Origin of the sequence: Sphingomonas folli (genome assembly GCF_019429525.1) — a bacterium.
Taxonomy (GTDB): Bacteria; Pseudomonadota; Alphaproteobacteria; order Sphingomonadales; family Sphingomonadaceae; genus Sphingomonas; species Sphingomonas folii.
The window spans coordinates 337,032-394,702 of record NZ_JAHXZL010000003.1; the positions used below are offsets into that span (position 1 = coordinate 337,032).

Genomic DNA, 57,671 nt, shown 5'->3' on the forward strand with positions numbered 1-57,671 from the left:
CACCAGCATGACCAGCGTCACCGATGACATGCGCGCGATCGTGGCGTTGGCCTGCGCCTGGCTGAGCCCGATATGATCCTGCAGGATGTACAGGAGATAGGTCAGGATCGCCTGATAGCCCATGTAGATGGCGAAGCGCCCCAGGAACGCCCAGGCGAAGTCGGGGTGCTCGCGCGGGCTGATCCAGAAGCCGCGCAGGAACGCCGCCGGCGTGAGCCGCGGCGCGGCGGGCACCTCGCGCGCGATCGGCGGCTCCGGGTTGATCAGCGTGAAGGCCACGCAGACGAGCAGGATCGCGGCGCCGATGATGCCATAAGCCAGCGACAGTCGTGCCGCCATCAGCCCGCCGAAGATCGTGCCGGCGGAGATGCCCGCGGTCATGCACGCGCCGACCACGCCCGACACCATGCCGCGCTCGCTCGCGCGGAAGCGGTCCGCGACCACGGTGGTGATCGCGGGCTGCATCGAGTTGAGGCAGATCGTCGCGATCACCCAGAGGATGGTGACGCCGACGATATCGCCGCCGTGCGGGATGAGGATGGTGGTAACGCCGCCGACCACGCCGCCCGTCAGGATCCACGGCGTCCGCCGCAGCCCGCCGCGCGTGCGCGTCCGGTCGGAGAGCGAGCCGGAGAGCGGCGTGACGGTCGTGCTGAAGATCGAGGTGACGGCGAACACCATGCCGAGCATGCTCGCCTTGCGAGACGGGTCGATGTCCTGGATCTGGTTGGGCAGCAGCACGCCGAGCACCGCCGCGTACAGCGTGTACAGGACGAAGAACACGGCGCCCAGGCTGACCACCAGGACCCATTTGCCGCGGCCGTGCACCGCCGCACCGGCGACGGCCTCGGCACTGCCGTCCTCGGCGAGGCTGGCGCTCATGCCGCCGCGGCATCGCGGGTGGCGGCAGGCAACGCACCGCCGTTCGCCCGCGCTTCCTCGCGCAGCACCAGCCCGTGCCCGGGCGCGTCGCTGCCGTGGATCTGGCCGTCCTCCATGCGGAAGGTCCGCTCGACGAGGTGGTCGAAGTTCTGGAAGCTATATTCCAGCCAGCGCACGCCGGGGATCGCCAGCGCCATGTTGACGCCGACCTCAAGGAAGGTGTTGCCGAACGTCACCTCGACGTTCGCCTCATTGGCCAGCCACGCCGCACGCATCACGTCGGACACCTGCCCGTGCACGTTGAGCATGTCGCACGCGCGCGCCTCGAGCAGCCGCCGCTTGCCGGTGAGATCGAGATACTCGCCCGCGTTGACGCGGGTAAGCCCGAGCGCGCGCAGCATCCGCAGACCGTCGAAATCCTCGCGCGGGATGGGGTCTTCCATCCAGTAGATGTCGTGACCGGCGCGTTGGAACAGCTGGAGCGCCTGGATCGTCTCCTGCGCGGTCCACGCCTCGTTGGCGTCGATCATCACGGGTCGGTCGCCGCCGGTGACGTCGCGCAGCAGATCGAGCCGGTGCAGGTCGCGCGCGACATCGGGGTGGCCGACCTTGATCTTGTACCCCGCGAAGCCGCGCTCACGGGCCGTGCCGAACAACTCGCCGAAATCATGGTCGGACAGATGATAGTCGAGCCCGCTGGCGTAGACGGGGAGCGACCGCCGCTCGCCGCCGAGCAGGCGCCACAGCGGCAGGTCCGCCTGCTTGGCCATCAGGTCCCACAGCGCGTGCTGCAGCGACTCCTCGAACGGCAGCGCCATCTTGCGCACGTTGCCGCCGCGGGCGCGGCGCACGCCCAGCGCCAGCGCGGCGGGGAACTGACCCTCCAGTCCCGGCCAGGCTTCCGCGCGGAATATGCGGTCGATCTCCGCCGCCCCGGGCAGGGGCACGAACAACGACTGCGCGAAGCCGAGGCCGACCCGGCCGTCGCGGTCGATCAGCTCGACCGCGACGAGCTGCGCCTCCTCGGCGCGGACCTGTGAGTCGCCGATCACGCGGTCGCGGTCGAATTGGAGGCGGGTCAGCCGGTATTCGGTGATCGGGGCGGACAGGGACATCGTCGGGCGACCTTTCATCACATTCATCGAGCAGCGAGTGATGCGTCTAGAATCGCACGCGGATGCCACCGGTGTAGCGCCGGCCGACCATGCGATACTGCTGTGTGTTGAGGGGGACGTTCGCGTAGGTGAACTCCTTGGAGTCGGTCAGGTTGATGCCGTTCGCGGTGAGGATCAGGTTGTCGGTGAGCGAGATCTGGAGGCCGGCGTCGAGCTGGCCGTAATTGCCGGAGAACTCCGGCACGCCGGTCTGGGTCTGCGGCGCCACCAGATAGCTGTCGCGCCAGGTATAAGACAGTCGTGCCTGGATCGGCCCGCGCTCGTAGAAGCCGACCGCGGTGTACGAGTTCTTGGAGAGACCCTGGAGCGAGTAGCTGGCCGAGGCACGCGCGGGGTTGGTATATTCGGCGTTGCTGCTGGTGTAGGTATAGCTCAGCTGCGTGCCGAGCCCGTCGAGCAGGCCGGGCAGGAACTTGAACGCCGTGCGATAGCTGAGCTCGATGCCTTTGACTTCCGCACCCTTGCCGTTGACCGGCTGGTCGATGATGAACGACACTTGATCGACCTGCTGGGTAGATACGCCGCGGGTGATGAACGAGTCGATCGACTTGTAGAAGAACGTCGCCGAGAGCAGCGAGTCGGGGTCGTAATACCATTCCAGTCCGGCCTCGGCCTGCGAGGCGCGGAACGGCAGCAGGTTCGGATTGCCGCGGGTGATGCGCTCGTTGCCGGGATTGCTCGTGATGCTCTGCGCGGACGAGAGGTCGGTCAGCGTCGGCCGCGAGATCACGCGCGACGCGGCCGCGCGGAACACCAGCGCGTCGGTCAGGTTGAGGCGCGCGTTGAGCGAGGGCAGGATATCGGTGTAATGCCCCTTCGTCTGCAGCGGGGTCAGCCCCGAGAGGACGATGATGTTCTGACCCGTGCCGTTGGGCTGCGCGCTGACCACGGTCTGTCCCGCCCCGGTCGACGTGAACCGCGTGTCCTCGACGCGGACGCCGGCGTTGACCGCCAGCGGCAGCGCGCCGAGATCGCCCTTGAACTCGAGCATGACATAGCCGAACGCGACCTTCTCGCGCACCTCCGAGCTTCCCGCCGGATCGACCCGGATCGGGCCGAGGCTGCCGTTGTGCAGCGCCGGGTCGGCCGTGCTGTTGAGGTCGAACATGGTCTGGTACAACTGGCCGGTGTCATACTTCACCCAGTCGGACGTGTTGCCCCCCGCCCGGCCGCCGAACCAATTGTAGTCGGTCGGGGTGAACAGGCTCGACGGCAGCACGACGTCACTGCCGCAATAGGCGCACTGATTGTCCTCGGTGTAGCCGGTGGTCGCCTTGGTGCGCTGCGAGTAGCCGCCACCGCCGTAGGCGGTCACCGCGTCGCCGCGATATTGCGCGTCGAGCCGGCCCTCGTAGATCGTGTCGGTATAGTCCTGGCCCTCGGGACCGACATAATGCGCGAGCCGATTGGTGGTGTTGGTCGCGGCGTCCGGGTAGTTCGGATTGAACACGTCGAAGCGGGGGAGCGGCGAGCCCGTCTGCCGATCGTAAGTATAATCCATCTGCTTCAGCCGCACGGTGGTGAACAGCGCGTCGGCGTTGCGGAAGCGCGCCTGGCTACGATCGACGTCGAGCGCGACGGTGAGCGGGCCATTGTCCCACTTGCCGTTGAAGCCGAACTGCGTCGTGGTCGAGAGCCCGGGGCGGCTCTCGATGATCTCGTCGACCGTGCCGTTGGTGAAGCTCTCCGCGAGCGCCGTGCCGCCGACATGCACGGTGCGCGGCTGGCCACCGACGATCTCGGTCGTGTCGGCGCCGCCGACGACGGTCTGGTTGACCAGCGTGCCGCCGCTGAAGTCGGGGACGATGCCGGATCCGTAATATTCGGCCTTGTTGCGCGAGTAGAGCGCGTCAAGTGTCAGGACGAGGTGCTCGGTCGGGACGTATTGCACCGTTCCTGCGCCGCCGATGCGGCGGCGGTGAAGGAATTCCACCTGCTGCGCGAAATTGTGGTACATGTCGACGTTGCGGAACAAGGTGACCTTGCTGAGGTCGATACGCGGCTGACACACTCCGTTCGCGACGGTTCCGACGCAGAGAGCGCCGTTGTTGTTCGTCACGCTGCCATAATAGCCGTCGTCGAAGCTGCGCGGGCTGGAACTCGCGCCCACCGCGAAATTGTCGGTGCGCTCGTTGCGGTCATCGTAGGCGACGACCAGCGACGCGCCGAGGGTTCCGGCCTCGTTGCGCCACGTGCCGTAAAGCGCGGCCGACGGTGTCGCCTTGTCGCTGAGCTCGGCATAGTTCAGCCGCGCCGAACCGCCCCCGCGCAGGCCGGCCTGCTGCTCGAGCGGCCGCAGCGTCTTGATGTCGACGGTCGCGCCGATGCTGCTGCCGTTGATGTTGGCCTGCGGGCTCTTGTACACGCTCGCGCCGGCGATCAGCTCGGCCGGCAGGAGGTCGAAGTTGAACTCGCGGCCGGCGCTGTCGGTGGCGATGACGCGGCCGTTCACCGTCACCGTGTTGAACTGCGGGCCGAGCCCGCGGATCGTCACGCCGTTGCCGACACCGCGGTTGCGGTCGATCGTGACACCGGGAAGGCGCTGGAGCGACTCGGCGACGTTCTGGTCCGGCAGTTTGCCGAGATCCTCGGTGGCGATCGCGTCGACCGAGTTGATCGCCGCGCGCTTGATGTCGATGGCCTGCCGCTGACTGGCGCGGATGCCGGTGACGATGATCTCCTCGGCGGCGGTGTCGCCGGGCGAGCTCGCCGGGCCATCGAGCCCGCCCGGCGTCGCGTCGGGCGCGCCCTGCGTCGCACCCGGCCGGTCGGGGCTTGTACCGTTGACCGCTGTCTGGGCGCGCGCGGCCCCGGCCGACACGATGGCCGCCATGGCGGTGCACGTCACGAGCGCGAGCTTACCCCTCATGATGATCCTCTCTCACTTTTATCTTGTGAGATATCAGTTGCACAGGAATACACGATCATCAAGTGATTCTGTTGCACGCTGGATCGATCGCGCGGTACGGGCGCGCTCGCTACAGCCACGCTTCAAACTTTCGATCGATGCGGTCGTGACGCGGCTAAGCTGCTGAGATACGAGAGCCAGGTGAGAGACACATCCAAACGCCGTCGATCCACCGCATCCGCGGCCGTGGCGCACGGCGAGTCGGAGCCGGAGGTGGAACTCGAGGCAACGCTGGCGGAGCGCGCCTATCAGGCGATCCTCAAGGGGCTGTTCGAGCGCTCCATCCCGGTCGGCACGCCGCTGTCGCAGGCCGAGCTCATCCGCACCCTCGGCATCACCGCACAGCCGCTGCGCGACGCGCTTCGCACGCTCGAGAACGAGGGCCTGGTCGTCATCAGCGCCCGCTCGGGGATCCGCTTCATCCGGGCCGACCTCGAGCTCTCGCGCTCGACCTATCAGTTCCGCTCCCTGATCGAGCGACAGGGCGCGCGCTCGCTGGCGGAGAGCGGCGACGCGGCGATGATCGCGGCGCTGGCCGACGATCACCGCGCGCTGCTCGGCCGGCTCGAGCAGGGCGCATGGGGGCCTGACGAGGAGGCCACGCTCGGCTCGCTCGAGGAGCGGCTCCACACGTCGCTGATCGCCGCGCTCCGCAATCCCCTGATCGAGATCACCGCGCGGCGCCTCAAGAACTACGTGACGCTGGTGCGGCTCGATTGGCTGACGACGCGTCCGCTGGCGATCCGGACGGTCAACGAGCACCTCCAGATCTTGGAGGCCTGTGTGGCGCGCGACGCCGACGCGGCCGAGGCGGCGCTGGTCAACCACTTCCAGCTGGCGTTGCAGCGGCTCATTCGGATGATCTGACTGCGCGGCGACCGGCGGCGCTCGGTCAAGGAGCCCTAGGCACGGGCGCATCCAGCGGGATCAATCTCTGGTTCCTCATTTCGGCCCAGAAGCGGCCGGATGTCGAACGGCTACGGCGCGTCGGCCGCGGCCACGCGCTCGTCACGCCGCCGCAGCAGCGTGCCGCAGGCGAAGCCGGGCCTGTCACCTGCGGACCGATTCCCCAGTGCACGTCCGGGATCGCCCTCGGTACTGATATCTTAGACTTGCATGTGTGTTATTGCGTGCCTAGCGTCGCAGCAAGGTCGGGAATAACAGTAACGGGAGAGGAACAGCGTGCGAGCAGCGTGGCAGTCTCTGGTCGCGTCCGCGTCGTGCCTGCTGACGGCGACGCCGGCGGCAGTGGCGGCCAACACCGCCCGCTTCGCCTGGGTCGACTATGCGGGCGTGGCGAACGGCCCGGCCCCGCGCGGGGGCCAGTTCCGCAACCCTATCATCGCCGGCTATTACCCGGACCCGAGCGTCGTTCGCGTCGGCGACGACGTCTATCTCGTCAACTCCACCTTCGCGTGGTTCCCGGGCATACCGGTGTGGCACAGCAAGGATCTCGTCCACTGGCGGCAGATCGGCAACGCGATCGACCGGCCCGGGCAGTTGGACTTCAGCGGACGACGCATCTCCGAGGGCGTCTTCGCCCCGGCGATCTCCTATCACGCCGGCAGGTTCTACATCGCCAACACCTACGTCGGCTGCGGCGGCAATTTCGTCATCACCGCCGATCGCCCGGAAGGTCCCTGGTCGGCGCCGACCTGGCTGAAGAACGTCGACGGCATCGATCCCTCGCTGTTCTTCGACGACGATGGCAGCGCGTGGCTCGTCACCAACGACCTGCCGGAGGGTCGCGAGCATCATGCCGGCGAGCGTGCGATCTGGCTGCGTCGCTTCGATGTGAAGAGCTTGCAGGCGCCCGGCCGCGGGCGAATGCTGACTGCCGGGTCGAACGCGCAGCGCGCCCCCGTGTGGATCGAAGGCCCACACCTCTTCAGGAAGGACGGCTATTATTATCTGATGGCGGCCGAGGGCGGCACCGACGAGAAGCACAGCGAGGTGATCTTCCGCTCGGACACGATCGCAGGGCCGTACATGCCGGCGCCCACCTCCATCAACCCGATCCTGACCCAGCGCGACCTGTCGGCGGACCGGCCCGACGCGGTCACCTCGACCGGCCATGCCGAGCTGGTGCGGCTCGACCGCGACCGATGGTGGGCGGTGTTCCTCGGCACGCGCCCTTATGCCGCGCAGCGCTATAACACGGGCCGCGAGACCTTCCTGCTGCCGGTGACGTGGCGCGACGGCTGGCCGGTCATCCTGCCGCACGCCACGCCGGTACCGCTCGTCGCGAACGCACCCGCGCTCCCGGCCTCACCGGCGGCGGCCACCACGGGCACTTTCTCGATCCGCGACCGCTTCCAGGCGACCACGCTCGACCCGGCATGGATGATGATGCGGACGCCGCGCACGCGGTGGTGGCGGAGCGGCGCCGGCCTCGTGCTCGAAGCGCGCGCGGAGCGGGTCGGCGACGGTCGGCAGCCGAGCTTCCTCGGTCGCCGCCAGCAACATGCCGACGCCACGCTGACGACGTTGGTCACCTTCCGGCCGGCGGACGGAGAGGAGGCGGGGCTCGTCGCGGTGCAGAACGACAATTACTTCCTGTCGATCGCGGTGACGCGCGAGCGCGGCAGAACGATCGTGCGCGCCGCCCGCCGCGCCGGCCTCGCCGAACCCGCGACGGGGAGGACGCTGGCGCGCAGGCCGGTGCCCGGCGGACCGATCGCGCTGCGCCTCCACGCGCGCGGCGCGCGCTACGACCTCGGCTATCGCACGCCGGGCGGCGCGTGGCAGACGCTGGCCGCCGACGTCGACGGCACCAACCTGTCGAGCGCGGTCGCGGGCGGGTTCGTCGGCACGCTGATGGGGCCGTACGCGCAGCGCTCGGTCGGCGCGACGCCGCGCCCGGCGCAGGAGGAGCCCTATCATCTCGGCGACACGGTCGACGGGGCGCGGTGAGCGGGCGCGACGCTCTGCTCGGCCACGCGCGCGGTAACAGGAGAAAGTGGCATGGATCGCAGGATATTCCTCGGCGGCGCGGCGCTGGCCGCGGCCGCTCCCTTCGGTGGCGCGCGCGCGCAGTTCTTCCGCGGCGGCGTCCCGAAGGGGCCGTTCCTGCCCTATTGGGAGTCGCTCAAGGCGTACGAATGCCCGCCCTGGTTCCGCGACGCCAAGTTCGGCATCTGGGCACATTGGACGCCGCAGAGCGTGCCCGAGCGCGGCGACTGGTACGCGCGCAACATGTATATCCAGGGCACGCCGCAGTATGACAGCCACGTCGCCACCTACGGCCACCCGTCCAAGTTCGGCTACAAGGACATCTGCCACCTGTGGAAGGCGGAGCGATGGCAGCCCGACGCCCTGGTCGACTTGTACAAGCGCGCGGGCGCCGAATATCTCGTCGCGATCGCCAACCACCACGACAATTTCGACTGCTGGGACTCGAAGTACCAGCCGTGGAACGCGATGAACGTCGGACCGCGGCGCGACATCGTCGGCGGATGGGCGAAGGCGGCGCGCGCCAAGGGACTGCGGTTCGGCGTCAGCTACCATGGCACGCCGCACCGCACCTGGGACGAGTTCATGCCGGTGCGCTACAAGGCCGACACCAGCGGCCCGCTCGCGGGCGTGCCCTATGACGGCGTGCAGACCGCCGCCGACGGCAAGGGCCTGTGGTGGCAGGGCATGGATCCGCGACGGCTCAACGGGCCGCCGCATCTCAAGGGTTCGCCCTGCCCCGCTTTCACCGCTGAGTTCCTGCTGCGCGTGCAGGACGTCATCGAACGCTACGATCCCGACATCCTGACCTTCGACGACGGTGTGAAGTTCAACTTCGACGCCGGCGGCCCCGCCGCCCCCGACCTCGGCGTGTGGCTCGGCATCCCCGACCTCGCCCCGCAGATCATGGCCTATTACTACAACCGCAACATGCAGCGGCGCGGCGGCCGACTGGAGGGCGTGCTGGACCTGAAAGAGGCGCCCGAGCCGACCTGGGGCGCGCTCACCCGCGACCTCGAGATGACGCTGGCCGACACGTTGCAGACCGAGCCGTGGCAGACCGAGGCGTGTATCGGCAACTGGCATTATGACCGCCAGCTGCTGACCGACCACGCCTATCGCACGCCCGCGTCGATGATCCCGCTCTTCGTCGATATCGTCAGCAAGAACGGCAATCTGCTGCTGAGCATCCCGCTACCGGGCCATGGCGAGCACGACGCGGACGAGATCGCCTTCCTCGAGGAGATGGCGGCCTGGCAGGCGATCAACGGCGAGGCGATCAAGGGCACTCGCCCCTGGACGCTCTTCGGCGAGGGGCCGTCCACCCGGACCAAGGACGTGCCGTCCTATCAGCTCGCCCAATTCAGGTTCGATCACCGCGACATCCGCTTCACGACGAAGAGCGGCATGCTCTACGCCTTCGCGCTCGGTGTACCGGCGAGCGGCCCCATCAGCATCGAAGCGCTGCGCCTCGGCAGCCCGCACCATCCGCGCGACATCGCCAAGGTCGAGCTGCTCGGCAACAGCGGCCCGCTGCAGTGGACGCGCGGCGACCGCGCGCTCGAGATCACGTTGCCGCCGCGGGTGCCGTCTCGGCACGCGCTCGCCTTCCGCATCGTTCCCGCTTAATCATGGTCACCCGACAACCCACGTTCGGACATCCACCGTCTACTTCCTCATCCGTAGCTTCCGTTGTTCATTTCCGTTGGCGGCTTTAGGTCGAAAGGGCGCGCTCACCTTCAGGTTCCAGCCGATGGCAAGGCACGGCGCTCCAACAATAGGTCCTTCTACGTCTCGAAAGCGGCAGCGGAAAGCGCACGTACATTCCAACCACCAACTTGATCACCTCCGGCGAGGAAATGAAGTAGCGCGACGGGCTGGATGGCTCGCGGACGAGACATGCCCTCTCCTACCTCGCCATTCATCACACGTGCATTAGCTTTCCTAGAGCCACGCCGATCAACGTGAACACCGCCGCTGCCGCGGAGCTGGACGCCGTACCGGGACTGCGTGGGCATGGCTTCGAGATCGTCCAGTACCGCGATGACCGCCGGCGATGATCCGACCTGCGACAGCTCGACGAGGTGCCTGGTCTCACGGGCAAGGTCGATGATGGGCGCGCGTCGCTGACGATTGGCGGGGGGGATGACGGTCGAGGCGTCGCTTGGCCGCGGGTGCGCCGGGGCAGCACCTCGGCTGGTTCAGGTCCGAAGGCGCGGTTCTACCCCGAACAGGTCAACGCCGGGTTCTCACCAGGCGGCGAAGATCAGCCTACTGCGCCGGCGCGATCCACGGGAGGATGCTGCTGCAAAGGCGTGAGCGCTGGCGGAGGCGGGGCGCGTGAGGGGGCGGCGGAGCTTAGCTCGCGCCGCCCGACCCCGCTCAGCGATGCTGCCGATGGTAACGGCTGCGGTAGGCATGGCGATCGTTGCGGTGGTGATTCCGAGCGGCGTAGCGCCGCTGGTTGCCGCGCCTGCGTCGATCATCACGAGCGTGATGGCCTCGTGCGGCGGGACCATGCCCGGGGCGGTGCCCGTCGACGTGCTGGCTATGCCGGCCAGGCTGCGCCTCAGCCGACGTCGCGATCGTCGTGAGACCGCCCATGGATAGCGTCATGGCAAGTGCGGCGATCAGCTTCTTCATCAGCGTCATTCCTCTGTCTGTTCTCGACGGTCGCGAGATAACGCCCTCGTGCATGATCGGATGCTGAAGCGCTTGTTCACGTCTCCTCAAGGGCTTGTTTGTGCCAAGGGGCTGGGCGCTGCCGCCGGATCGCGGGTATGCCATTGAGCATGTCAGAAGGTTCAGCGCGCCCACAATCAGGCGTGATGTTCCTAAAGCCTTATCGCCGTAAAATGAAGTGGGTGCTGAGCTGATCGCCCTAGTCAGGTCTCGCAAGTTGTCGGAAACGCCAACCGCCGTCGATCGCGAAGCCTCTGATCTCACCTGACTGCACGTATACGCCCGGCTATTCAATCTTCCCGGCTACATCGGCGATGTCTCGGTTGGACAAGCCGGCACCCTCGTCGCGGAGATAGCGGACCAGCTCGTCCACGTCGGCCGGGCCGTAGCTGAGATCGAGCGCATCCATCTTGATTGACACGGAGGAACGCTCCTCGCGGGTCATCTCCTCTATGCTCGCCACGCACTCGCCAAGTGTTCCCTGGAAGACGCTGCGCGATGTTGGCTCGCCGTGATCATCGGCTGCGTAGGCGGTCGCAGGTTCGCTCAACGGATAGGTGGTCATGTCAGATCTCCGATACTCCGAGAAGCAACGTGCGCGCTGAGATGTCGGGCCCAGGCTGCCGCCGCTTCTGAAACGGCGTCACGCCGTATCGTTCGTTGCGCCCAGGTCGTCCCAGGGCAGGCGCGCCGCCGGCGATTCCACCGGACCCCCGCGCGAAGAACCTTGAGGAGCGTCACGCTCGGTCACGTGACATCATGGTGATGCCGGTGGCGCTGCCCATGGGATAATTCGCGGACCGTCCAGCGACGTCGCGATTCTGCGCGGATGGAGAGGCGATGCTCGCGGCCGGCGTGCTGACGATAGCAGCGGTTCACGAGGGAGAGACCGCGGCAGCCGAGCGCGCCGTGGCGCACCGCGCGCTCGGTAACGTGCGTTTAGAGGGCGTTCGAACGACGTTGTGGGCCCGATCGGATGCGACGGCCGTTCTCTACTTCCGACAGGAGAATAGCTTCATGGCGCAAGAGACCGAGCATGACGACGCCGATGACGGCGGCACCAACAACCCCGGTGAGAATGGCGAAGATCGGGACATACTCGGCAAGGAGCAGAAGGATCTTACCGCCGAGGATCTTGAAGGCGACGGACGTACCGAGGATGATGCCGCGGACCTGCCCGACGCAGAGACTAAGTACCTTGGCGACTTCGCCTGATCCACTGTGTCGAACGAGCCCTGCCCTCGCGATCGGGGTGCTGCTCCACGGCATCCCTGACTCGGGGGTGGTAACGTGCCTGAGGGACTGTCGAGCGCGGCTGGCATGAAGGGGTCGGGTCGCGCCGCGGCGGGGAGGTGTTGTCAGAGCAACTGCATCGAGGGCGACATCGGCGTTACTGCTCCATTCGCTTGCCCGATGGCAGCGAGGAAGACCTTCTCTTCATCCAGCTTCACGTACGACTCGTCCAGGTGCCGGCGCCAATGACGGGAGACTCGCATATAGGTCACCCGCTGACGCCGCATCTCGCCCGCGAACCGCGGACCGAACCTGTCCGGCATAGCCCCACCGTCTCGTGCTCGATATCGACGACTTGCGCGGCCGGCGCATCCACCTCCCCTACCCTGCCCATGGTCGCGGGTGCTTCAGCTTGGCAGCACCTGGCGCGGGCTTCGCCTCGCGCTACCAAGTCAGGTGTCGGCGAGCACCGCATAGTCCATCGCGGAGAGGTCACTGAGCAGGTCGGTTCCCGAAGGCTCCCAGCCCAGCCTGGCGCGCGTCCAGTCGCTCGACGCCATCATGTCGAGCCCCGCGAAAGGCGCCATCCAGCCGAGATAATGCTCGACCTCGCCGGAGTCGATGGAGCGGACCGGCAGGCCGGTGCCCCTCCCGATCGCCTCGGCGATGGCGCGCGCGGCGACGCCCTCCTCCACCGAGGCATTGTACCGCGCGCCGGGCTGACCTTTCTCCAGGGCCAGGACGTAGAGCTTCGCTACGTCGCTGACATGTGCCGCAGACCAGCGCGTTTTCCCCTCCCCGAGGTACGCCACCGCCCCCGCCCGGCGCGCCTCGGCGATCAGCGGCGTGATGAGACCCGCCTTGCTGGTGTCGTGCACCTGCGGTAGCCGGATCGTACGCACGTCGATGCGGCGTGCGATCAGCGCGGCGCCGGCCAACTCAGTCGCGATGCGCGGATTGGCATGGCGGGGGTTGAGCACGTCTTCCGTCGCCGGTCCGCCATCCAGAGGGGTCCCGATACCAACGCCCGAGGTGATGAGGATCGGCTTCTGCGTTCCCTCCAGCGCCTTCCCCATCTCCGCGATGGCACGCTCGTCCTTCCTCGTGTTCTCGAAGAAGGTCTGGAAGTTATGGTCGAACGCACAGTGGATCACCGCATCCGCCACCGCGGCACCGCTGGCGAGGGTCTCGGGCTGCTCCAGATCGCCGCGATGGACGTCGGCACCTGCTGCCTTGAGCCGGCGTGCGCCCGAGTCGGAGCGAGCGAGGCCGAGCACCTGATGACCGCGGCCGAGCAGCTCGGGGATGACGTGCGAGCCGATGAAGCCGGTCGCGCCGGTAAGGAACACGCGCATGGGTAATCTCCTCGTTGCCGGGAGAGCATGTCGCGCCCTGGAGAGACGTGTTAAAGGAGTGATCTTATCGTGGTATAACAAGCAATAGGATCAGCCATGGCCAGCGACGCGCCCAACGCGCTCGGCACCTATCTGCGCGATCGGCGCGCCCGTCTCGACCCAGCCACCTTCGGCTTCGTCGGTGGCCGGCGCCGCACACCAGGGCTGCGCCGCGAGGAGGTGGCGATCCGCGCCAACATCAGCCCCACATGGTACACTTGGCTGGAGCAGGGCCGCGGCGGGGCACCGTCGGCCGACGTGCTCGATCGGATCGCCAAGGGATTGATGCTGACCGAGCCCGAACGCGAACATATCTACATGCTGGGTCTCGGCCGTCTCCCCGAGGCACAGTATCGGCCGGCCGACGGCATCACTCCGCGGCTGCAGCGCGTGCTCGACGGCATGCCGCTCAGCCCCGCGATCATCAAGACCGCGATGTGGGACGTCGTGGGCTGGAATCGGGCCGCCGCGGCGCTGCTGACTGACTATGCGCGCTTGCCGCCCGACGGGCGCAACATCCTGCGACTGATGTTCGTCGGCGGCAAAGGTCGCACGCGCAACGAGGACTGGGACAGCGTCGCGCGCTTCGTCGTGGGTGCGTTCCGCGCCGACATGGCGAGGGCCGGCGCGCATGGCAGCGTGGCAGCGGCGAGGCTGGTCGATGAACTGAGCCGGCTCAGCCCGGAGTTCGAGGCATTGTGGCGCGACAATGACGTCGTGGCGCACAGCGAGGGCGTCAAGCGCATCCGCCACCCGAAGGCGGGCCGCGTGGCCTTGGAATTCTCCTCCTTCATGGTCGAGGGCAGGCCGGAACTCGGGATGATCGTCTACAATCCGGCGACTCCCGCGGATGCGGACAAGGTTCGCGTCCTGGTCGAGGCCGCGGGCGAATAGATGCGTCCGCGCTACGCTCAAGCCGAAGCGCATAAGACGACCGTCGCGCCGGAGCGGCCGCCGGGACGTCGTAGCGGTGACCCTGAAGCCGATCGCCCGAGCGCCAGGACCGGGGTTGAGTCGAGCGCGCGTTGATCCTCTACGAGGCTCTCCACCCTGACGCGCGAGCTTGTTCGAGTCGATCTACTCTCGCTCTGACCCACGAACCGCCAGCTTACCGCGCTTCGGCGGTTGCCGACGTACCAGCGCGCGGCCGAGCGGCCATTCTCGGCCCGAACGAGGGTGGCGTCGTCCGCGTGGCCCAGGATCGGTTCGGCTGCTGCGCCATCGTGAAGGCAAGCGTGGCACCGCGCGTGACCGCCTCGGCGGTGAGCCAGGCGCGATCGCTGGCGCGCCCATCGACGCGCAGCGCGGTGACATAGGGCGCGTCGGGCGCGGCGCCCGGCGCGTCAATCACGAGCCGGACGCCGCCGGGCCGCTCGATCGTCGCGCGCGGGAAGAGCGGGCTGCCGATCACCAGCTCGGCGCGGCCGGGATAGAGCGGGTACAGCCCGAGGGCGGACCAGACGTACCAGGACGACATCTGCCCTAGGTCATCGTTGCCTGAGATGCCGGCGGGTGTGTTCGTCCAGATCTGCCGCATCGCCGCGCGCACCGTCTCCTGCGTCTTCCACGGCTCGCCGGTGAACAGATAGGTCCAGGGCGAGGCGATCGACGGCTCGTTGTCGAGCTCGGCGTGGAGCGGGCCCGCCTTCGTCACCGCCCAGCCGCCGTCGGGCGCGCGGAAGAAGGCGTCGAGCCGGCGCGACGCCGCGGCGCGGCCGCCCAGCACGTCGATCAGGCCGGCCGGGTCGAACGGCACCATCCAGAGATATTGCGCTCCGCTGCCTTCCACCATCTCCTCGTCCGAGGCCGGGTCGAAGCGCGGCCAGCCGCCGTCGGCACGGCGCGGCTGGAGATAGCCGCCGGCCGGCGTGGCCTCCGGGTTGTACAGGTTGCGCCACCAGCCCGAGCGGTCGCGGAACATCCGCTCGCCCGCGCGGTCTCCGGCGTGGCGCGCCAGCTCGGCCAGCCCGAAGTCGGCCGCGGCGAGCTCCAGCGTGTCCGACACCGTGCCCCAACCCGGAGCGCCGACCGGCATGTAGTGGAGCCTCAACCACTGATCGAGCCCTGGTCGCTGCCCGACGCACAACACCGGGCAGCCCTTGCGGTCGAGGTCCTTGGCACTGGGCACCGTCGCGGCGCGACGCAGTGAAGCATAGGCATGCGCGAGGTCGAACGAGCGGCCGCCGAAGGCGTAGATGGCGGCGAGCGACGGAGGCGAGGGATCGCCGTTCATCACGCCGGTGGCGCCGGTGAGATGCGTCCAGCGGTCCCAGGTGCCGCCGTTCTGCTCGGACTGGTTGAGCAGCGACTGAGCGATGTCGGAACCGCGCTGCGGGTCGAGCAGCGTCACCAGCTGGAGCTGGGAGCGATAGACGTCCCAGCCCGAGTAGTTCGCATATTGGGCCTGCTGCCGCGGCGCGAGCGCGTGCACCGCCGCGTCGAAGCCGCGATAGCGGCCGTCGACGTCGCTGTAGAGGTTGGGCGTCATCAGCGCGTGGTACAGCGCGGTGTAGAAGACCGTGCGCTCGTCGCGGCCGCCGCCCTCGATGCGGATGCGGCCGAGCGCCTGCTCCCACGCGGCGCGGCCCGCGGCCTGAACCGAGTCCAGGCTGGTGCCCATGGGGCTCTCGCGCTCCAGATTTCTGCGCGCGCCCGCGGCGTCGACGTAGGACACGCCGACACGCATCGTCACCGCGCGAGCGGCGTCAGGGGCGAAGCTGATCCAGCCGCCCGCGCCGCGCCCTGCCGGCGGGTGCCCGCGGTCTCCGTAGCCGGTGCCCCCGCCCCCGCTCACCGCGCCGGCGCTGACACGCTCGTCGCGCCACGTCCCGCCGACGGTGAAGGGCTGGTCGAACTGCGCGACGAAGTGGAGCGTATAATAGCTCTCGCGCCGGTCCGCCGCGAGATAGCCGCAGAAGTTGCCGGAAGTGACGGTGCCGCTGACGGTGCGCGTCGCCGGGTCGATCCGGATCGTCGAGTCGCTACTGCCGACCTCGCTGTCGGACGTGCGGAACAGCAGGTTGGCGGGCTTGTCAGCGGGGAAGGCGAAGCGGCCCACCGCGCTGCGCTCGGTCGCGCCGAGGTCGACCGCGACGCCATTGTCGAGCGTGACATGATAGGCACCAGGGGAAGCACGCTCGGCGGCGTGATCGAGCAGGCTGGCGTAGCTCAGTCCCGCGTCCACCGACGCGGGCGAGCGCTCGACCGGGATCGTCACCGGCATGATCGGCACGTCCCCGCTCGCCCCGGCGCAGCCGGTGCCGGAGACATGGGTGAGGCTGAAGCCGCGCACACCGTTGCCGCGCCATTCGTAGCCGCCGGGCGCCGCGATCGGCAGCCGCTTGCCCGGCAGTGGCGTGAGCTCGGGGCTGAACGCCACCATGCCGAACGGTCGCGTTGCGCCAGGGAAGACGTTGCCGCCGTTGGTGGTGCCGATGAAAGGGTTGATCTCCGCAGTGAGCGCCGACGGCGCGCCCTGCTGCGCCGCTGCCAGCCCCGCGAGACTCAGGCAGATGGCGGCTCCCACACCGTAGCGGATCATCGCCCTCTCTCACGCATGATTATGAAAGATGTTTATCTTAAGCGTGACGTCGGGGCCGTCAACTGGAGTGTCGCGGGCTCCCGATGGGTGCTGTCGGTCTGATGCGAACTCGCCTGTACACGATGCACTCCGACCGTCATGGGATCGCCTCAGCGTGCGCTACGCCAGCCCAGATGACCGAAGGTGAGTGTGATACCCAGCGTATGCCCGGTTACACCGGAACCGCGGATAAGGGAGGCGTAGGCGCCGATCCCCACTCCCGAGTCAACCGGATAGTCGAGGCGGAGCGTGCCCCCGATTTCGCCGAGCCGCTGAAATCCGAACTGGTTGCTCTTGTCTCCGACCAGCTCGGTACCCCGGCCGAAGACGCCGGCAAAAAACTCGCGCTCGCCAACATAGACCTTCGTCGCCGTCTCGACGCCGGCCCTGAGTGTGGCGATGCCCGCGGAGCCACGCGGTCGCAGTCCTCGATCCGTGACCGCGTCGTCGATGGAGTAATAGTAATTGTAGCGCGGCGCGAGGGTTAGCCAGGTGTCCTTGAGAAGAAGCGTACGATAGTCGAGGCGCACCGCACCGCCGACGAACCGGTAGCGGCCACTAGCGCGCGCATGCCGGTCAGAGCACTAGGACGATCTTGCCGCCGCCTCCCTTTTCTAGCCGCTCATGTGCGGCGCGCGCGTCGCTGAGAGGCATGCGCGCGCTGATCGGCAGCACGAAGCGGCCGTCCCGCACGTTGTCGGCGAACTCGCGCAACTTAGACGCGTCAGGCCGCGCGAAGACCCGCGTCACCTGAATGTCAGGAATACGTGCCGCGACGCCGTCGGGGAGAACGGAGGCGTATCCGAACCGACCGCCAGCCTTGACCTTCTCGAACAGCTTGGCCGCGATCTCGCCGCCAACCGTGTCGGCGACACCATCGACGCGGTCGAGGCGGTTGATCGCATCCTCGTCGTCGAGCGCGAGCACGCCGTCGACGCCTAGCGTCGCCGCCTCGGCCGATTGTCGCGCTCGCACGCCTGCGATCACCCGGGCGCCGAGCTCTCGAGCGGTGTGCACCGCCGCTCGGCCGACGCTGCCGAGGGCGCCTGTGACCAGGATCACCTGCCCCGCGGCGACGCCCGTCGCGATCCGGACGAGCTGCTCGCCCGTCATCGACACGAGCGGGAGCGCGGCAGCGTCGATCGGGTCGACCCCTTCCGGCAGGTGAGTCACGGTGTCCGCCCTGACGACGACGCGTTCGGCATAGGTCGCCTCCGCCAGCGCGATGACTCGATCGCCCGGTCGGAACGTGCGCACCGCGTCGCCGACGGCCTGCACGATGCCGCTCACGTCCTTTCCGAGGATGGCCGGCAGATCGAGCGGGAAGTCCTTCTGTCGCGCGCCCGAGCGGACCTTCCAGTCGATCGGGTTCACGCTGGTCGCTACCGTCTCGATCAGGACCGAGTCCGACGTGAGCGCCGGCTCAGGCGCGTCGGTCTCATATGTGAGAACCTCGGGGCCGCCGTAGCGATAGATGCGAACCGCCCTCATACTCACCTTCTCCACCATCATCGACTATCGCTGAGCCGAACAGCAGAAGGAATCTCGGGCGGCAGGAGTTCCCGTCGATCGCGATCCGGCGAGCGGAGAAGCGAGGAAGCTGCTACGGACGGCCACGGCCGCCACCGGCCTCGGAGATCCGCGCTCGTGACGACACCGTCGCCGACCTTCCTCGAGCGCGCCACCGGCGCGGTGCTGTCGCCGGTCATCTCGACCATCGCGGCCTTCAACCGCTGGCGGCTGCCCCCGCTCGACGCGCCACATGCGCTGCTGACCGGGATCCATCAGCCGATGACCGAGGAGCTGACGCTTCACGATCTCGCCGTCGAGGGCACGATCCCGGCCGCGCTCGACGGCCGCTACGTGCGAATCGGTCCCAATGCCGCCGCGCCCGACCCGCGCACCTACCATTTCTTCGTCGGCGACGGCATGCTGCACGGCATCCGCCTCCGTGGCGGACGCGCCGCCTGGTATCGCAATCGCTGGATCCGCTCGACCCAAGTCGCGAAGGCACGCGGCTTCCGGGCCGCACCCGGTCCTCGGCACATATTCGATACCGTTAACACCAGCGTGCTCGACCATGCCGGTGCTGGCTGGGCCCTGGTCGAGGCGGGCAGCACACCGGTGCGCTTCGACGACGAGCTCGGCGCGCAGACATACGACGATTTCGCCGGCACCTTGCCCGGGTCCTTCACCGCTCACCCGCGCCGCGATCCGATGACGGGCGAACTGCACGCGCTCTGCTACGAGGCGACCGATCCGCGGCGAGTGCGCTACAACGTCGTCGACGTCGCCGGCCGTGTCCGGCGCACGGTCGTCATCCCGGTCCGGCAAGGTCCGCTGATCCACGACTGCGCGATCACCGAACGCTATGTTATCATCCTCGACCTGCCGCTGACCCTGTCCATGCGGGTCGTGCTCGCCGGCCACGGCTTCCCCTATCGTTGGAACGGCGCCCACCCGCCGCGGGTCGGCCTGCTGCCGCGCGATGGGGTGGCCGAGGACATCGTGTGGGTTCCGATCGAACCCTGTTTCGTCTTCCACCACGCCAACGCCTTCGACCTGCCCGACGGCCGAGTGGTGCTCGACGTGATCGCCTATGACCGCATGTTCGCCGGCGACAACGCCGCCCCCGACGAACTGCCGCGCAGTCTGGAACGGTGGACGATCGACCCCGCACGGCGCACGGTCGAACAGCGGACCATCGATGCCACGCCGCAGGAGCTGCCTGTCAGCGACGATCGTCGCACCGGCCTACCCTATCGCTACGTCTATGCGCTCGCGCTGCCCGAACACCCGACCGACGAGATGGTCGGCGCAACCCCGCTTCTCAAGCACGACCTCGAGACCGGCACGTGCCACCGCCACCATTTCGGGCCCGGGCGCATACCAGGCGAGTTCGTCTTCGTGCCGGCGGCACCGGATGCCGCCGAGGACGAAGGTTGGCTCATGGGGCTGGTGATCAACGCCGATCGCCGCTCGACAGCGCTGGAGATCCTCGACGCGCAGGACTTCCCGGCACCGGCAGTCGCGAGCGTTCGCATCCCCCACCTCGTTCCGCCCGGCATACACGGCGCATGGCTGCCCACGCCCCTACCGGCAGCGAACCCGACCTGAGACCCAGAAGGGGTCACTCGTGAGGTCCTGACCGCTTCCTGATCCGGCCACTCGTTCAACTCACCCACTGGCGCCCTCACTCGGTCGGACGCAGTCGGCTCCTTTTTGGTCAACGGCCAAAAAGACGCGACAGACGGGGGCTCATCCAACGGCGTACCGACCCGTCGTAGAGCTTGAGGCTGCCGTCTGCGATCGCCACCGCCGTGACCACGAGCGCCGCGCCGATCGGGGCGCCGATCCGTGTGGGCACCTTCCGATCGCTCACCCAGGCAGTGTAGACGTCGATGAGCGGCTAGCGGGTGATATAGAGCGGGAACGACGGATCGCCGAAAGCGCGCGCGACCAGCAGGCCCTGTCCTGTCGCGGCCTTATGCCGGGGACCGATCGCGACCGAGTACGGCGGTCTCGTCGCCTCTGGACATGTCGATGAGGTCGAGCTTGAGCCCGTCCCTTCCCCCGTCACGCACCGCGCGGCGGAACGTCTCGATCAGATAGGCGCGTCGGTCAATCGCCGCTTCATGACCGCCGGCAGCAGGCGACACCGAAACATCGATCGAGCGACGCCGTTGGCGACCACGAGCACGACGCTCCCCACATGCAAGCATGTCAGCGCGCGCCATTCCGCTCCGATGGATGGGCTTTGCAGCTGTCAGGTGCTTGGCAGCCGCCAAGGAGCGAGTTGCCGGTTCATTGATACGTGACACCAAGGTGCCGAAGCGGCCGAGAACGTTCTCTCTCGAAATAAACCGAAGCTCGATAAAACCGCTTGGCGAAACTTTTTTTATCTGATTAAAAGCATGTCGATCGGGTAGGTAAATCTCGGACGAGCAACGATCCGGGCGGGGTTTCACAAACGAGGGTAGCTTGGCGGCGCCTCAGCGTAGCGAGATGCGACCCGCCATGCGCTTGTCAGCGTCGCGCGATCCATGTTGATCACGGCCTCGTTCTGTCACTTGCATCCGGTCTGGCAGCGTTACGACCAACAGGTCGGGCGCCAGCTGATTTAGTTACATGTATAACTACACCTGGGAGGGGTTGTCATGGCTTCGAAGATGAAGTTCGCGCTTTTAGTCAGCGCCGCGTTGCTTGCATCTCCTGCCGCCGCGCAGGACGCCGCCCAGCCGGCCGCAGGCGCACCGCAGACGAGTCCCGACGGCACCGTGCAGGAACCCACCCCGCCCGCCGCGCAGGTCGGTCCGGGCGCGACCGACGCCGCCGACGAGATCGTCGTCACCGGCATCCGCAGCAGCCTCGCCTCTTCCGCCAGGATCAAGCGCGACGCGCAGCAGATCGTCGACTCCATCTCGGCAGAGGATGTCGGCAAGTTCCCCGACGCGAACATCGCGGAGTCGCTCCAGCGCATCACCGGCGTCGCGATCGACCGCTCGGGCGGCGAGGGCCAGTTCATCACCGTCCGCGGCCTCGGGCCCGAGTTCAACACGGTGCTGGTCAACGGCCGCGTCATGGCGACCGACAATCCCGGGCGCGAATTCTCGTTCGACGTGCTGTCGTCGAACATGATCCAGCGCACCGACGTCTTCAAGTCCAGCGTGCCCGAGCTCCAGGAAGGTGGCATCGGCGCGACGGTCAACATCATCACCGCGCGCCCGCTAGACGGCCGCAGCGGCTTCCATCTCGCCGCGTCGGCGGGCGGGATCTACGACACGCTGCGCGAGAAGCTCAGCCCTGACTTCTCGGCGGTGACGTCGCTCACCAACGAGGCCAAGACGCTCGGCATCGTGCTATCGGGTTCGTACACGGACCGGCGCAGCCAACTCGACTTCGTCGACGTCGGCGGGTGGCTCTACGGCCCGCAGAATGTCGTGAACGGCACCGGCGACTCCGCGGGCCTCCAGCCCGGTGCGATCACCAGCACCGGGACGACCGTGAACGTGCCGCAGAGCGTCAACTACCGGCGTGAACTCGATCGCCGACGCCGCATCAACGTGGCGGGCGCGGTGCAGGCCCAGGTCAGTGATCAGCTGCTGCTCACCGTCGACGGCATCTATTCCAAGTTCGACGTCTTCGCGGACACCAACACCTTCGCCAATTTCTACTCCAGCCCATATATCGGCGTGCAGTTCGACGACACCGCCTCGGCGATCGGCTTCAACCGGCCCGGCCAGCAGTTCCTCGCCGCCAACCCTGCCCTCAACGGCTTGGTATCGCTGTCGCAGAACGACAACATCGTCAGCAAGAACGTCCGCCAGACACAGACCTACCAGATCGGCGGCAACCTCAAGTGGAACCCGGCCGAGGACGTCGAGGTGCGCCTCGACGCCTCGACGACCCGGGCGACGCAGCGCGCGCCCAACCAGTTCGTCGTGGTCGGCTCGCTCGCGCAGACCAGTCCGCGCTTCGACCTCAACAAGGACGGTGACCTGCCGATCGCGTCGAACTTCGGCAACATCACCGATCCCTCGCTGATGCGCGCCCACTATACCGGGGTCGACGCGGACCGCGTCCGCGACACCAGCTCCGAGTTCCACCTCGACACCGACTACAAGATCCATGACAGCATCCTGCGCTCGGTTCGGATCGGCGTGGCCTATTCGGACCGGACCAAGGATCGCCGCTCGTTCAGCAACCGCGACGGGAACAGCGCCTACACCGGCTATGAGATCCCGATCGATCCGTCGCTGCTGTCGACCTACAAGCTCGACAACTTCCTGCCCGGCGTGTCCGGCAGCGAGAGTGCGCCGCAGCAATTCTTCACCTACGATCCCAACGCCATCATCGCCTTCCTCTCCGATCCGCGGACGCTCGCGCTGCCGCGTCAGGGTCGCACCGCGGCGGAGCAGGCGGCAGAGGCCGCACGACTGCTGGCGTTGCCCGGCGGCCCCTTCGGTCTGCGAGAGAACCCCGGCAGCAACGCCAACGTGAACGAGCGACTGCTCGCCGGCTATATCGCGATGTCGTTCGGTGGCGAGAACTGGAGCGCCAACGCGGGCGTCCGCGTGGTGCGGACGCAGACCATCTCGCGCGGTTTCAGCCAGCCGGTGGTCGACGTCTCGAACGCTCGCGGTGACGACACGCTGATCTACACCTACGGGCCATCCACGCCGATCTCGGTGCGCAATAGCTATGTCAACGCGCTGCCCTCGGCGAACATCAAGTTCAACGCCACCGAGAAGCTGATCGCCCGCGCCGCTTTCTCGCAGACCGTGACCCGACCGACGCTGACCGATCTGGGCGTCGACAATTCGTTCGGCGGGCGCATCTCTGTCCCGCTGTCGAGTGGCGGCAACCCGACGCTCGAACCGTTCAAATCGACCAACTATGATCTCTCCGTCGAGTATTACCTGAACTCGATCAGCTACGTCAGCGTCGGCGGCTTCTATAAGGACCTGAGCAACTTCCTCGAACTGCAGACGGTGCCGGTGCAGCGGTTCGGCCGGACTTACCAGGACACTCGGACGCGGAACGGCCAGAGCGGGTATATCCGCGGCGTCGAGGTCGGCGGGCAATATACGTTCGACTGGCTGCCCGGCGTGCTGTCCGGGTTCGGCGTGGCCGGCAACTACACCTATGTCGAGAGCAAGGCCGAGCGCGACGCGTCGCTGGCCGACTATGACTGCGGTTACAATGGGCTCTCGCCGCACTCGGCCAACGGCAGCCTCTTCTACGAGAAATACGGTCTCTCCGCGCGCGGCTCGTACAATTGGCGCTCGGACTACCTCCGCTCGTGCCGCTCCGATCAGAGCCGTCCGCGCAATCGTTCGAGCTACGGCCAGCTGGACTTCAACGTCGGCTACGACATCACGCCCAACGTCCAGATCTACGTCCAGGGCGTCAACGTGACCAACCAGCGCATTCACGAATGGTCGGCGATCGAGGAGCGGTTCCTGCTGCTGCAGGAGACCGGCGCACGCTACAATTTCGGCGCGCGCGTCAAATTCTGAGCGGACCTTCGTCGATGAGGGCGGTCGTGCGCGCGGCGCTGCGCGACCGCGTCCCGTCCGCTTCAACGGAGAACAGTGAGAATGCTCTTCAATCGTCGTGATCTCGTCACGCAGGCAGGTGCGCTCGGGCTTTCCTCGCAGCTCCTCACGAGCGCGGCCGACGCGGCCGTTCGTGGGGGCGCCGCACCCGATGCCCTCGCTGTCCCCGATGCCGTCGCAGCTCGCACCGCGGACGGCACGATCACCGCGCTCACCCGGCAGGGCACGACGTGGAGTACGCGCGGGCTGAAGCTCAGCGTCGAAGGCGAGCGGCAGGCCAACGGGCACGGGCTGAACGTCGCGCTGGAGAGCGGCCGTGCCGACGTCACCTTCCTGCGCTTGCGCTGGCGCCGGCGGATCGCACCCGACGCGCGTGTACTCGCGGACACGTGGGAGCGCGCCTATGGCGAGCTCGGCTGGCGCGGCCTTGCTCCCGAGCGAGCGCTCCCCTGGTATTTCGTGCTGCAACAGGGCGAGAACGTCGCCGCCTTCGGCGTGGAGACCCAGCCCAACGCTTTCTGCTTCTGGCAGTGCGACCCCGATGGTCTGTCGCTATGGATCGACCTGCGCAATGGCGGCGAGCCCGCGAACCTCACCGGCCGTCACCTCGCCCTGTGCCGGGTGCTCTCGTCGCAGTGGAGCGGCGGGGCAGACAGTTACGACCCCCTTCGCGCCTTCTGCGCGCGGATGTGCCAGAAGCCGCTGCTGCCGGCCGGGCCGATCGTCGGCAGCAACGACTGGAACTACGCCTACGGCCACAATACTGCGGCGGGGATCCTGCGCGATGCCAAGCTGATGGTGGAGCTATCCCCCCCGGGCCACCGACCGTTCGTCGTCATCGACGACGGGTGGCAGGACAAGGCCCGCTTCCCCGACCTGGGCGAGCTCGCCGCGCAGATGAGACAGAGCGGCGCGCGGCCCGGTATCTGGATCCGTCCGCTCCGCGCCGAGCAGCAGATTCGCGCGACGCGACTGTCGCCGAAACGCTTCGGTGACGCCGCGGCGGCGGAGATCGCGGCCTATGACCCATCCGTGTCCGACGGCATGGACGCCATCCTGCGCTCCGTCCGCGACGCGCGCGCGCAGGGCTACGAGTTCATCAAGCACGACTTCACCACCTTCGAGATCTTCGGGCAGTGGGGCCGCGACATGGGCGCGCAACCCGGGCGACGCGGCTGGCGCTTCGCCGACCCGACCCGCACGACGGCGGAGATCGTGCTCGACCTGTACCGATCGATCCGCGCGACGGCGGGGACGAATTGCACCATCCTGGGCTGCAACACCTTCGGTCACCTCGCCGCGGGGATCTTCGAGACGCAGCGTATCTCGGACGATACCAGCGGCCGCGAGTGGGAGAGGACACGGCGTTTCGGCGTCAACGCGCTGGCCTATCGCATCCCCCAGCACCGCACCTTCTTCCACGCGGACCCCGACATCGTCGCGGTCACCCGCATCATCCCCTGGCGGCTCACCGCGCAGTGGCTGGACGTCGTGGCACGCAGCGGCACGACCCTGTTCATCGCGCCGGCCCCAGACGCGATGTCCGACGAAGCGAGGGCCGCCGTGCGCGCAGCCTTCGCCATCGCCGTCGGCAACCCGGCAGGACATCCGATTGCCGCATCGACCTCCCCGACACCAGAAGAGTGGCGCTTCACGTCACCGCCGGTCACGAGGCGGTACGATTGGGACGTGCCCGACGGTGCCGACCCGTTCGTGTGACTAGATGACCGGCTCTCAGGGGCGGCTGCCCGCATGCGCGAGCTGTCGGGCCGGTGCGTACCTTCCGTCGGACCACCTGCCTGCCTCGGCGACGCGTGCCGTGACCCGTCTGCCAAGACCTTCGCCCACCCGAGCAACACCACGCCATGGCCGATCCTGAGATGTTCGCCAGCGCCGGCTCGGACAGGACGCTGGTGGGCCGGCCGGATCTCGGGCGCAACTCTGACCTTCGGGCTGCAGGATCCTGAACGGCCTCAACAAGCCCCTGCTCACCATCAACCGCCGTATCTGGCAGATATCGATCAACGGGACGGCGCCCTATGCCTCTCACGGCACCTGCGACCTGATCGACGTCGCGGATCACCGTCCCTTTTGAGCAGGCGGCGGGCGGGCGGGAACGTCCTGACCGCCCGATCGATCAGCGGGTCGAGGTGAACTCGCCTTGCACTACCGCTGCGCCGGCGACAACTCGCGCGCTGCGATCTCCAGCGCCTTGCGGATCGCCGGGTGGCGTCGTCGCTCTGTGCGGCAGGCGACATCGAACGCCTTCTACAAACGCACGAAGATCGGCCAGCAGCAGGTCGGGCTGTTCGAGCGCCGCGAAATGGCCGCCACGTTCCATCTCCGTCCATGACTCGATCCTGTAGCTGCGTTCGGCGAGCGAGCGCGGCGGAAGCGGGAAGACCGGATCGGGGAACGCTGCGAACCCTGTGGGAACGGTGACGCGCGAGCCGGCCGGGAACACGTGGGAGCCTTCCAGGACGCGCCCACGATAGAGCCAGGTCGAGGTGACGAACGATCGGGGCGCCACGTAGAGCATGATGTTGGTGAGGAGTAGATCCTCGTCGAAGGCAGCCCATAGGTCGGGGCGGCCGGCGTCGTCGCGAGGCACGTCCGCCCAAGCGCCGAACTTCTCGAGGATCCAGGCGGCGACACCGACCGGGCTGTCCGACATGGCGATGCCGAGCGTCTGCGGGCGGGTGCTTTGCTCGAGAAAGTAGCCGCGCTCCTCCTCGGCAAGCCTGCTCACGCGCTCCGCCCAGGCCTTCTCTTCGGGCGTTTCGGGATCAACGCCGTCCGTCTGCGCCGTCATCATGTTGATATGGAGCGCAGCGACGCGATCGGGATAGTCGTGGGCCAGCCAAGCGCCGATCGCACTGCCCCAGTCGCCGCCCTGGACGATATAGCGCGAACCCGGGAAAAGCTCGCGCATCAGCCCGTCCATCAGCGCGGCCGTGCGTCGCGGCCCGATCGGCGCGTCCGGGCGGCCGGAGAAAGCGAAGCCGGGCAGCGATGGGACAACGACATCGTGCCCGTCCCCCGCCAGCGGATCGATCAGCGCCTCGAACTCGATAAACGACCCGGGCCAGCCATGTAGGAGCAGGATCGGCAGCCGCGAGCCGTCTCCGCTCTCCTTGACGAGATGAAGCGTCTGCCCGTCGATGTCGGCGAGGTGATGCTGCCGTCGGTTGAGTTTCGATTCTTGGGCGCGCCAGTCGAAGGCCCTGAGCCAATAGTCGACCAGGCGGCGAAGGTCGGCAAGACCGACGCCCGACTTCCAACCGCCGGCGTCGGGGAAATCTGGCCAGTCGAAGCCCTCGACCTGCCGCCGGATCCGGCTCAGGCGGTCATCTGAGATGGCGATCTTGAATGGACGGATCACGTTGTGCCTCTTCTTTGGGAATCGTTTCGTCGGTCAGCTTTCCGGACCTGGGCGTAATCCCCTGCTCGGCGACGCGGTCCTGGGCGGCGTTCCTTCGTCGACCGGCGGGTCCGCGCTGAGTCGCTTGCCTCGATAGAAACGTAAGCGCTGGGAAAGGCCGAGACTATTGGCGCAATCGTGCATGGTCCGGTAAGCCTGGCTGGACAATGAAGCTCGACCTCAACGCCCTCGCCACCCTCGCGGCGGTCGCTCGCGCCCGGAGCTTCAGGGGCGCGGCCGATCAGCTCGGCGTGACCCGGTCGGCGGTCAGTCAAGCCGTCCGAAGGGTAGAAGACGTGCTGGGCGTGGCGGTGCTGCGTCGGACAACGCGCAGTGTTGCGCTGACGGAGGCAGGCGAAGCCCTGCTGGATCGCGTCGCCCCGGCGCTCGCCGAGATCGAAGCGGCTGCGACGGCCGCGGCCGCCCATGAAGGCAAGCCTGCCGGCCTTCTTCGCCTCGCGGTGTCTTCGATCGCGGAAACGTTCCTATCGGGAGACCTGCTGGCGTCCTTTCGGGCCGCCCAGCCGCAGGTACGTCTCGATATCCTCGTCACCGATTCCAGATTCGATATCGTCGCAGGCGGGTTCGATGCTGGCGTGCGGCTCGGCGAAGTGATCGAGCGCGACATGATCGCGGTGCCGGTGAGCGAGGAGCAGCGCCAGATCGTCGTTGCCTCGCCCGCCTATCTGGCAGCGGCCGGGACGCCGCTTCATCCGCGCGAGCTGACACAACACCACTGCATCGGCTGGCGTTCGTCCGACGGGACGGCACCCTATCGCTGGGAGTTTCGCGAGGCCGGGCGCGAGTTCGCCGTCGAGGTCGACCCCGAGGTGACGACCAATGACATGCCCCTGATGGTGAAGATGGCGCTCGCCGGCAGCGGCTTGACCATCGGCATGTCCGAGACATTTGCGCCGTGGCTGCACAGCGGGGAACTGAGACAGGTGCTGGGACCGTTCTGTCCGCCGCTTCCGGGCTTCTTCCTGTTCTATCCCGGTCGCCGCCACATGCCGCTCAAATTACGCGCCCTGGTGGATCATGTGGCCGAGTGGCGGACCGGGCGGAGATGATCGATATCAAATTGAGATGACGCGCTCTGCCACAATCGAAGGTTGAACGGGCGGGCTAGCCAAACATCGCTCATGTCGCCGCCTGCATCGGGGAGGTTCGGGCACGTTTTCTGACGGATCAGGCGTTCGCGGTGGCGCTCAGGGTCGGTAACTTCCGAGCTCGACGCAACGAAGCACAGAGCCGATCACATGCCATACGAGATCGTCGTCAATGGTCGAGCGCACACGGTAGAGGAGGACGGGCAGACGCCGCTCCTCTGGATCCTGCGCGACATGCTCCATCTCACCGGGACCAAATATGGCTGCGGCATCGCGCAGTGCGGCGCCTGTACCGTGCATGTCGACGGCCAGGCGATGCGTTCCTGCTCCCTGCCGCTGGAGGCGGCGGTTGGCTCGCAGATCGTCACCATCGAGGCGGTCGCGGGCGTCGAGGCCGACGCGGTGCGGGCCGCCTGGGTCGAGCGCGACGTGCCGCAATGCGGCTTCTGCCAGTCGGGCCAGATCATGAGCGCGGTGGCGCTGCTCCGCCTCATCCCTGCGCCTACCGACGATGACATCGACCAGGCGATGAGCGGCAACATCTGCCGCTGCGCGACCTACAACCGCATTCGCGCCGCCATCCACGACGCGGCGCGAACGGTGTCGGCATGAGCGGTGGGCCGGCCCTCCGCTCGGTCGCGCCGCGCCGGCGCAGGCTCAGCCTTGGCTGCCTGCCGCTCCTGCTGATCGCCGTGGCGGTGAGCGCGCTGGTCGCCGCGATCGCGTTACGCCCGGCCGCTCTGGCGCGGCCAGGTTCTGTCGCGGCCCAACCCAGGAGAAGCGCGATGACACACTTGCGACCGGTCGTGTCGTTCGCCGCCATCGACGATCGCGGCGCCCGCTCGGTCGCGCTGTTCGCCGAGGCGGGACGCGTGATCCAGCATCCGCGCTGCATGAACTGCCACCCGCGCGGCGATCGCCCGACCCAGACCGATGCGATGCGGCCGCACATGCCGGCCGTGGCGCGCGGCGTCGACGGCGGTGGCGCGGCGACGCTCCGCTGCACGACCTGCCACCACGCCGCGAACTTCGCGTCGTCGGGCGTGCCGGGCAACGCGGGGTGGAAGCTCGCGCCGGCCGAGATGGCGTGGCAGGACCGATCACTCGGCGAGATCTGCCGCCAGATCCTCGATCCCGCGCGCGCCCACCTGGACCGCGCCGCGTTGCTCCATCACATGGCGGAGGACGACCTCGTCGGCTGGGCATGGCACCCCGGCGGTGCACGCCAACCCGCCCCCGGTACGCAGGAGGAGTTCGGCGCCCTCATCAAGGCCTGGCTCGAGACCGGCGCGCGGTGCCCGGCATGAACCATCCTTCCACTCGCGGCCCGCGGCTCACGCGCCGACGCATGATCCTGGGCGGGTCGCTCGTCGGCGGCGCGCTGGTGGTCGGCTACACCGCGACCCACCCGATGGCGGTGGCGGGCGCCCTGCTGAGCGGCGGCGGCGTCGATCCCGAGCCGAGCGCCTTCGGCCCCTATATTCGCGTCGCCCCGGACGGCGCCGTGACGGTCGTCAACCGCCAGCAGGAGCTCGGCCAGGGCATCCACGCCGGCATGGCAGCGATGATCGCCGAGGAACTCGACGCCGACTGGTCGCGGGTCACGGTCGTGACCGCACGCAGCAACTTCCGCGCTTATGGGCCGCAGGCCTCGGTCGGGTCGCGCTCGATCTCGACCAATTGGGACCTGATGCGAACCGCGGGGGCCGCCGCGCGCGCGATGTTCGTCGGCGCGGCCGCGCAGCGCTGGCAGGTTCCGCCGCGGCTCCTCGCGGTCCGCGACGGCGTGGTCTCGCACCAGAGCTCGAGCCGATCCGCCACGTTCGCGGAGTTGCTCACCGACGCCGCGAGGCAGACCCCACCGCAGCGACCGACGCTCAAGTCGGTGAGCGACTATCGGCTGATCGGCACCGAACGGGTGCGGCGCAAGGACAGTGCGCCGAAGAGCACCGGCGCGCAGATCTATACGCAGGACGTCAGGCAGCCTGACCTGCTGATCGCCATGGTCGCCCACAGCCCGCGGCTCGGCGGCAAGCCGGCCCGCTACGATCCCTCCGACGCGCGCAAGGTGAGCGGCGTCGTCGACGTCTTCGCGATCGAGACCGGGGTCGCCGTGGTCGCCGAGAGCACCGCCGCGGCGCGCCGGGGTCGCGACGCGCTACGCGTCGAGTGGGACGACAGCGCGGCGGAGCGGCGCTCGTCGCCCGAGCTGGTCCGCTATTATCACGACCTCGCCGCGGGGCGCGGTGACGTGAGCCCGAGTGACTTCGCCATGAAAGGCGATGCGCCTGAGACCCCGTTCCGCGGCGACGTCGTCGAGTTCGCCTTCGACTTCCCCTATCTCGCGCATGCGCCGATGGAGACGCTCGACTGCGTCGCCGCGGTCAGGGGATGGGACGTGTCGATCACGTCCGGCGCTCATCTGCCGAGCATCGATCAGGTGCAGGCGGCGTTGACCGCGCGCACGATCCCGGGGCGAGTCGACCTGGAGGTGATCCCGGCCGGCGGCTCGTTCGGTCGACGCGGCGTGATGAGCGCCGACTATGTCGTCGAGTGCGTGCGCATCGCCAGGCGGACGAACGGACGACCCGTCAAGATGATCTGGACGCGCGAGGACGAGATGATGGCCGGATACTTCCGGCCGATGTCGCACCACCGCCTCTGGGTTCAGATGGGCGACGACGGTCTGCCGCAGCGCTGGCGGATCCATACCGTCTGCCAGCCGCTTGTGCCGATCGGCCCGAACAGCCAGGCGATCGAGGGAATCGACGGCTCACCCTATTTCGCCACGGCGTCGACCGTGGACGGCAAGGTCTTCAGCCCCTCGTTCGCGGTACCGCCCTCCTTCTGGCGGTCCGTCGGCCACTCCCACGGCGGCTTCGTGATGGAGCATGTCATCGACCAGCTCGCCAGGCGAGCCGGCCGCGATCCCGCCGCCTATCGCCGCACCTTCTATGAGCGCGCCGGCGACAAGCGTCGACTTGCCCTGCTCGACACCTTGTGTCGCCGCGCGGGTTGGGGCGAGCCTCTGGGCGGCGGCTGGGCGCGCGGTATCGCGATCCACGAGACCTACGGCACCTTGGTCGGCCAGGTGGCGGAGGTGCGCCTCGAGCACGGGCGGCCGAGGGTGCGACGCGTCGTCGCGGTCGCCGATTGTGGGATCGCCGTCGCGCCGGACCAGATCAGGGCGCAGATGGAGGGCGGGATCGGCTTCGGCCTCTCCGCCGCGCTGTTCGGCGCGGTCACGCTCCGGGACGGGATCGTCCAGCAGACGAACTTCGATAGCTATCCGGTGGTGCGGATGAGCGACATGCCCGCGGTCGAGACACATATCATGCCTTCCGCTGACCGCCCGACAGGGATGGGCGAGCCCGGCGTGCCGCCGATCGCGCCCGCGATCGCCAACGCTCTCCTCGCGCTCACCGGACACCCGACGCGAAGCCTTCCGATCATCTAGGCGCTTCAGCCGACGCCGTCGGACGAAAACCGCGGCGACCTGCGCGTGCTCGTCATAGGTGACCCTGGCGGCGATCACGACGCGACCGCGGCACGTCCTCGCCGGTGATCAGCCGCCGTCCCAAAGCGCGGCGAGCGAGGGGTCGAGCGAGCTCAGGCGAGCGGCGCCGAGTGCTCCGGTGTGGACACGGATTCGGATCCCACACCGGTAACTCCCTCGACCCGGTACGCCTTTATCGCGCGGTGGCCTGCGCGAGCAGCTCCCTGAACTGGAGCACGTCGCGCTTCGGAGCGATGCCGAAGGAGCGGCTGTACTCGCGGCTGAACTGCGACGCGCTCTCGTAGCCGACGTGATAGGCCGCCTCGGCGACGTTGGCTGCCTCCGAGAGCATCAGCCGCCGCGCTTCCACCAGCCGTAGCTGTTTCTGATACTGCACCGGCGACATCGACGTCATCGTCTTGAAATGATGGTGGAAGGAGGACGAGCTCATGTTCGCCACCGCGGCCAGCTGCTCGACCCGGATCGGCTCGGCGAGATGGTCGCGGACATAATGGATCGCGCGCGCGACCCGCTCGGCGTGGGTCTCGGGGGCCGCCAGCTTGGCGATCTCAGCGCCGTAGGGTCCGGTGAGCAGCCAGTAATGGATCTCGCGCATCATCGCTGGGCTGAGCACCGGGACCGCGCCGGGATTGCTCATCAGCCGCACCAGACGGGTGAGGCACTCGGCGAGCTGCTCGTCGACCTGGCCGACGAAGATCGAGGGCGTCGCCGCCGCGCTGCGCGGCGGCGCGGGCACCTGCTGGAGCAGCTCGCGCAGGATCGCGGTGTCGAACTCGATCGTCATGCCGACGTAAGGGGTCGCCGGCGTCGCCCCCACCATGCGCCCGACCGCGGGCACCTCGACGTTGATGACGAGGCACTCCATCTCGGCATAGTCGAGCGTGCGGTCGCCGAACATGATCTGCTTGGCGCCCTTGAACACGATACACAGCGACGGCTTGTAGATGTTCGGCACGGGCATGATCGTCTGGAACGAGCGCACCAGCAGCACGCCGGGCATGCCGGTATCGAACCGCCCCTGCCCGCCCCCGCGCGCCTCCATCAGATCCAGCGCCGCGGACATCAGCGCGGGCGGTGTCTGCCGCCGAACCGACGCGTGGCTCGGAGGAAAAGGCAAGATTTCTGCGGTATTCGCCATTCTGGTCATCGACCGGTCCTTCTAGCTTGAGCGTGCCAGATCAAGCAAGGAAGCCGAGTTATGCCACGATCATCCAAGACGTCAATCAGTGTTTCGCCGGGCATGAAAGAAGCGCCGCGACGGTGGCGCAGAGACAAAGCAGACATGTGGCGGCTGGTGTACCTCTATCCGCGCTTCGTCCTGCTCTCGCCGCTGTTCGACGATTCGTTCGGGCGCGAGATGATGCTGGCGCTGCCGAGCTAGACACAACGCCATCTCTGTGTCGCGCGCGGTCGGTGAGCGCCATGTGCGTCGCCCGCGCCGATGTCGCTCGTCCAGGCGGACGGTTGGATCCGGCCGCTCACCTGGTCGCGGCCGCGCCGTGCCGAGCCGCCGGGGCCCCAATCGAAAGGATCTTCATCCCCATGCGCAGCCCCACGCGCGCGACGATCGCGCTCGCCCTACTTCTCCCGCTCGCTTTGCTACCCGCCGCCGCGTCGGCGCAGCTGCCCTCCGACGACGCGCCGCACGGGCAGGTCGCGCTCGGCGGCGGGATCGCTCCGCGCTACGACGGCTCGGACGAGGTCCGCGCCATCCCTTTCCTGCTCGGTGACGTCCGTTATCGCGGGGTCACGCTCGAGCTGCGTGGGCTGCGCGCTAGAGTCGACCTCGCCGCCGACCCACGGCTGTCGATCGGGCCGGTCCTCGGCGCGCGGCTGAACCGCGACGACGTCGATGGTCCGGTCGGGCTGCTGCCGACGATCAGGACCGCAATCGAGGCGGGCGGCTACGTCGAATACCGGTTCGGCGGCGACGCGCTCGGAGAGGGCGCGCTGTCCACCGAGCTCAGTGTCGTCCACGACGTGTCGGGTGTCCACGATGGGCTGATCGCCACCGCCGGACTCGGCTACGCCGCGCTGCGCAAGCGCGACACGTTCGTCGTGCTCGACGTGCAGGCGAGCTGGGCCGACCGCGACTATACCCGAACCTATTTCGGCATCGACCCCGCCGCCGCGACGCGCAGCGGGCTCGGCGCCTATCGCCCGGGTGACGGGTTCCGCGACCTCGGCGTGGGACTTACCGCGGGCCATTATTTCGACCGCCACCTCGGCGTCATCGGACGGCTGGGCGCGACCTATCTCGTCGGCGACGCCGGCGACAGTCCGGTCACCGCCCAGGGGAGCCGCTGGCAGCCGCTCGCCGGCCTGACCCTCTCCTACCGCTTCTGAGGCGCGCCATGACCGAGCGTATGCCGGCGCCGATCCCGCTGCTGCCCTGCTCCCCCGTCCTGCTCGAGCAGGATCCCGCACTCGCCCGCCGACCGACGCCGCGCTAGCGTAGCCGGGGCGCGTCTGAGACCGCCTACAGCTCACTTGACTAGGAGGCCGAGTATCCGTGAGCCATTCTCCCCGCTCGGGCGTCGGCCTCCTCGTACATGCGGGGCGTGGCACGCCGCCGCTTATCTGTTGCCACGCTGCCAAGACGTCCTTTGCACGCGATCATAACGGCGCCTCGAGCGTGCCGAGCCATCGTTCGACCGCTTCGTTGACCGCGGCGGGCGCTTCCAACATGAGCATGTGACCGGCCTCGATCACCGCTTCCGTCAGTAAGCGGCAATCCTCCCGCATCGGCGCGGCGAGATCGCTGTGCACCGTGTCGCAGACGGTGTCCCAAGAAGCGTGGACGAACAGAGCAGGCAGGTCGATCCGGCCGAACGCGGGCGCCTCCCGCGCGAAGATCGCGTTATCGGCATCGTTCAAATACCAAGCGTTCGCGCCTCTAAAGCCAGTCTGCTCGAACGCAGCGACAAAGGCTTCGAAGGCGTCAGCGCTCAGCATCGTTTCATCCCGCGTCATGACGGGCGCGTGTCGGTCTGGTCCGAAGAAGCCTCCGCGCGATCGCAGATCCGAGAATTTGGACGGCCTGCCGACGACATCGGGCGACGTGCGGCGATACATCGCGGCGAAGGTCGCGCGCACGTCCGCCGCGAGCGCGCCCGCAGCAGCGCCGGCGTGCTCGCGGTGATAGAGCCAGTAGTCGAACTGCCCGGCTGGATGAAGGTCGACCGGGTAGAGCCTGCGGTTCACCGTCGCGATCATGTTCTCGACCGTCGCGCCGCGAGCGAAATACGGCACGCAGAGAGCCGCGACCGCTCGACATCGTTCGGGATGATGCGCCGCGATCGACCACACCGGCGCGCACCCCCAATCGTGCCCGACCCAGATCGCCGGCTCGGCGCCCAGCGCATCGTGCAGCTCGAGCAGGTCGGCGGTTATCTCGCGAACCGCGTAGTCGGCCACGCGCGTCGGAACCGAGGAGGCTCCATAGCCGCGCATGTCCGGGGCAACGCATCGGTATCCTGCGGCGGCGAAATGGCGCAGCTGATGCTCCCAGATGATGCCAAGCTCGGGCCAGCCGTGGACGAAGATCATCAGCGGCCCCTCGGCCGATCCCGCCTCGATCCATGCCGTGCGATGACGCGGTGTCTCACAGACCCCGCCGCGGAACCGATCAGCCACCATGTCAGCGGTCCTTGGTGGCGATGAAACGCCAGTCGGCGAGCACGGCAAAGCGATGCGGCTTGGCGTGCTGGACGTAGGTGTCGCTGACAAGAATGCGGCGCAGATCAGCGTATCCGGCGTAGCGCACGACCACGATCTCGTCCCAATCGTCGTCCGGGCCGACCAGGAGACCGGCAAGGCGCGTGCCGGCGTAGACGAGCTCCGGCGCGATGCCGAGCTCCTCGGCGGCCCGCCGGAAGCCGCCGACGTATCCTTGGTAATATCCGCTCCGCGAGTCCGGTCGCGCGCCCTCGAAGCCAGCGGGATAGTCGGGCGTCTCACGAAAGCGAAGCAGGTTCACCATGACGACAGGTCCGTCGCCGATCGCGCGCGCGGCCTCAACCAACCGGCGATCTTCGAGTTCGAGGTTCGGGTTCATCATCTCGCTCCTTGTTGATCGGGAGACCATCGCCATGTGCGGAGCGATTGTGTAGAGCCGGTCCGAGCAGGACGGAGTTGCCACCGTGTCCACACCGCCCTCGTTCCAGCGCCTCATCAACCTGCTGCATTTCGCGCGCGTGGTGGACGCCGGATCATTCGCCGAGGCCGCCCGCCGCGCGGGGACGACGACGTCGGCGTTGTCCAAGGCTGTCTCGCGGTTCGAGCAGGCGCACGGGGTCCGCCTGCTTCACCGGACCACCCATGCGATCTCGCTCACGCCCGAGGGCGAGCGGCTGCTCGACGGTACGCGCGATCTTCTGCGTGAGGCGGAGCGGCTCGAGGCAGTGCTTGACCGCGCCTCTGCCAGCGGCGCGGGCGGGCGTATTCGGCTGAGCGCACCCGCGTCGCTGATCCGCGCGCGACTGGCGCGGCAGATGCCGAGGCTGCTGCGCGCGAACCCGGACATAGAGCTGGAGCTGAAGGCCGACGACGGCACGCTCGATCTCGCCGCCGAGGGGATCGACATAGCGATCAGGCTCGGCCCCCTCGAGGGCCAGCCCGGGGTCGTCGCCATGCCGCTCGGCAGCTCGCCGTCGGTGCTGTGCGCGACGCCTCGCTACGTCGAACTGGTCGGCGCGCCGCACTCGCCCGCCGACCTCGACTCACACAAACAGATCGGCTTTCGTGATCCCGCCAGCGGACGACTGCTCGCGTGGCACTTCACCGACCCCGCGACCGGGACGGCGATCCGGCACCTGCCCCGCCCGCGCATCGTGGTGGAGGACATGAGCGCGATCTGGTCGATGATGCGCACGGGGCTCGGCCTCGCCTGGTTACCCGCCTGGGTCGGGCTGGCGGACCTGCGCGACGGTCGCATCGTCGAGCTGCTGCGCGACTGGCGCGGCCCGGCAACCGCGATGCATGCCGTCCGGCTCGACCGTCGGTACACGCCGATCCGCATCAGACGGCTGCTCGACGACCTGCGCGAGGCCGCTCGCGAATGGCACGTCGACGACGATCGGTCGTGACGCCTTATCGATCTGCGATGAAGCTGAGTCCTGGCATCGATGGGACGGAGCCGCGCTCGATCACCGCGCCGCGCCACGTCGGTCGCGCGCGCCTCATCCCTCTCAGGACGACCGCAGGCGCCGGTCGATCTCGCGACAGGCCAGCGCGGTGATCGCGCAGGCGAGCGGCACCAGCAGCAGCCCGATCGACAGCCCGCGCCCCCAGCCCGCCGCCGCGACCGAGTCGCTGACGGCGCCGACGAGCAGAGGGGCCAGTGCCGGCCCGAAGAGCCCCGATGCGACCAGCGCGAGGCTCGACGCGGTCGCCTCTCGGCCCTCCCCCGCCACGCGATGCGCCGCCCCGAAGGCGTAAGGCAAGGTGAAGGCGAAGGCGAACATCGCCGGGGTCAGCAGCGCGCGAGCGCACGTTGTGGTACGAACAGCGCCGCCGCGGTCGTCGCCGCCGCCAGCGCGAAGGCGCGCGCTGGCGCACGCAGCAGCGCTTCCCCGCCCGCGCGGGACGCCGCGTCGAAGCCGCGTCCGCCCAGCACCGTCCCGACGATGCCGAGCCCGCCTTGCAGCAGACCGAAGGCGAGCCCCGCCTGGGTGGCGGTCAGCGCGTGCGCGCGGATCAGAAAGGTCGCAGCGAAGGCGTAGAAGGGCGCCGAGGCGAAGCCGATCGCGATCGCGGCGAGCAGCACCGCGCGGAAGGCGGGGATGGCCAGCAACCCACGGGTCGCCGCGGCGAAGCCCCTGGCGCCATCCGCCGTGCCGGCCGCGGACGCGACGCCCGCCGCCGCATAGACGAGCGGGCCCGCGATCGCGCCGAGTGCACCGGCGCCGAGCAGCACGAGCCGCCAGCCATAGGCCTCGCTCAACGCGCCGCCCGCGGCGAAGCCAGCCATCGTGCCGAGCGGGATGCCCATCGAGAAGATCCCGATCGCCAGGCCACGACGTTCCGGCCCCAGCCGGCGCGCGATCAGCGCGTGGCTCGACGGGATCGCGCCCGCCTCGCCGAGCGCGACGCCGAAGCGGCTTGCCGCCAGCGTGGCGAAGCCCGTCGCCAGCCCGCCAAGCGCGGTCATCGCGCTCCATACCAGGCTGCACGCCAGCAGTACCGCACGCGGCGAGCCGCGATCGGCCAGCCGCGCCATCGGCAGCGACAGCAGCGCGTAGCACACCGCGAAAGCAAGCCCGGTGACCAGACCGATCTGGGTGTCGCTCAGCCCCAACTCGCCGCGGATCGCCTCGGCAAGGATGAAGGGCAGCATGCGGTCGATCTGCGCGACGAGGCTGACCAGGAACAGCGCGCCGAGCAGCAGCGCGGCGCGATGTCCGGTGAGCGCGGCGGCGGAAGCGGGCTCAGCCGACATGCGCGATCGCTCGGGCGGGCGTCGCCGCGTCGAAGCGGACGCCGGTGAGTTCCTCAGAGACGGTCCAGAGCCGTGCCGCGACCGCGGTATCGAGCGCACGCGGCGGGAAGCTGGCGTCCGTGGGATAACCGCGCAGCCCGGCGAAACCGTCCGGGCCGTAATAGCCGCCCGCCCGCGCGCCCGGCGCGGTCGCGGCGTATAGCGTCGGCAACGCGCCGCGTGCGACCGGCTGGAACAAGAACGGCATCCAGGAGCGGATCCGGCCCTGGATGCTGCGAGCACCGGCGCCGTTGTGGATCAGATCCGTCCGCGAGATACCGGGATGCGCCGCTAGGCTGGTCACCCCCCAGCCGCCCGCGTCACTGCGGCGCTGTAGCTCGAGCGCGAACAGCAGGTTGGCGAGCTTGGACTGAGCGTAGCGAGCCATCGGATCGTAGGCGCGCTCGGCCTGGAGGTCGTCGAAGTCGATCCGGCCGCGCGGTGCGGCGATGCTCGATACCGAGACGACGCGCGGCGCGCGACCGCGGCGAAGCAGCGGCAGCAGCGCCGCGGTCAGCGCGACATGGCCAAGATAGTTGGTGCCGAACTGCAGCTCGAAGCCGTCGCTGGTGAGCAGGCGTCGCGGCGGCACCATGACCGCGGCATTGTTGACAAGCAGATCGAGTCGCCCGACCTGCGCCTCGACGCGCCCGGCGCAGGCGGCGACCGAGGCGAGATCGGCGAGGTCGCAGCGCTCGAACCGCACCGCGGCACCGGGCGCCTCGCGCCGGATGCGGGCGATCGCGGCGGCACCCTTGGCAGGGTCGCGCCCGGCGACGATCGTGTCACACCCGGCGCGGGCAAGCTCGAGCGCATCCTCGAGACCCAGCCCGCCGGTGCCGGTCACCAGCGCGATGCGGCCGTGTTGCGGGGGAAGGTCGGACGTGGTCCAGCGCGCCATGAGGGTCTCCGTCGGTAAGTGAGGACGACGGTCAACCTAGGCGCACCGCCCTCTGGCTCCATGCCGGATGCCGGGAATTTCCTGCCCGATCCTCCATCGGCTCACGGTTCCTCGCGCGAGATGTCGGCCTGACCAAGAAGCGGTCACTCACGGCGCCGTGCCCGCCTCCCAACGTCGGTTGCCCATTCATCTCGACAGCTGACATGCTTGACGCGCCGCAAGGCCGCTGGGCTGGTCGGGTTCTGGGAACACGCGATCATCATGAAAGGCGGCGGTCGCGTCGGCATTGAGCGATTACTTTCGGTCGAGCCGTCGATCGAGGAAGTCGTCGATCAGTGCGGCGATCTCGGCACATCGCGTGTGCAGCGCGAAATGGCCGGCATCGAGCAGGTGTATCTCCGCGTCGGGCACGTCGCGCGCGTGTGCCTCGGCACCGGCAGGTAGGAAGAAGGCGTCGTGCCGGCCCCACGCCGCCAGCAGCGGCGGCCGGTGCCGGCGCAGATATGCTTGAAATTCAGGGTATCGGGCGACGTTCGAGCGGTAGTCGAGGATCAGATCGAGCTGGATCTCGATCGCGTCCGCGCGCTCGAGGAAATGTTGGTCGAGCAGCCACTGGTCCGGCGCCACCGTGCCCTCTCATCGGCCGCAGCGCTCCAGATCTGCCCCTCGCGGGCGGCGGGAGGTTGAACGAGGCGCTCCGCACCGGGCACGCTCTCTTGGTCCTTCTCGGTAGCGCCGTGCCGTCACACGGACTGGCCGGAACGTATGACGGGCTCGCCTGTGTCGCCGCCGACTCGCTGCGCGATCCCGAAGTCGCCGCCCTTCTCGTGCGCCCGGATGGCTTCATCGCCTGGGCAGGTCCCAGGAGTGAGCGCGCCGGCTTAGCGCGGTGCGCCGCTCGCCTGGCCGGTCTACAGTCTAGGCCAGCGAGCGACATCTCGCCGGCAAAAACCGGAACGAAGGTCGGGGTCGGAGGCGCAGGACGCGACCGACGTCGAACCTCTGTCGTGCCGCGGTTGGGTCCAAGAACGGGCTAGAAATGCCGCGGCGCGAGGTGGAGCAGCAGCGCGGTGGCCGCGGCGCCGACCAGCGCCGCCGCGAGCAGCAGCACCGCGAACCAGCCGAGCGCGCGCGCCGCGAGCCGCCTGCCCGCGGCCTGCTCGGCGGCGCGCCTCACCCCGGTGACGAGCAGCGAGAAGACCAGCGGCACCACCGTCACAGTCAGCGAACCGAGCCACAATCGGCCGACCGGCTTGGCCACACTGGCGGCCGCGGGTGCCGCCGCGCTGCCCGCCGGCAGCGCACCCGCGACCACCCCAGCGCCAGCCCGGCGAGGGTTTGCGCCGAGGGGCCGCTCAGCACGCGGGTGTGATTTCATACGATGGGGCAGGGGCGCGGTCAGCTCGCGTCGTCGGGGCGGTTCCTTCGCATGGCCGCGACCAGCGCCGCGTCGGCGTGCCCGGCGACGATCTCGGCGAAGGTCGCCGCGCGCTCGTTCTGGCCCAGCTTGAACTGCGGCTCGCACGAGACGATCCGCGCGCGGAAGGCGACGACATGGCGCGCGAGCTCGTCGAAGCGCGCGCCCATCTGCTCGGGTCGCCACCCGCCCGCGGGCTCGAGCTGCGCGGCGAGGCGGCGCAGCGCGTCCTCGGTCTCCTCCGGCACGAAGGCGAGCGTGGCGACGATCCGCAGCGCGGCATAGTTCCACGTCGCGCCCCAGGTCGGGTTCGAGACCAGCCGCGGCGAGACATAGCCCTCGGGACCGCGGAACAGGATCAGCGCGCGCGGGTCGCGCTCGAACGCGGCGACCTGCGGGTTGCGGCGGGGGTAATGGCCGACCAGCGCCACCGGCCTGCCGTCCGCGTCACACTCGGCGATGAGTGGGAGCAAGGTGGCGTCGCGGTCGTCCGACACCACCCAGGCGAGCGGGTGGTCGTGGATCAGCGCGCCGATCTCGTCCGGCGAGAGCGGGACGAAGCTCACGCCGGCGCGCGCCGCAGCACCGCCGCGAGCCAGCGCGCGGCGTCGTCGAACGCCGCGTCGGCCAGCGGCGAGACCGATACGGCCTCGAGGAAGCTGTGCGTCGCGCCGGGGTAGACGCACGCCTCGACCGCGACCCCGGCGGCGTGGAGCCGCTCCGCCATGGCGCGGTTGCAGTCGGCGAGGATGTCGCACTCGGGGATCGTCACGAAGGTCGGCGGCAGGCCGGTCAGTTCGGCGCGCGCGGGGACCACCAGCGGGTCGTCGAGCGTCGCGGGTTCGCCGGCATAGTCGCGCCAGAACTGGTCCATCTCCGCGATCGTCAGCATATAGGCGGGGCCGTCGTAGCGCGCGTAGCTCCGGGTCGGCGCGGGATCGAAGGCGCCGTAGTTGAGCAGCAGCGCGGCGGGCAGCGGCTTGCCGAGCTCGCGGAGGCGCAGACTCGTCGCGACCGCGAGATTGCCGCCGGCCGAATCACCGCCCACCGCGATCCGCTCCGCGGCGATGCCGTGCGCGGCCGCCTCGTCGCGCAACTGGCGATAGGCCGCGACCACCTCGTCGAGCGCGACCGGGAAGCGCACCTCGGGCGACAGGCTATAGTCGATCCCGACCACCACCACGTCGGCGCGCGCGGCATATTCGCGCATCAGCCGGTCGTGCGTGTCGATGCTGAACATCGTCCAGCCGCCGCCGTGGACGTACAGCAGCGCCGGGCGTGGCGCCGTGCTTCCGCCGGGATAATGGAAGCGCGCGCGGCAGCCGGCGAGCGTGCCGTCGCGCGTCTCGGCCATGGCCGGCCCGCCAGCGCGCCACGGCGCGCGCACCACCTCCGCGGCGGCGCGGCGCTCGGGCAGCGGCAGCGCGGCGAAGTCGGAGAACTGGCCGTAGCCGTGATTGAGCGCGACGACGAAGCGGCGGATGTCGGGATCGACGTCGTCGTGCGCGGCGAGCGCCTCGGTGGTGAGAGTCATGCGTCCTGCTCCTCGCGCGGGCGCTGGCGGCCCGTTGCGCCGTCCCGTTCTCGCCCGCCGCTGTCGCACGGCTCGCCGCCTCCGGCCCCTATCCGCCCGGGCCGATCATGCGCGCGCGCGGGCCGAGTCACGGCAGCGCGTAGAGGCTGGGCGGTACGCCATAGGCGCGGCGGAACATCGCGGTGAAGGCGCTGGGGCTGTCATAGCCGACGTCGAACGCGATCGTCGTGACGGAGCGCCCCGCCGCCATCAGCGAGAGCGCCTCCATCAGCCGCACCTGCTGCCGCCACACCGCCAAGCCCATCCCGGTCTCGCGCTTGAACGCCCGCGTGAAGGTGCGCCGCCCCATCCCCGCGATGCGCGCCCAATCGTCGACGTCGCGGTCGTCCGCCGGATGGGCGAGGATCGCGCGGCAGACCCGCAGCAGGCGCGCGTCGGCGGGCATCACCGCGCCATAGGGTGCCAGCGGCATGGCGGCGATCTCGTCGAGCAGCACCGCCACGATGCGCCCGGCGTGGCCGTCCGCGTCATAGTCGGCGCCGAAAGAAACGACCTTGAGGATCAGGGCCTTTAGGAAGTCGCTCACCTCGATCACGCGGCACGGCGGCGGATCGGGGTAGAGCGCCGGGTCGACGTAGAGCGTGCGCAGCGACACCGGGCCGCGGCACGACACCTCGTGGCGCTGCCCCGCCGGAAGCCACAAGGCGCGCTGCGGCGGCACGACGAAGCTCGTCGCCGGCGTCTCCACCGACATCACGCCCGAGCAGGCGTACAGCACCTGGATCCAGTCGTGCGCGTGCATCGGGTCGACGAAGCCCGCGCCATATTCGTCGGTGAGCCCGCGCACCGGCTGCGCCGCGCGGCCGCTCGGCCCACTCACGATGCTGGCTGGTCCATCGTAGCGAAGCTGCCACGCACGCCGCGGCTGGACAAGCCCGCGGCGCGAACCCGCGGCAACGGCGGCCGCCCCGCCTGTCACCGCAGTGCGAAGCGCAGGTTGGCGCCGATCGTACGCGGCCGCGTCACGCTGCCGGCGAAGGAGAAGGGCGCGTTGAGGATGCCGTAGGTGTCGAACAGGTTCTTGGCGAATACCCCGGCCTCGATGCCGTCGCCGAGCCGGATCGCGGCGTTGAGGTCGACCAGGCTGTAGTCGCCCTTCTGCAGCGTCGCGCCGAAGGCGACCGGGGCCGCCGACAGATAGCGATACGCGACGCCGATGCGCGGCCGCAGCGGCGAGCTCCGCAGCTCCCAGTCGAGCTGGTTGGCGATGATCCAGTCCGACGCGCCGGGCAGCTGCGTGCCCGCGGCGTAACCGCCCCCCGGCGCGTTGCTGTCGGGCAGCAGCCCGGACAGCCGCGCGTCATTGTAGGTGACGTTGGCGCTGTAGGTCAGGTTGGCGGTCGGGCGGAAGACCAGCGACAGCTCGACGCCGTCGATCTTGGCCCCACCGCCGTTGACGGTATAGGCGTCGAAAGTGACGGGCGTGAACAGCCGCGACTGGATGTCGTTCCACTTGATGTGGAAGGCGGCGATGTCGAACGACATCGCGCCCGGCACCAGCTCGAACTTGGCACCGACCTCATAATTCTGCGTGCTGTCGCTGCCGAACGTCAGCGGCGTGCCCGAGGCCGCGCTGTAGACGTTGACGCCGCCGATGCGGAATCCCTCGGAATAGAGGCCGTAGAGCGTGAAGCGGTCGCTCGGCTTGTAGGCGAGCGACACCTTGGGGACGAAGCCCGACTGTTTCTGCGAGCCGGGCTGATAGTCGAACGGCGCGATCAGCGCGGCGTTGGGCAGGAACTGCAACCGCGGCCGCGACTCATATTGGAAGACGCGACCGCCGAGCGTCAGCGTCACCTGGTCGAGGAAGGTATATGCGAGCTCGCCGAAGGCGGCGATCTCGCGCACCCGGTTGGTACTGACGGTGCGCCGCAGCAGGTCGCCCGGCGCGATCACGCTGCTTGGCTGATCGGCGAAATCGCCGGGGTTGGCGTCGATGTAATCGGCGATGCCGTCGAGCCGCGCGCCGTCGGTCGAGTCGGACCGCAGCTTGGTGTAATTGGCGCCGATCAGCCAGGTGAACGGCCCGGTGCCGCTCGAGGCCAGCCGCATCTCGCCGTAATAAGTGGTGGACTTACCGGTCGAGCTGGAGAGCTGCGGCGTGCCAGTGCGCGCGTCGATGCCGAGGAAGATCGAGTCGTCGAAGGCGAGATCCGCCTTCTTCTGCGTGTAGCTGCCGATCGCGGTGAAGTTGGCGAAGCCGAGCTCCTGGTCGAGCCGCAGGCTGTACAGCCGGATCTCGGTGTCCTGATATTCGTCGACGTTGGTGTTCCGCTCGAACGTCTTGGGATCGTCGCCGAACAGCACGTAGGTCTGGTCGTCGAGGTCATATTCCTGGTACATCGCGAGTGCCGCGAGCTTGGTCGTGGCGCCAGGCTGCCACACCACCGAGCCGCGCAGGCCGCGCACGCGCAGGTCGTTGCTGCCCTTCTCGCCGGTGCCGACATTGTCGAGATAGCCTGCATCGTAGCGCTGCAACGCCACCAACCGCACCGCCAGCTTGTCGTCGACCAGCGGCACGTTGACCATCGCCTTGGCGGCGTAGCTCGCCTCGCCCGCGCGCCGCGTGCTCGAGACGATTCCCTCGGCGCCGGCGTCGAGCCGGGTGGGATCGGCCTCGTTGACGACGTAATTGACCGCGCCGCCCAGCGAGGAGGAGCCGAACAGCGTGCCCTGCGGCCCGCGCAGCACCTCCACCTGCTTGACGTCGAACGCGTCGATATCGGGGATGACGAGCGGGAAGCCCGGCTCCACCAGCGGGATCTGGTTGATGTAATAGCCCGTCGTCGCCTGATTGGCCTCGTGATAGGTGGTCGAGGCGACGCCGCGGATCACCACCTCCGAGACGCCGGGCTGATAGTCGTTGAAGACAACGCCTGGCACGCGCGTGATATAGTCCGACAGGCTCTGCGCGTTGAGCCGCTGCAGATTCTCCTGGGTCACCGCCGAGACCGATCCGGCGACGTCGCTCGCGGCCTCGTCGCGCTTGGTCGCGGTGACCACGATCTCGCGCTCGCTGCCCGCGTCGGCGTCCGCGCTCGCCGCGGCGGGCACCGTCTGCGCCGCCGCGGTGGTGCTCGCGAGCGTCATCGCCGCCGCCGCCAGGATGCTCGCCCCCGCGAGTTGTGAAACGATCGTGCGCATCGCCGCCCCCATTCTTCTCAACAATGCTGTCGAAGATCATAGTTGACGCTGATTCTTGCGGCGTGGCCGCACGGACAGGGCCGATCGCCGTCGCGATCGGGCCATTCGCGCGCGCGCGATTGCGGCACGTGCGGGCCTGGCCCTAGCGTCGACGACGACGCAGCGCCCGAGGATCCTTGACCGTCATGCCCTCCCCTCTGACTGATCGCGCGCGTCGGCGCTTCCTCGTCGGCGCTGGTGCGACGGCATTGCTCGTCGCGACCGAGAGGCCGGCGCGAGCAGCGGGCGTCGCTCTGCCGACGCCGCCCGTGACGCCGCGCGTGCCGATGCTGCGACACCAGCTCGGACGGACGCGCGACGATCCCTACGCCTGGCTGAAATACGTCCCGGCTCGCGGGCAACGCGACATCGCGACCATGCCCGCCGCGATCCGCGACCATCTGCTCGCCGAGAACGCTTATGCCGGCGCCGTGCTCGACCGCGTCGCCGCCGCGGAGCGCCGCTTCCTCGCCGCGCTCGACGCGCGCGCGCCGCTGGGCGGCGGCGCGCCCGACGTCGCGCGCGGCGGCTGGACCTACAGCGTCGACGAGAGCGCGGGCGCGCACCCGCGCTACACCCGCCGCCGCGCCGGCACCGGAACCGTCGAGCTACTGCTCGACGAGAATGAGCGCGCGCGCGGCCAGGCTTATTACCGCACCACGGGGCAGCAGGTCAGCCCGGACGGACGCCTCTACGCCTGGGCCGAGGACGTCGGCGGCAACGACCGGCACCGGCTGTGCGTGCGCGATCTCGCCAGCGGCGCGGTGCGCATCGTCGTCGACACCGACGCCTATGGCTATGGCGGGCTGGTGTTCTCGCCCTCCTCGCGCTGGCTGTTCTGGATCTGGCGCGACGCGCGGAACCGGCCGACCCGGGTGTATCGCACGCCGGTGACCGGCGGCGAGCGCGTGCTGGTCTACGAGGAACATGACCCCGCGATCTTCATGGCGATCGCGCGCACCGCGGCGGACGGCTTCGTCGCGATCACGCTCTCGGGCCCGGACACGAGCGAGGTGCGGCTCATCGCCGCCGACGCTGAGGAGCGGGCCCCCGCGCTGGTCCGCCCGCGCGCGTCCGGGCGTCGCTACGCGATCGATGAGTGGGACGGCGCGCTGATCGCGCTGATCGAGGACGAGCAGGCGATCGACGGGCGTGTCGCCCGGCTCGACCGCCGCAGCTTCGTCGAGACGGACACGCTGGTGCCGCACCGTGTCGGCACGCAGATCCTACAGCTGGTCCCGTTCCGCCGCGCGCTGGCCTGGGTCGAGCGCCGCGACACGCTGCCGCGGCTGATGCTGCTCGCCCCCGGCGGCGCCGCGCGCGAGGTCGCCTTCCCCGGCGATGCCTATGCGCTCACCGTCCCGGGCGAGCAGGACTATGCCGCACCGACCTGCCGCGCCACGATCGAGACCCCCGCCGCGCCGCCGCGCTGGGTCGCGGTCGACCTCGCGAGCGCGCGGACGACGACGATCGCGACGCAGCGGCTCGCCGGCTACGACCCGGCGCGCTTCACCGTGCGCCGTCTCTATGCCACCGCGCCCGATGGCGAGCGCGTGCCGATCACGCTGCTGACGCGCCGCGGCGCGCGCGCGGACGGGCGCGCCCCGCTGCTGCTCTACGGCTACGGCGCCTATGGCGTGTCGAGCGAGGCGCTGTTCGACGTCGCGCCGACCGTGCTGGTCGAGCAGGGCTGGAGCTATGCGATCGCGCACGTGCGCGGCGGCGCGGAGAAGGGCCGGCGCTGGTTCCTCGACGGGCGGCGCCACCATAAGCGCAACAGCTTCACTGACTTCATCGCCTGCGCGCAGCATCTCGCCGCGACGGGCCATGCCGCGCGCGACCGGATCGTCTCCTACGGCCTGTCCGCGGGCGGGCTGCTGGTCGGCGGCGCCATGAACCTGGCGCCGGCGCTCTGGGCCGGGGTGATCGCGACGGTGCCCTTCGTCGACATGCTCAACACGATGAGCGACGCCGACCACCCTCTCGTACCATTGTTCCGCCCCGACTGGGGCGATCCGCTGTCGAGCGTGGCCGACTATGATTACATGCTGAGCATCTCGCCCTATGAGAACGTGCGGCCGGCGCCCTACCCGCCGCTGTTCACCACTGCCGGGCTCAAGGACGATCGCGTCGGCTATTGGGAGCCGGCCAAGCTGGTCGCGGCGGTCCGCGCCGCCTCGACCGCGCGCGCACCAGCGCTGCTGCTCACCGACGTCGCCGCTGGCCACCAGGGCAGCGCGGGGCGCGACTCGGTCAACCACAAGATGGCGCGGCTCTACGCCTTCGCCCAGGGCTGCGTCGACGGGAGCTTCGCGTGACGATCGTGTTCGACCAGCGCCAGCTCGCGCATGCCCCGGCGCGCGAGCTGCACAACGGCGACTGGGTCGCCTACAACGAATGCCCCGCGCGCGCGGAGTCGATCGTGGCGGCGCTCGGCGCCACGACGGCGGCGCGCGACCTCGGCATGGCGCCGCTCGCTGCGGTGCACGGCGCCGATTACCTCGCCTTCCTCCGCGTCGCGCATGCCGACTGGGTCGCCGCGGGACGGCAGGGCGATGCGATCGGCTATACCTGGCCGGTGGTCGGGCGGCGCGCGCTCGACCTGACGCGGATCGACGCGCGGCTCGGGCGCTACAGCTACGACGCGGGCACGCCGATCGCCGCGGGCACGTGGGAGGCGGCCTATTGGTCGGCGCAGACCGCGCTGACCGCACTCGACGAGGTCGCCGCGGGGGCGACACGACGCGCCTTCGCGCTGTGCCGCCCGCCCGGTCACCATGCCGGACGCGATTATCTCGGCGGCTATTGCTACCTCAACAACGCCGCGATCGTCGCGGCCGAGGCGCGGCGCCGTGGGCTCGGTCCGATCGCGATCCTCGACGTCGACTATCACCATGGCAACGGCACGCAGGACATCTTCTACGCCGACGGCGACATGCTGTTCGTCTCGATCCACGCCGATCCGGCGACCGATTACCCCTTCTACTGGGGCCATGCCGACGAGATCGGCACGGGCGCCGGCCGCGGCGCGACGATCAACCTGCCGCTGCCGCGCGGCACCGGCTGGGCGACGTACGAACCCGTGCTGGACCGCGCCCTCGTCGCGATCGCCCGATACGGCGCGCGGCTGCTGGTGCTATCGCTCGGCGCGGACCTCTACGCGGGCGACCCTATCTCGCACTTCACCTTCGCGCGCGGCGATTTCGCCGCGCTGGCCGCGCGGCTTGCGGCGAGCGGACTGCCGATCGTGACGGTGATGGAAGGCGGCTATGCCACCGCTGACCTGGGAAACAACGTCGCTGCGTTCGTCACCGGGCTGCACAGCGATGGGTAAGCACCACCTATCACCTTGTCTCAAAGCAGTCATTCGGGCGCCCTGACCGCCTCCCAGGAGGATTACCGCGCCGATCTGCCGCGCGTCGCTGTGCCGAAGACTCTTCGGGTGACAATTATCGTTGGGCTCACGTCCCTTCTACTGGTCAGCGCCGCTCCACAGGCGCCGATACCTGGGCTTGCCCTGCTCCATGGCGCTCCTGCCTGAGCGCTCCTGCTCGCCATGGCTGGCGGCGGATGAACCATCGCTTGGCGGCTCCATCGGCTGCTTGCTCCCTTTCTTGGCACCCTTACCGGCAGTGCCGCGACGCACACCGGAGGCACAGTAGCGGCCCATCATATCTGCCGTACACTCCTGCCATTAAGCGCGACCCCTCTCTTCGTTCGGCGCTGGATAGCCCGGGCGGCCGCACCCACCGATCCCTTACCCTCACGTCATCCGGAGCGACCGGTCGAGATAGATGCAAGCCTTCGAGACTAAGCCATTAGCTAGGAACGACCCACTATCGGTCATTCAAAGGTCCCTGCCAGCCTCCCAATGCCGGCCCCTCGTCCATCTCGCTACCGAGTCCGCTGGGCGCTTCGCGGAGCGGTTCCCTAGCCTGGTTCTGCGAGGGAAGCTGACCGGCGGCTTCGGGGAAGAAGAGCGGCTTAGCTGCCGTTCGGATGTGGCCGAGGATCGCACTCGCATTGGCCAACGAGGTGTAAGCGACTGCGCCGAAGCACCCAAGCAATAGTGAAACTCACGATGCGCACCGCGGCCGGGGCGCCGCCGTCCCAAGAACGGCCATTCCGAAAATTCCAGCCGCTTCCCGACTCCGGACGTCCGCTCATCTCTGCTTCCGCACCTCACCGCCAGTGCCAGTCCGTCGCCGCGACGCGACATCCGCCCGACTTCCCTTTCCTATAAGCCCGGCCGCGCACCACCCGCCCCGTCGCGGCGCCGGTCGGTCTGCCGTCGCGCAGCGCGAAGCGGCCATTGACGAGCACGTCCGCCACCCCAGTCGCGAGCTGCGCCGGCCGCTCATAGGTGGCGCGGTCCGCGATCGTGCCGGGGTCGAATACCACCACATCGGCGAAGAACCCGGCGCGCAGCCGCCCGCGATCGGCGATCGCGAGATGATCGGTCGGCAGACTGGTCAGCCGCCGCACCGCCTCGGCGAGCGTCAGGTCGTGCGTGTCACGGACATAATGGCCGAGCAGCCGCGCGAAATTGCCGTAGGCGCGCGGATGATCCCTGGTCCGCAGGAACACGCCCTCGGGCGCGGGCGCGGCCTCGTCCGACCCGAAGCTCATCCATGGCAGGCGGATCGCCTTGCGGACGTTGTCCTCGCTCATGAGGAAATAGGCGATACCGACGCGCGAGCCGTCCTCGACCACCAGGTCCATCGCGGTCTCCTCGGGCGAGGTGCCACGCTCACGCGCCACCGCGGCCAACGTCTTGCCGGCCAGCGGCTTGAGCCTCGGGTTCTTGAAGCCGAGCAGCAGCGTCCCCTCCGCCCCCGCGCCGGCGAGCAGGTTCTCCCAGTCCGCCGGGTGCGGCTCGCGCATCGCCGCGGCGACCTTGCCGCGCGTCGCCGGATCCTTCAGCCGCGCGATCCACGCGTCGAGCCCGCCCGCCTGTGCCCAGGGCGGCATCGCCGCGTCGAGCCCGGTCGCGCCCGCGGTGTAGGTGTACATGTTGGCGGAGACGCGCACGCCGCGCGCGCGCGCCGCGTCGATCGTCGCGACGACGCTGTCGATCTTTGGCCAATTGTCGCGTCCGGCCTGTTTGAAGTGGTAGATCTCGGCGGGCGCGCCCGAGGCCTCGGCAATCGCGATCGTCTCCGCCACGCCCTCCTCCAGCCGGTCGCCCTCGCTGCGCATGTGGACGGTGTACATGCCGCCACATGCCGCCGACACCTTGGCCAGCGCGATCAGCTCGGGTGTCCTGGCGAAGGTGGCGGGCGTGTAGATCAGCATGTCCGTCAGCCCGAGCGCGCCCTGCTCCATCGCCGCGCGTACCAGCCCGCGCATCCGCTCCAGCTGCACCAAGGTCGGCTGAACGTCGTCGGCGCCCAGCACCGCCTCACGCACCGTACCCGCGCCGACGAACGAGGCGACATTGGGTGCGATCGCGCGGCGCGACAGCACGTCGAGATAGCCGCCGAGCGTCGTCCAGGTGACGGGGAAGTGGACGTCGCCCTGTTCCCTGACCATGTCGCGCCGCATCGTCGCGCTGAGCGGCCCCATCGAGAACTCGCCCATCACCTCGAGCGTGACGCCCTGTGCCAGGTCGGACAGGGCCCGACCGTCGACCAGCAGGCTCTCCTCCGGGTGCGCGAGCATGTTGACGAAGCCCGGCGACACCGCCTTGCCGCGCGCGTCCCGCTCGGTCGCGCCGCGCCCCGCGACGTGCGGCGCGACCGCCGCGATCCGGTCGCCGGCGATCGCGACGTCGCCGACGAAGGGCGCGCCGCCCGTGCCGTCGTAGATCGTGCCGCCGCGGATCACGACGTCGTAGCGCGGCGGCGATGCCGCGCCCGCGAGCGGCAGCGGCGCGAGCAACAGGGCGGCGAGCGATGACAGGCGCTTCATGGCGGCTCCTCGGGTCGGTCGGGTCAGATCGGCAGCTCGGACGTGGATTTGATCTCTGACAAGGCGACGGTGGAGGTGATCTCCTGCACGCCGGGCAGGCGGCTCAGCTTGTCGAAGAAGAATCGCTCATAGGCGTCGATGTCGCGCGCGACGATGCGCAGCATGAAGTCGGTCGTGCCCATCAGTACGTAGGCATCCAGCACCTCGGGGAAGCCGCGGATCGCCGCGGCGAACTCGTCGAGGTTGGCGCGGCCGTGCGCGTTGAGCCGCACCTGCGCGAAGATATGCGCGCTGAGACCGACCTTGCGCCGGTCCACCAGCGCGACGCGGCCGCGGATCACGCCCTCGCGCTCGAGCCGGTCGATGCGGCGCCAGCACGGCGAGGCGGACAGGCCGACCTTGGCGGCGAGCTCGGCGACGGTCTGCTGCCCGTCGCGCTGCAGTTCGCGCAGGATGCGCCGCTCATACTCGTCGAGTTGGGTCATTCGTGCCGCGATCCGGCGTATCTCGGGTGATCCATGCCTGAGCGTAGCGCTCGCACCGCGGATGAGGAGACCTTTTCCGCGGCGGCGCTGCCACCCTGCGGGTCAACGATCCGATCGAGGCCCTTCCGCATGACCGTCCACTTCCTCGTCGCCGGCGATGCCTCGCCCGACCTGCCGCTGCGCGTCCTCGACCTGCTCGCGCTGCGCTCGATCGCGTTCGACGCGGCAACGGTCGAGCGCGACGGCGACACGTACCGCATCGGCGTCGCGGTGAGCGGGCTGGAGGACGGCGTCGCCGAGCTGCTGCTCGCCAAGATGCGCGCGCTGGTGCTGGTGGAGAGTGCCACGCTCAGTAGTTGAGGCTCCAGCCGATCAGATGCGCTGTGGCGGCGACCCACAGGAAGCCGAGGAACGCCAGCGCCACCAGCGCGGCGCGCAGCCGCACGCCCCAGCCGAACCGCCCGCGCACCGCCTCCGCCAGGTTCCATACGCCGATCAGCGCCGCCGCGACCGGGATCACCGCGGCGACCTGGAGCAGCCGGATCGTGCCGTCGAGCGTCGCGTTATAGGCGTCGACCTTCTGTGCCAGGATCGGCGCGACGACGGTGTACCAGCCCGCGGCATAGGCGAGGTCGGCCACGGCGGCGATGCGCACCAGCAGCCGCGCGCGCGCCGCGCGCCCGGACGCCACCGGCGGCGCGGCATAGCGGCGGCGGATCCACCAACCCGTGGGCCAGGCGACCGCGGTGAGCAGCAGCACCAGCAGCGACAGGCCAGCGACCGACTGGAACATGGTCGCGTCGCGCGCCGCGGGCACCGCCTGGAGCAGACCCACGGGGTTCTGGCTGTCGACGAGGGTGCGCCGGCCGTGCAGCTCCGCCACGCGCAGCAGCCGCGTGCCGTCGACCGCGCGCCACAGCCCGGGCGCGATCTCGCGGAAGCGCTTGCCCTCGATCGAGGAGACGCTGATCGTGCCGTCGTCGTGGGCGCTCACCACGTCCTGCTGGAGCAGGTAGAACAGGCTGATGAAGCCGGTCTCGACGCGGCGCGTGCTCTCGTAATGGCCCGCCAGCGCGCGCGCGTCCGCCGCGGCGCTCGCGATCGCGGGCGGCAGCGGCGCGGCGCGCGCGGGGAAATAGCGGTCCATGAACAGGTCGAACAGCCGCTCGCGCGCGCCATAGACCGCGTCGCGCTCGCCGCGGCTGCTGAAGCTCATGAACAGGCCGACGTTCTTCTCGGGCAGCAGCGCCAGGTCGGTGTGGAAGACGATCGTGTCGCCGCCATGCCCGATCACCGTCGTGCCGTTGCGCTGCATCCAGAAGAAGCCGTGCGCCATCGTGTCGAAGCCCGCGGCGGGCGCCGTCGGCGGGCGGTGCATGAAGGCCACCGTCTCGGGGCGCAGGATCTGCGCGCCGCCGTAGCTCCCGCCGCCCAGGTGTGCGAGCATGAAGCGCGCCATGTCGTCCGCGGTCGCGGCGACGCTGCCCGCCGGCGCGGTACCGACCAGCTCATAGGCGTGCGGCGGCCCGTCGCTGGTGTCGTACCCCTTGGCGGCGAACGGCGCGAGCGCGGGCGGCAGCGGCTGGACGAAGGTGGTGTGCGCCATCCCCAGCGGCCCGGTGATGTGGCGCGCGACATAGGCCTCGAACGGCTCGCCCGAGACGCGCTGGACGATATAGCCCGCCAACGCGACGCCGTAGTTGGAATAGGCCGGCGCCTCGCCCGGCGCGAACAGGAACGGGCGCGTGTTCTCCTTGAGGTAGCGCTCGGTGGTCTTGAGCAATCTGGGATCGCTGGCGAGCAGGTCCTTGAGTCCCTCCTCGAAGCCGCCGCGGTGCCGCATCAGGTCGTTGATCGTCACCGCGCGCCCCGGCGGGGTGATGCGGAAGTCGAAGTAGCGGTTGACGTCGGCGTTCAGGTCGATCTTGCCCGCCTCCACCAGCTGCATCACCGCGGTCCAGGTGAGCAGCTTGGAGGTCGAGCCGATCCGCATCAGCGAGCGGCGCGGGTCCATCGGCGTCTTGGCCGCCACGTCGGCATAGCCATAGCCCTTCTCGAACAGGACGGCACCGTCCTTGACCACCGCGACCTGCGCGCCCGCGATCTTCCCGGCCTGGAGCGCGGCGGGCATATAGCCGTCGAGCCAGGCGCCGACGTCGGCGGCGGTGAGCGGCGGCGTTACCGCCGGCGTGGCGGGGGGCGCGGGCGCTGCCGCGGCGGGCGTCGCGGGCGGCGCGACCGGCGGGTGCGCCGCCGGCGTCGCGGCGACGAGCAGCGCAGGGAGGAGCGCCAGCAGGAGCGTCTTCATCGTCATCCTCTCACCTCGCGGGCTCGGGCTCGAACAGCAGGTCGCCATAGTCGAAGCTGAAATCGGCGATCGGCGAGACCGGCCGCGCCGTGATCCGTGCCACCTTGCCGGCGGCGTCGAGCGCGAAGGTGAGATAGGCCGGCTCGATCGCGGGGTCGTCGAAGCGAGCGACGAACGTGTCATACTGATAGTGCTCGAGCCGCCCCGCCATGCGCGGCGTCGGCACGAAGCGCACCGTCAGCCCGGACGCGTCGCCGCCGACCTCGATCGCGCCGTACCAGCGGTCCACGTAGCGCCCGGCGTAGCGCGCCAGCGGCAGCGACGGCCCGACCTCGGCGGGCGTCGCCGCCGACGCACGCACCGCCGCCTCGGCCGCGGCGATCCGCTGCGCGCGATACTGCGCGAAGCGCGCCGGCCAGTCCTGCCGCTTCTCCCCGAGATAATGGTCGATCAGCTCCCACATCAGCCCGTGCCGCGGCGCCGCCTCCTCGCTGTTGAGCTCGATCGCGAAGCCGACGTGACGCGCCGGGATCAGCACCACCACCGAGGTCATGCCGAACAGCCCGCCGGCGTGCCACACGATCCGCTCGCCGCGATAGTCGCGCACCTCCCAGCCGAGCGCATAGGCGTCGAAGGCTGGCGTGGTCGCCGCGACCGGCTCGGGCAGCGGGGTGATCGGGATCGGCGTCACCGGCGCCCACATCTCGCGCCCCGCCGCGGCGGAGAAGACGCGCGTGCCGTCCGCCGCGACGCCACCGCCCAGCTGCACCTGGAGCCAGCGCGCCATGTCGGTCGCGCTCGCCGCGATCAGCCCGGCGGGGGCTGCGGCCTGGGGCAGCTGGTCGTGCTCGTCGAGCCCGCGCATCGCGCCGGTGCCGCGCACCGCGCCGCCGAAGCGCGCGTGCGGCAGCGCGCGGTTCTGCAGCGCCCAGAACGTCGTCAGCTCGCCGGTCGCGCCCGCCATGCCCGCGGGTCGAAGCACGTGCGCGCGGACATACTCCTCCCACGTCCGCCCGCTCACCGCCTCGATCAGCTGCCCGGCGGCGGTGTAGAGGACGTTGTCATAGGCATAGCCGCTGCGGAAGCTGGTCGCGGGGGCGATATAGCGCAGCCGCCGCACGATCTCGGCGCGCGCGTAGCTGCCGCGCGGCACGTAGAGCAGGTCGCCCGCGCCCAGCCCGAGTCCGCTGCGATGCACCAGCAGGTCGCGCACGGTCATCTCGCGCGTCACCCAGGCATCGTACATCTGGAAGCCGGGGAGATGGTCGACGACGCGGTCGTCCCAGCCGAGCTTGCCGGCGTCGACCAGCGTCGCGAGCGCGGCGGCGGTCATCGCCTTGGCGGTCGAGCCGATCAGGAAGGCGGTGTCCGCGTCGACGCGCTCGGGCGCGCCCTGGCGCCGCACGCCATAGCCCTTGGCGAGCGTGACCCTCCCGTCCTCGACGATCGCGATCGCCATGCCCGGCGTGCCCGAGCCACGCATCACCTGCTCCACGCGCGCGTCGAAGCCCTTCGGCGGCGCGGCGGACGCGGGGGCGGCGAGCAGCGTCGCGAGCAGGAGGGGCGCGGCGTATCTCATGCGGTCGGCTCCGGCTCGGCCGACTCGCCGCGGCCCACCAGCGTGAACAGCAGCAGCGGCACGACGTAGATCAGGATCAGCAGAGCGGCGAGCAGACGGTAGCCGCCCGCGATCAGCCCGACCAAGCCGACGCGCTCGGCCAGCAGCATGCACGGCGCCAGCAGGGCCAGCGCGAGCAGCGCGCGCGCCGCGGGCGAGAGCGTGTCGCGTCCGCTCGCGCGCGCGACCCGCTCGTTCACCGCGTGTACCGCGCCGGTGCCGCTCTCCAGCAGCGCGGCGAAGATCATCAGCTGGAAGCCGAGATGGAACAGCGGGTGGCCGAGCCGCGTGAGGATATAGTCCGACGGCAGCACCGCCCCCGCGATGTCGGGCAGGAACGCCGCCATGGTGACGAAGAACAGCAGCGCGGGCAGCATCGCCAATGGTGCCGCCAGCGCGCCCGCGATCACCGCGTCGCGACCGGAGCGGAAGTGGCGGGTCACCGGCAGCACGATCACCGCGCCGACGACATTGTAGCCCGCATACGTCAGCCCGCCGAACGCCCAGCCCGGCGACGGCGGCCCCGCCGCGGCGAAGGCGTCGGCGATCCGGCCGCCGACACTCGTCAGCGCGAGCAGCAGGAACAGCGCATAGGTGGCGTAGAGCAGCACCGAGACCCAGAGAAAGACGCGCTCCACCCCGGCGTTCCCCCAGGCTACGCAGGCGGTGATGCCGGCGAGCAGCGCCAGCGTCCCGGCCAGCGGGGAGAGCCCCAGCGTGGCGGCGCCGATCTCGCCCGCCGCGGCGCCGAACACCGCGAGCACGACCACGACGAACAGCGCGTAGGCACCCTCGAACAGCACCCAGTAGCGCCCCAGCAGCGCCTGGAAGAAGGTGCGATAGTCGCGCGCGCCGACCGCGTGCGCGAGCCGGAACGTCGCTGCGGCGACGACGCCCCACACCGCCGTCGCCAGCGCCATCGCGAGCACGCCGCCCCAGGCGCCGGCGGGCAGGAAGAACTCGGCGAGCTCGCGCCCGGTGGCGTAGCCGCCGCCGATCACCACCGCCTTGAACGCGAGCCCGGGCAGCACGTACCGCCGGAAGCGGTCGGCCGCGACGGGGCTCAGGCCGCGCATGCGTCGAGCAGCCGCGCGAAGGTGTCGCCGCCGCGGATCGGGTCGGCCGCCGGCATACCGAGCCGCGCGGTCGTGCGCGCGATCTCCGCCGCGGCCTCCTCCTCCGCCATGCCCGCGGTGTTGAGGCTGACGCCGACGCAGCGGATCGCGGGGTTGGTCAGCCGCCCGACCGCGATCGTCTGCTCGATCACCGCCGCGATCGACGGCACACGGTAGCCCGGCGTGCCGAGGATCTGCGCGCGCGTCGGCTGGTGGCAGACGACGAACAGGTCGGGCTGGCTGCCGTGGAGCAGCGCCAGCGACACCGCGGCGTAGGAGGGATGGAACAGCGAGCCCTGGCCCTCGATCACGTCGAGATGGCGCGGCGCGTTGGCGGGGCTGAGCAGCTCGGCGGCGCCGGCGGCGAAGTCGGCGACCACCGCGTCGATCGCGATCCCCTCGCCCGCGATCATGATGCCGGTCTGCCCGCTCGCGCGGAAGGTCGCCTCCTGCCCGCGCGCCTTGAGCCCGCGCGCGATCGCGAGCGCCGTGTATTTCTTGCCGAGCGCGCAGTCGGTGCCGACGGTGAGCAGCCGCCGCCCGCTCCGCCGCGCGCCGCTCGCGATCGGCAGCGCGGGGGGCGGCTCGCGCACGTCGACCAGCCGCGTGCCCGCGCGCGCCGCCGCCTCACGCAGCGCGGGGATGTCGCCGAGCCGCGTGTGGAGCCCGGCGACGAGGTCGAGCCCCGCCTCCACCGCGGCGAGCAGCTCGGGCATCCACGCGGCGGGGATCACGCCGCCCTGGTTGGCGA

The 57,671-nt window shown here is 69.4% G+C and carries 49 protein-coding genes (2 of these 49 cut by a window edge); 18 read left to right on the plus strand and 31 right to left on the minus strand.

Features of this window, described 5'->3' with window-relative positions:
* The 3 genes in view from KZ813_RS06500 to KZ813_RS06510 are tightly spaced (at most 46 nt apart) and all read right to left on the minus strand, a layout consistent with a single transcriptional unit that may run on beyond the window.
* Positions 1–882: the 5' portion of an MFS transporter gene (locus tag KZ813_RS06500; protein WP_219754148.1), read on the minus strand. It extends 414 nt beyond the left edge of the window; the window shows 882 of its 1,296 coding nt (coding positions 1–882); its start codon is at positions 880–882; its stop codon lies beyond the left edge, outside the window.
* Positions 879–1,997 (minus strand): mandelate racemase/muconate lactonizing enzyme family protein, encoded by a 1,119-nt coding sequence (locus tag KZ813_RS06505; protein WP_219754149.1) that lies wholly within the window; start codon positions 1,995–1,997, stop codon positions 879–881. Before KZ813_RS06505 ends, KZ813_RS06500 begins: the two co-directional genes overlap by 4 nt.
* A gap of 46 nt (positions 1,998–2,043) precedes the next feature.
* On the minus strand, positions 2,044–4,926 hold the full coding sequence (locus tag KZ813_RS06510) for a TonB-dependent receptor (protein WP_219754150.1): 2,883 nt from the start codon (positions 4,924–4,926) through the stop codon (positions 2,044–2,046).
* Between the two features lie 252 nt (positions 4,927–5,178).
* Between KZ813_RS06510 and KZ813_RS06515 the strand changes: the two genes are divergently transcribed.
* The 3 genes from KZ813_RS06515 to KZ813_RS06525 all read left to right on the plus strand — a co-directional run bounded on the left by KZ813_RS06515 (position 5,179) and on the right by KZ813_RS06525 (position 9,546).
* Positions 5,179–5,832: a GntR family transcriptional regulator gene (locus KZ813_RS06515; RefSeq protein ID WP_308461802.1), complete on the plus strand. Its 654-nt coding sequence runs from the start codon at positions 5,179–5,181 to the stop codon at positions 5,830–5,832.
* A 315-nt stretch (positions 5,833–6,147) separates the two neighbouring features.
* Entirely contained in the window at positions 6,148–7,878 is a 1,731-nt protein-coding gene (locus tag KZ813_RS06520) for a glycoside hydrolase family 43 protein (protein ID WP_308461803.1), read from the plus strand.
* Positions 7,879–7,929: 51 nt separating this feature from the next.
* The gene (locus tag KZ813_RS06525) at positions 7,930–9,546 is read left to right on the plus strand and encodes an alpha-L-fucosidase (RefSeq protein WP_219754152.1); all 1,617 of its coding nucleotides are present in this window, start codon (positions 7,930–7,932) and stop codon (positions 9,544–9,546) included.
* Positions 9,547–10,299: 753 nt separating this feature from the next.
* Here the strand turns inward: KZ813_RS06525 and KZ813_RS06530 are convergent.
* Both KZ813_RS06530 and KZ813_RS06535 read right to left on the minus strand, forming a co-directional pair.
* The gene (locus KZ813_RS06530) at positions 10,300–10,560 is read right to left on the minus strand and encodes a hypothetical protein (protein ID WP_219754153.1); all 261 of its coding nucleotides are present in this window, start codon (positions 10,558–10,560) and stop codon (positions 10,300–10,302) included.
* Between the two features lie 325 nt (positions 10,561–10,885).
* Positions 10,886–11,164: a hypothetical protein gene (locus KZ813_RS06535; protein WP_219754154.1), complete on the minus strand. Its 279-nt coding sequence runs from the start codon at positions 11,162–11,164 to the stop codon at positions 10,886–10,888.
* A gap of 275 nt (positions 11,165–11,439) precedes the next feature.
* Between KZ813_RS06535 and KZ813_RS06540 the strand changes: the two genes are divergently transcribed.
* Positions 11,440–11,814, plus strand: a complete 375-nt coding sequence (locus tag KZ813_RS06540) for a hypothetical protein (RefSeq protein WP_219754155.1) — start codon at positions 11,440–11,442, stop codon at positions 11,812–11,814.
* Positions 11,815–11,957: 143 nt separating this feature from the next.
* Here the strand turns inward: KZ813_RS06540 and KZ813_RS06545 are convergent, their stop codons facing one another.
* Together KZ813_RS06545 and KZ813_RS06550 are read right to left on the minus strand one after the other, a co-directional pair.
* On the minus strand, positions 11,958–12,155 hold the full coding sequence (locus KZ813_RS06545) for a hypothetical protein (protein ID WP_219754156.1): 198 nt from the start codon (positions 12,153–12,155) through the stop codon (positions 11,958–11,960).
* A 129-nt stretch (positions 12,156–12,284) separates the two neighbouring features.
* On the minus strand, positions 12,285–13,187 hold the full coding sequence (locus KZ813_RS06550) for an SDR family oxidoreductase (protein ID WP_219754157.1): 903 nt from the start codon (positions 13,185–13,187) through the stop codon (positions 12,285–12,287).
* 96 nt (positions 13,188–13,283) lie between these two features.
* Here KZ813_RS06550 and KZ813_RS06555 point away from each other — a divergent pair, with 96 nt between their 5' ends.
* Positions 13,284–14,120, plus strand: a complete 837-nt coding sequence (locus KZ813_RS06555; protein ID WP_219754158.1) for a helix-turn-helix transcriptional regulator — start codon at positions 13,284–13,286, stop codon at positions 14,118–14,120.
* Between the two features lie 214 nt (positions 14,121–14,334).
* Here KZ813_RS06555 and KZ813_RS06560 read toward each other — a convergent pair whose 3' ends face one another.
* From KZ813_RS06560 to KZ813_RS06570, 3 genes are all read right to left on the minus strand, one after another.
* Positions 14,335–16,767, minus strand: coding sequence for a GH92 family glycosyl hydrolase (locus tag KZ813_RS06560; RefSeq protein WP_219754159.1), 2,433 nt, complete (start codon positions 16,765–16,767; stop codon positions 14,335–14,337).
* Positions 16,768–16,916: 149 nt separating this feature from the next.
* The gene (locus KZ813_RS06565) at positions 16,917–17,336 is read right to left on the minus strand and encodes a hypothetical protein (RefSeq protein WP_219754160.1); all 420 of its coding nucleotides are present in this window, start codon (positions 17,334–17,336) and stop codon (positions 16,917–16,919) included.
* Positions 17,337–17,382: 46 nt separating this feature from the next.
* Entirely contained in the window at positions 17,383–18,315 is a 933-nt protein-coding gene (locus tag KZ813_RS06570) for an NADP-dependent oxidoreductase (protein WP_219754161.1), read from the minus strand.
* Positions 18,316–18,453: 138 nt separating this feature from the next.
* Between KZ813_RS06570 and KZ813_RS06575 the strand changes: the two genes are divergently transcribed.
* Positions 18,454–19,923, plus strand: coding sequence for an 8'-apo-carotenoid 13,14-cleaving dioxygenase (locus KZ813_RS06575; RefSeq protein WP_308461804.1), 1,470 nt, complete (start codon positions 18,454–18,456; stop codon positions 19,921–19,923).
* 109 nt (positions 19,924–20,032) lie between these two features.
* Here KZ813_RS06575 and KZ813_RS06580 read toward each other — a convergent pair whose 3' ends face one another.
* Both KZ813_RS06580 and KZ813_RS06585 read right to left on the minus strand, forming a co-directional pair.
* Positions 20,033–20,188 carry a hypothetical protein gene (locus KZ813_RS06580; RefSeq protein WP_219754162.1) on the minus strand — a complete coding sequence of 52 codons (156 nt, stop codon included), beginning with the start codon at positions 20,186–20,188 and terminating at the stop codon, positions 20,033–20,035.
* A 103-nt stretch (positions 20,189–20,291) separates the two neighbouring features.
* Entirely contained in the window at positions 20,292–20,774 is a 483-nt protein-coding gene (locus KZ813_RS06585; protein WP_219754163.1) for a hypothetical protein, read from the minus strand.
* 189 nt (positions 20,775–20,963) lie between these two features.
* On the opposite strand from KZ813_RS06585, the gene KZ813_RS06590 reads away from it, so the two are divergent.
* Complete coding sequence (locus KZ813_RS06590) at positions 20,964–23,825, plus strand: TonB-dependent receptor (RefSeq protein ID WP_219754164.1); 2,862 nt, start codon at positions 20,964–20,966, stop codon at positions 23,823–23,825.
* A gap of 81 nt (positions 23,826–23,906) precedes the next feature.
* On the plus strand, positions 23,907–25,583 hold the full coding sequence (locus KZ813_RS06595) for an alpha-amylase family protein (RefSeq protein ID WP_219754165.1): 1,677 nt from the start codon (positions 23,907–23,909) through the stop codon (positions 25,581–25,583).
* Positions 25,584–26,001: 418 nt separating this feature from the next.
* On the opposite strand, the gene KZ813_RS06600 is transcribed toward KZ813_RS06595, so the two are convergent.
* On the minus strand, positions 26,002–27,246 hold the full coding sequence (locus tag KZ813_RS06600) for an epoxide hydrolase family protein (protein WP_219754166.1): 1,245 nt from the start codon (positions 27,244–27,246) through the stop codon (positions 26,002–26,004).
* Positions 27,247–27,452: 206 nt separating this feature from the next.
* On the opposite strand from KZ813_RS06600, the gene KZ813_RS06605 reads away from it, so the two are divergent.
* From KZ813_RS06605 to KZ813_RS06620, 4 genes are all read left to right on the plus strand, one after another.
* Positions 27,453–28,355, plus strand: coding sequence for a LysR family transcriptional regulator (locus KZ813_RS06605; protein WP_219754167.1), 903 nt, complete (start codon positions 27,453–27,455; stop codon positions 28,353–28,355).
* A 189-nt stretch (positions 28,356–28,544) separates the two neighbouring features.
* Positions 28,545–29,006, plus strand: coding sequence for a (2Fe-2S)-binding protein (locus tag KZ813_RS06610; protein WP_219754168.1), 462 nt, complete (start codon positions 28,545–28,547; stop codon positions 29,004–29,006).
* Positions 29,007–29,092: 86 nt separating this feature from the next.
* On the plus strand, positions 29,093–29,701 hold the full coding sequence (locus tag KZ813_RS06615) for an Isoquinoline 1-oxidoreductase subunit (protein ID WP_308461805.1): 609 nt from the start codon (positions 29,093–29,095) through the stop codon (positions 29,699–29,701).
* Positions 29,698–31,851 (plus strand): xanthine dehydrogenase family protein molybdopterin-binding subunit, encoded by a 2,154-nt coding sequence (locus KZ813_RS06620; RefSeq protein WP_219754169.1) that lies wholly within the window; start codon positions 29,698–29,700, stop codon positions 31,849–31,851. The genes KZ813_RS06615 and KZ813_RS06620 overlap by 4 nt, the downstream gene beginning before the upstream one ends.
* 232 nt (positions 31,852–32,083) lie before the next feature.
* On the opposite strand, the gene KZ813_RS06625 is transcribed toward KZ813_RS06620, so the two are convergent.
* Positions 32,084–32,974, minus strand: a complete 891-nt coding sequence (locus tag KZ813_RS06625) for an AraC family transcriptional regulator (protein ID WP_258046462.1) — start codon at positions 32,972–32,974, stop codon at positions 32,084–32,086.
* Between the two features lie 479 nt (positions 32,975–33,453).
* Between KZ813_RS06625 and KZ813_RS06630 the strand changes: the two genes are divergently transcribed.
* On the plus strand, positions 33,454–34,257 hold the full coding sequence (locus KZ813_RS06630) for a MipA/OmpV family protein (protein ID WP_219754170.1): 804 nt from the start codon (positions 33,454–33,456) through the stop codon (positions 34,255–34,257).
* A gap of 270 nt (positions 34,258–34,527) precedes the next feature.
* On the opposite strand, the gene KZ813_RS06635 is transcribed toward KZ813_RS06630, so the two are convergent.
* Together KZ813_RS06635 and KZ813_RS06640 are read right to left on the minus strand one after the other, a co-directional pair.
* A complete protein-coding gene (locus KZ813_RS06635) occupies positions 34,528–35,550 on the minus strand; it encodes an alpha/beta fold hydrolase (RefSeq protein WP_219754171.1) in 1,023 nt (340 codons plus the stop codon).
* 1 nt (position 35,551) lies between these two features.
* Entirely contained in the window at positions 35,552–35,968 is a 417-nt protein-coding gene (locus KZ813_RS06640) for a hypothetical protein (RefSeq protein ID WP_219754172.1), read from the minus strand.
* A gap of 85 nt (positions 35,969–36,053) precedes the next feature.
* On the opposite strand from KZ813_RS06640, the gene KZ813_RS06645 reads away from it, so the two are divergent.
* The gene (locus KZ813_RS06645; protein WP_219754173.1) at positions 36,054–36,998 is read left to right on the plus strand and encodes a LysR family transcriptional regulator; all 945 of its coding nucleotides are present in this window, start codon (positions 36,054–36,056) and stop codon (positions 36,996–36,998) included.
* Between the two features lie 102 nt (positions 36,999–37,100).
* Here the strand turns inward: KZ813_RS06645 and KZ813_RS20065 are convergent, their stop codons facing one another.
* From KZ813_RS20065 to KZ813_RS06660, 4 genes are all read right to left on the minus strand, one after another.
* Entirely contained in the window at positions 37,101–37,376 is a 276-nt protein-coding gene (locus KZ813_RS20065) for a hypothetical protein (RefSeq protein ID WP_258046463.1), read from the minus strand.
* 8 nt (positions 37,377–37,384) lie between these two features.
* The gene (locus tag KZ813_RS06650; RefSeq protein ID WP_258046464.1) at positions 37,385–38,350 is read right to left on the minus strand and encodes an MFS transporter; all 966 of its coding nucleotides are present in this window, start codon (positions 38,348–38,350) and stop codon (positions 37,385–37,387) included.
* Positions 38,340–39,290 (minus strand): SDR family oxidoreductase, encoded by a 951-nt coding sequence (locus KZ813_RS06655; protein ID WP_219754174.1) that lies wholly within the window; start codon positions 39,288–39,290, stop codon positions 38,340–38,342. The genes KZ813_RS06650 and KZ813_RS06655 overlap by 11 nt, the downstream gene beginning before the upstream one ends.
* Positions 39,291–39,584: 294 nt before the next feature.
* Positions 39,585–39,917, minus strand: a complete 333-nt coding sequence (locus tag KZ813_RS06660) for an alpha/beta fold hydrolase (RefSeq protein WP_219754175.1) — start codon at positions 39,915–39,917, stop codon at positions 39,585–39,587.
* Positions 39,918–39,973: 56 nt separating this feature from the next.
* Between KZ813_RS06660 and KZ813_RS20470 the strand changes: the two genes are divergently transcribed.
* Positions 39,974–40,327 carry an aromatic-ring hydroxylase C-terminal domain-containing protein gene (locus tag KZ813_RS20470; protein WP_373369261.1) on the plus strand — a complete coding sequence of 118 codons (354 nt, stop codon included), beginning with the start codon at positions 39,974–39,976 and terminating at the stop codon, positions 40,325–40,327.
* On the opposite strand, the gene KZ813_RS06665 is transcribed toward KZ813_RS20470, so the two are convergent.
* From KZ813_RS06665 to KZ813_RS06685, 5 genes are all read right to left on the minus strand, one after another.
* Positions 40,324–40,605, minus strand: coding sequence for a cation:dicarboxylate symporter family transporter (locus KZ813_RS06665; protein ID WP_219754176.1), 282 nt, complete (start codon positions 40,603–40,605; stop codon positions 40,324–40,326). The two genes, KZ813_RS20470 and KZ813_RS06665, sit on opposite strands and share 4 nt — an antisense overlap.
* An 83-nt stretch (positions 40,606–40,688) precedes the next feature.
* On the minus strand, positions 40,689–41,273 hold the full coding sequence (locus tag KZ813_RS06670; RefSeq protein ID WP_219754177.1) for an FMN-binding negative transcriptional regulator: 585 nt from the start codon (positions 41,271–41,273) through the stop codon (positions 40,689–40,691).
* Positions 41,270–42,241, minus strand: a complete 972-nt coding sequence (locus KZ813_RS06675; protein ID WP_219754178.1) for an alpha/beta hydrolase — start codon at positions 42,239–42,241, stop codon at positions 41,270–41,272. Before KZ813_RS06675 ends, KZ813_RS06670 begins: the two co-directional genes overlap by 4 nt.
* Before the next feature lie 127 nt (positions 42,242–42,368).
* The gene (locus KZ813_RS06680; RefSeq protein WP_308461806.1) at positions 42,369–43,121 is read right to left on the minus strand and encodes an AraC family transcriptional regulator; all 753 of its coding nucleotides are present in this window, start codon (positions 43,119–43,121) and stop codon (positions 42,369–42,371) included.
* Between the two features lie 95 nt (positions 43,122–43,216).
* Entirely contained in the window at positions 43,217–45,445 is a 2,229-nt protein-coding gene (locus tag KZ813_RS06685; protein WP_258046466.1) for a TonB-dependent receptor, read from the minus strand.
* Between the two features lie 185 nt (positions 45,446–45,630).
* Here KZ813_RS06685 and KZ813_RS06690 point away from each other — a divergent pair, with 185 nt between their 5' ends.
* Both KZ813_RS06690 and KZ813_RS06695 read left to right on the plus strand, forming a co-directional pair.
* The gene (locus KZ813_RS06690) at positions 45,631–47,802 is read left to right on the plus strand and encodes a prolyl oligopeptidase family serine peptidase (protein ID WP_258046467.1); all 2,172 of its coding nucleotides are present in this window, start codon (positions 45,631–45,633) and stop codon (positions 47,800–47,802) included.
* A complete protein-coding gene (locus tag KZ813_RS06695) occupies positions 47,799–48,818 on the plus strand; it encodes a histone deacetylase family protein (RefSeq protein ID WP_219754180.1) in 1,020 nt (339 codons plus the stop codon). Before KZ813_RS06690 ends, KZ813_RS06695 begins: the two co-directional genes overlap by 4 nt.
* Before the next feature lie 848 nt (positions 48,819–49,666).
* Here KZ813_RS06695 and KZ813_RS06700 read toward each other — a convergent pair.
* Positions 49,667–51,394: an N-acyl-D-amino-acid deacylase family protein gene (locus tag KZ813_RS06700; RefSeq protein WP_219754181.1), complete on the minus strand. Its 1,728-nt coding sequence runs from the start codon at positions 51,392–51,394 to the stop codon at positions 49,667–49,669.
* Between the two features lie 23 nt (positions 51,395–51,417).
* Positions 51,418–51,879 (minus strand): Lrp/AsnC family transcriptional regulator, encoded by a 462-nt coding sequence (locus tag KZ813_RS06705; protein WP_219754182.1) that lies wholly within the window; start codon positions 51,877–51,879, stop codon positions 51,418–51,420.
* 129 nt (positions 51,880–52,008) lie between these two features.
* Between KZ813_RS06705 and KZ813_RS06710 the strand changes: the two genes are divergently transcribed.
* Positions 52,009–52,239, plus strand: a complete 231-nt coding sequence (locus KZ813_RS06710) for an ACT-like domain-containing protein (protein WP_219754183.1) — start codon at positions 52,009–52,011, stop codon at positions 52,237–52,239.
* On the opposite strand, the gene KZ813_RS06715 is transcribed toward KZ813_RS06710, so the two are convergent.
* The 4 genes in view from KZ813_RS06715 to KZ813_RS06730 are tightly spaced (at most 10 nt apart) and all read right to left on the minus strand, a layout consistent with a single transcriptional unit that may run on beyond the window.
* Positions 52,229–54,187 carry a serine hydrolase domain-containing protein gene (locus KZ813_RS06715; protein WP_219754184.1) on the minus strand — a complete coding sequence of 653 codons (1,959 nt, stop codon included), beginning with the start codon at positions 54,185–54,187 and terminating at the stop codon, positions 52,229–52,231. The genes KZ813_RS06710 and KZ813_RS06715 overlap by 11 nt on opposite strands.
* Before the next feature lie 10 nt (positions 54,188–54,197).
* Entirely contained in the window at positions 54,198–55,766 is a 1,569-nt protein-coding gene (locus KZ813_RS06720; RefSeq protein ID WP_219754185.1) for a serine hydrolase, read from the minus strand.
* Entirely contained in the window at positions 55,763–56,881 is a 1,119-nt protein-coding gene (locus KZ813_RS06725; protein ID WP_219754186.1) for a hypothetical protein, read from the minus strand. Before KZ813_RS06725 ends, KZ813_RS06720 begins: the two co-directional genes overlap by 4 nt.
* Positions 56,869–57,671: the 3' portion of an N-acetyltransferase DgcN family protein gene (locus KZ813_RS06730; protein WP_219754187.1), read on the minus strand. Its footprint extends 241 nt past the window's final position; 803 of the gene's 1,044 nt are visible here — the last part of the coding sequence; its start codon lies off the right edge, out of view; the stop codon is at positions 56,869–56,871. Before KZ813_RS06730 ends, KZ813_RS06725 begins: the two co-directional genes overlap by 13 nt.

Bases quoted from the DNA above. Each gene is read 5' to 3' on its own strand.
- KZ813_RS06505 (WP_219754149.1), bottom strand. From the start codon at position 1,997: ATGTCCCTGTCCGCCCCGATCACCGAATACCGGCTGACCCGCCTCCAA.
- KZ813_RS06510 (WP_219754150.1), bottom strand. From the start codon at position 4,926: ATGAGGGGTAAGCTCGCGCTCGTGACGTGCACCGCCATGGCGGCCATC.
- KZ813_RS06525 (WP_219754152.1), top strand. From the start codon at position 7,930: ATGGATCGCAGGATATTCCTCGGCGGCGCGGCGCTGGCCGCGGCCGCT.
- KZ813_RS06530 (WP_219754153.1), bottom strand. From the start codon at position 10,560: ATGAAGAAGCTGATCGCCGCACTTGCCATGACGCTATCCATGGGCGGT.
- KZ813_RS06535 (WP_219754154.1), bottom strand. From the start codon at position 11,164: ATGACCACCTATCCGTTGAGCGAACCTGCGACCGCCTACGCAGCCGAT.
- KZ813_RS06540 (WP_219754155.1), top strand. From the start codon at position 11,440: ATGCTCGCGGCCGGCGTGCTGACGATAGCAGCGGTTCACGAGGGAGAG.
- KZ813_RS06545 (WP_219754156.1), bottom strand. From the start codon at position 12,155: ATGCCGGACAGGTTCGGTCCGCGGTTCGCGGGCGAGATGCGGCGTCAG.
- KZ813_RS06550 (WP_219754157.1), bottom strand. From the start codon at position 13,187: ATGCGCGTGTTCCTTACCGGCGCGACCGGCTTCATCGGCTCGCACGTC.
- KZ813_RS06555 (WP_219754158.1), top strand. From the start codon at position 13,284: ATGGCCAGCGACGCGCCCAACGCGCTCGGCACCTATCTGCGCGATCGG.
- KZ813_RS06560 (WP_219754159.1), bottom strand. From the start codon at position 16,767: ATGATCCGCTACGGTGTGGGAGCCGCCATCTGCCTGAGTCTCGCGGGG.
- KZ813_RS06570 (WP_219754161.1), bottom strand. From the start codon at position 18,315: ATGGTGGAGAAGGTGAGTATGAGGGCGGTTCGCATCTATCGCTACGGC.
- KZ813_RS06590 (WP_219754164.1), top strand. From the start codon at position 20,964: ATGGCTTCGAAGATGAAGTTCGCGCTTTTAGTCAGCGCCGCGTTGCTT.
- KZ813_RS06595 (WP_219754165.1), top strand. From the start codon at position 23,907: ATGCTCTTCAATCGTCGTGATCTCGTCACGCAGGCAGGTGCGCTCGGG.
- KZ813_RS06605 (WP_219754167.1), top strand. From the start codon at position 27,453: ATGAAGCTCGACCTCAACGCCCTCGCCACCCTCGCGGCGGTCGCTCGC.
- KZ813_RS06610 (WP_219754168.1), top strand. From the start codon at position 28,545: ATGCCATACGAGATCGTCGTCAATGGTCGAGCGCACACGGTAGAGGAG.
- KZ813_RS06620 (WP_219754169.1), top strand. From the start codon at position 29,698: ATGAACCATCCTTCCACTCGCGGCCCGCGGCTCACGCGCCGACGCATG.
- KZ813_RS06625 (WP_258046462.1), bottom strand. From the start codon at position 32,974: ATGTCCGCGGCGCTGGATCTGATGGAGGCGCGCGGGGGCGGGCAGGGG.
- KZ813_RS06630 (WP_219754170.1), top strand. From the start codon at position 33,454: ATGCGCAGCCCCACGCGCGCGACGATCGCGCTCGCCCTACTTCTCCCG.
- KZ813_RS06635 (WP_219754171.1), bottom strand. From the start codon at position 35,550: ATGGTGGCTGATCGGTTCCGCGGCGGGGTCTGTGAGACACCGCGTCAT.
- KZ813_RS06640 (WP_219754172.1), bottom strand. From the start codon at position 35,968: ATGAACCCGAACCTCGAACTCGAAGATCGCCGGTTGGTTGAGGCCGCG.
- KZ813_RS20065 (WP_258046463.1), bottom strand. From the start codon at position 37,376: ATGTTCGCCTTCGCCTTCACCTTGCCTTACGCCTTCGGGGCGGCGCAT.
- KZ813_RS06650 (WP_258046464.1), bottom strand. From the start codon at position 38,350: ATGTCGGCTGAGCCCGCTTCCGCCGCCGCGCTCACCGGACATCGCGCC.
- KZ813_RS06655 (WP_219754174.1), bottom strand. From the start codon at position 39,290: ATGGCGCGCTGGACCACGTCCGACCTTCCCCCGCAACACGGCCGCATC.
- KZ813_RS06675 (WP_219754178.1), bottom strand. From the start codon at position 42,241: ATGACTCTCACCACCGAGGCGCTCGCCGCGCACGACGACGTCGATCCC.
- KZ813_RS06685 (WP_258046466.1), bottom strand. From the start codon at position 45,445: ATGCGCACGATCGTTTCACAACTCGCGGGGGCGAGCATCCTGGCGGCG.
- KZ813_RS06690 (WP_258046467.1), top strand. From the start codon at position 45,631: ATGCCCTCCCCTCTGACTGATCGCGCGCGTCGGCGCTTCCTCGTCGGC.
- KZ813_RS06700 (WP_219754181.1), bottom strand. From the start codon at position 51,394: ATGAAGCGCCTGTCATCGCTCGCCGCCCTGTTGCTCGCGCCGCTGCCG.
- KZ813_RS06705 (WP_219754182.1), bottom strand. From the start codon at position 51,879: ATGACCCAACTCGACGAGTATGAGCGGCGCATCCTGCGCGAACTGCAG.
- KZ813_RS06710 (WP_219754183.1), top strand. From the start codon at position 52,009: ATGACCGTCCACTTCCTCGTCGCCGGCGATGCCTCGCCCGACCTGCCG.
- KZ813_RS06715 (WP_219754184.1), bottom strand. From the start codon at position 54,187: ATGAAGACGCTCCTGCTGGCGCTCCTCCCTGCGCTGCTCGTCGCCGCG.
- KZ813_RS06720 (WP_219754185.1), bottom strand. From the start codon at position 55,766: ATGAGATACGCCGCGCCCCTCCTGCTCGCGACGCTGCTCGCCGCCCCC.
- KZ813_RS06725 (WP_219754186.1), bottom strand. From the start codon at position 56,881: ATGCGCGGCCTGAGCCCCGTCGCGGCCGACCGCTTCCGGCGGTACGTG.